At 72.7% G+C, this 43,685-nt stretch carries 32 protein-coding genes, 1 tRNA gene, 1 rRNA gene and 1 pseudogene; 21 read left to right on the top strand and 14 right to left on the bottom strand.

Annotated elements, in window-relative coordinates; translation table 11 throughout:
- A 5S ribosomal RNA gene (rrf, locus tag ACZ6EJ_RS21850) occupies window positions 1–70 on the top strand; the annotation flags it as partial.
- 270 nt (window positions 71–340) lie between these two features.
- Window positions 341–413 (top strand) — tRNA-Thr (locus ACZ6EJ_RS21845).
- Between the two features lie 67 nt (window positions 414–480).
- On the opposite strand, the gene ACZ6EJ_RS21840 is transcribed toward ACZ6EJ_RS21845, so the two are convergent.
- On the bottom strand, window positions 481–3,105 hold the full coding sequence (locus ACZ6EJ_RS21840; RefSeq protein ID WP_469269298.1) for a SpoIIE family protein phosphatase: 2,625 nt from the start codon (window positions 3,103–3,105) through the stop codon (window positions 481–483).
- Window positions 3,106–3,508: 403 nt separating this feature from the next.
- Here ACZ6EJ_RS21840 and ACZ6EJ_RS21835 point away from each other — a divergent pair, with 403 nt between their 5' ends.
- The 11 genes from ACZ6EJ_RS21835 (at window position 3,509) to ACZ6EJ_RS21785 (ending at window position 18,842) form a co-directional block, all read left to right on the top strand.
- Window positions 3,509–8,950: a HAMP domain-containing protein gene (locus ACZ6EJ_RS21835; protein ID WP_469269297.1), complete on the top strand. Its 5,442-nt coding sequence runs from the start codon at window positions 3,509–3,511 to the stop codon at window positions 8,948–8,950.
- Between the two features lie 244 nt (window positions 8,951–9,194).
- A complete protein-coding gene (locus tag ACZ6EJ_RS21830; protein WP_469269295.1) occupies window positions 9,195–9,878 on the top strand; it encodes a response regulator in 684 nt (227 codons plus the stop codon).
- A gap of 178 nt (window positions 9,879–10,056) precedes the next feature.
- A complete protein-coding gene (locus ACZ6EJ_RS21825) occupies window positions 10,057–12,888 on the top strand; it encodes a DNA translocase FtsK (RefSeq protein ID WP_469269294.1) in 2,832 nt (943 codons plus the stop codon).
- A gap of 318 nt (window positions 12,889–13,206) precedes the next feature.
- Window positions 13,207–14,007 (top strand): helix-turn-helix domain-containing protein, encoded by an 801-nt coding sequence (locus tag ACZ6EJ_RS21820; RefSeq protein WP_469269292.1) that lies wholly within the window; start codon window positions 13,207–13,209, stop codon window positions 14,005–14,007.
- A 152-nt stretch (window positions 14,008–14,159) separates the two neighbouring features.
- Entirely contained in the window at window positions 14,160–15,644 is a 1,485-nt protein-coding gene (gene rimO, locus ACZ6EJ_RS21815) for a 30S ribosomal protein S12 methylthiotransferase RimO (RefSeq protein ID WP_469269291.1), read from the top strand.
- Window positions 15,641–16,471 (top strand): CDP-diacylglycerol--glycerol-3-phosphate 3-phosphatidyltransferase, encoded by an 831-nt coding sequence (gene pgsA / locus ACZ6EJ_RS21810; protein WP_469269289.1) that lies wholly within the window; start codon window positions 15,641–15,643, stop codon window positions 16,469–16,471. The genes rimO and pgsA overlap by 4 nt, the downstream gene beginning before the upstream one ends.
- A complete protein-coding gene (locus ACZ6EJ_RS21805) occupies window positions 16,468–16,977 on the top strand; it encodes a CinA family protein (protein WP_469269287.1) in 510 nt (169 codons plus the stop codon). The genes pgsA and ACZ6EJ_RS21805 overlap by 4 nt, the downstream gene beginning before the upstream one ends.
- A 109-nt stretch (window positions 16,978–17,086) precedes the next feature.
- A complete protein-coding gene (locus tag ACZ6EJ_RS21800) occupies window positions 17,087–17,470 on the top strand; it encodes a helix-turn-helix domain-containing protein (protein ID WP_469269285.1) in 384 nt (127 codons plus the stop codon).
- A gap of 255 nt (window positions 17,471–17,725) precedes the next feature.
- The gene (locus ACZ6EJ_RS21795; RefSeq protein WP_469269283.1) at window positions 17,726–18,196 is read left to right on the top strand and encodes a Dps family protein; all 471 of its coding nucleotides are present in this window, start codon (window positions 17,726–17,728) and stop codon (window positions 18,194–18,196) included.
- A gap of 64 nt (window positions 18,197–18,260) precedes the next feature.
- Entirely contained in the window at window positions 18,261–18,437 is a 177-nt protein-coding gene (locus tag ACZ6EJ_RS21790) for a CsbD family protein (protein ID WP_469269302.1), read from the top strand.
- A 162-nt stretch (window positions 18,438–18,599) separates the two neighbouring features.
- Window positions 18,600–18,842, top strand: coding sequence for a hypothetical protein (locus ACZ6EJ_RS21785; RefSeq protein WP_469269281.1), 243 nt, complete (start codon window positions 18,600–18,602; stop codon window positions 18,840–18,842).
- 35 nt (window positions 18,843–18,877) lie between these two features.
- On the opposite strand, the gene ACZ6EJ_RS21780 is transcribed toward ACZ6EJ_RS21785, so the two are convergent.
- The 3 genes from ACZ6EJ_RS21780 to ACZ6EJ_RS21770 form a co-directional block, all read right to left on the bottom strand.
- On the bottom strand, window positions 18,878–19,774 hold the full coding sequence (locus tag ACZ6EJ_RS21780; RefSeq protein WP_469269279.1) for an Fpg/Nei family DNA glycosylase: 897 nt from the start codon (window positions 19,772–19,774) through the stop codon (window positions 18,878–18,880).
- A 93-nt stretch (window positions 19,775–19,867) separates the two neighbouring features.
- Window positions 19,868–24,550, bottom strand: a complete 4,683-nt coding sequence (locus tag ACZ6EJ_RS21775; RefSeq protein ID WP_469269278.1) for an Lhr family ATP-dependent helicase — start codon at window positions 24,548–24,550, stop codon at window positions 19,868–19,870.
- A gap of 198 nt (window positions 24,551–24,748) precedes the next feature.
- Complete coding sequence (locus tag ACZ6EJ_RS21770; protein WP_469269276.1) at window positions 24,749–25,663, bottom strand: hypothetical protein; 915 nt, start codon at window positions 25,661–25,663, stop codon at window positions 24,749–24,751.
- 80 nt (window positions 25,664–25,743) lie between these two features.
- Here ACZ6EJ_RS21770 and ACZ6EJ_RS21765 point away from each other — a divergent pair, with 80 nt between their 5' ends.
- The 4 genes from ACZ6EJ_RS21765 (at window position 25,744) to recX (ending at window position 29,600) form a co-directional block, all read left to right on the top strand.
- Window positions 25,744–25,938: a DUF3046 domain-containing protein gene (locus tag ACZ6EJ_RS21765; protein ID WP_469269275.1), complete on the top strand. Its 195-nt coding sequence runs from the start codon at window positions 25,744–25,746 to the stop codon at window positions 25,936–25,938.
- Between the two features lie 229 nt (window positions 25,939–26,167).
- Entirely contained in the window at window positions 26,168–27,358 is a 1,191-nt protein-coding gene (locus tag ACZ6EJ_RS21760; RefSeq protein ID WP_469269301.1) for an AI-2E family transporter, read from the top strand.
- A 361-nt stretch (window positions 27,359–27,719) separates the two neighbouring features.
- Window positions 27,720–28,853, top strand: a complete 1,134-nt coding sequence (recA, locus tag ACZ6EJ_RS21755) for a recombinase RecA (RefSeq protein WP_469269274.1) — start codon at window positions 27,720–27,722, stop codon at window positions 28,851–28,853.
- Window positions 28,854–28,856: 3 nt separating this feature from the next.
- Window positions 28,857–29,600, top strand: a complete 744-nt coding sequence (recX, locus tag ACZ6EJ_RS21750) for a recombination regulator RecX (RefSeq protein ID WP_469269273.1) — start codon at window positions 28,857–28,859, stop codon at window positions 29,598–29,600.
- A 253-nt stretch (window positions 29,601–29,853) separates the two neighbouring features.
- Here the strand turns inward: recX and ACZ6EJ_RS21745 are convergent, their stop codons facing one another.
- From ACZ6EJ_RS21745 to ACZ6EJ_RS21705, 9 genes and pseudogenes are all read right to left on the bottom strand, one after another.
- Window positions 29,854–30,585 carry a DUF6197 family protein gene (locus ACZ6EJ_RS21745; protein WP_469269271.1) on the bottom strand — a complete coding sequence of 244 codons (732 nt, stop codon included), beginning with the start codon at window positions 30,583–30,585 and terminating at the stop codon, window positions 29,854–29,856.
- A 260-nt stretch (window positions 30,586–30,845) separates the two neighbouring features.
- On the bottom strand, window positions 30,846–31,226 hold the full coding sequence (locus tag ACZ6EJ_RS21740; protein ID WP_469269300.1) for a rhodanese-like domain-containing protein: 381 nt from the start codon (window positions 31,224–31,226) through the stop codon (window positions 30,846–30,848).
- A gap of 116 nt (window positions 31,227–31,342) precedes the next feature.
- A complete protein-coding gene (locus tag ACZ6EJ_RS21735) occupies window positions 31,343–31,963 on the bottom strand; it encodes a cupin domain-containing protein (RefSeq protein WP_469269270.1) in 621 nt (206 codons plus the stop codon).
- 74 nt (window positions 31,964–32,037) lie between these two features.
- Window positions 32,038–32,124, bottom strand: coding sequence for a putative leader peptide (locus ACZ6EJ_RS21730; protein ID WP_311605579.1), 87 nt, complete (start codon window positions 32,122–32,124; stop codon window positions 32,038–32,040).
- Window positions 32,125–32,730: 606 nt separating this feature from the next.
- A pseudogene (locus tag ACZ6EJ_RS21725) lies at window positions 32,731–34,308 on the bottom strand (FAD-dependent monooxygenase); the annotation flags it as partial.
- Window positions 34,309–34,464: 156 nt separating this feature from the next.
- Window positions 34,465–35,406: an amino acid ABC transporter permease gene (locus tag ACZ6EJ_RS21720; protein ID WP_469269268.1), complete on the bottom strand. Its 942-nt coding sequence runs from the start codon at window positions 35,404–35,406 to the stop codon at window positions 34,465–34,467.
- Window positions 35,403–36,050: an amino acid ABC transporter permease gene (locus ACZ6EJ_RS21715; RefSeq protein WP_469269267.1), complete on the bottom strand. Its 648-nt coding sequence runs from the start codon at window positions 36,048–36,050 to the stop codon at window positions 35,403–35,405. The genes ACZ6EJ_RS21720 and ACZ6EJ_RS21715 overlap by 4 nt, the downstream gene beginning before the upstream one ends.
- A gap of 235 nt (window positions 36,051–36,285) precedes the next feature.
- Window positions 36,286–37,209: a glutamate ABC transporter substrate-binding protein gene (locus ACZ6EJ_RS21710; protein WP_469269266.1), complete on the bottom strand. Its 924-nt coding sequence runs from the start codon at window positions 37,207–37,209 to the stop codon at window positions 36,286–36,288.
- A gap of 34 nt (window positions 37,210–37,243) precedes the next feature.
- Window positions 37,244–38,029, bottom strand: coding sequence for an amino acid ABC transporter ATP-binding protein (locus tag ACZ6EJ_RS21705; RefSeq protein ID WP_469269264.1), 786 nt, complete (start codon window positions 38,027–38,029; stop codon window positions 37,244–37,246).
- A gap of 366 nt (window positions 38,030–38,395) precedes the next feature.
- Here ACZ6EJ_RS21705 and ACZ6EJ_RS21700 point away from each other — a divergent pair, with 366 nt between their 5' ends.
- Both ACZ6EJ_RS21700 and ACZ6EJ_RS21695 read left to right on the top strand, forming a co-directional pair.
- The gene (locus ACZ6EJ_RS21700; RefSeq protein WP_469269262.1) at window positions 38,396–39,088 is read left to right on the top strand and encodes a response regulator transcription factor; all 693 of its coding nucleotides are present in this window, start codon (window positions 38,396–38,398) and stop codon (window positions 39,086–39,088) included.
- An 18-nt stretch (window positions 39,089–39,106) separates the two neighbouring features.
- Window positions 39,107–40,501 carry a sensor histidine kinase gene (locus ACZ6EJ_RS21695; protein ID WP_469269260.1) on the top strand — a complete coding sequence of 465 codons (1,395 nt, stop codon included), beginning with the start codon at window positions 39,107–39,109 and terminating at the stop codon, window positions 40,499–40,501.
- Window positions 40,502–40,520: 19 nt separating this feature from the next.
- On the opposite strand, the gene ACZ6EJ_RS21690 is transcribed toward ACZ6EJ_RS21695, so the two are convergent.
- Entirely contained in the window at window positions 40,521–41,519 is a 999-nt protein-coding gene (locus tag ACZ6EJ_RS21690) for a TAXI family TRAP transporter solute-binding subunit (RefSeq protein WP_469269258.1), read from the bottom strand.
- 111 nt (window positions 41,520–41,630) lie between these two features.
- On the opposite strand from ACZ6EJ_RS21690, the gene miaB reads away from it, so the two are divergent.
- Window positions 41,631–43,145: a tRNA (N6-isopentenyl adenosine(37)-C2)-methylthiotransferase MiaB gene (gene miaB, locus ACZ6EJ_RS21685; RefSeq protein ID WP_469269257.1), complete on the top strand. Its 1,515-nt coding sequence runs from the start codon at window positions 41,631–41,633 to the stop codon at window positions 43,143–43,145.
- 81 nt (window positions 43,146–43,226) lie between these two features.
- A partial coding sequence (locus tag ACZ6EJ_RS21680) for a class III extradiol ring-cleavage dioxygenase family protein (RefSeq protein WP_469269255.1) occupies window positions 43,227–43,685 on the top strand: 459 nt, incomplete at its 3' end.

Genomic DNA, 43,685 nt, shown 5'->3' with positions numbered 1-43,685 from the left:
GGAAGCTAAGCCTTTCAGCGCCGATGGTACTGCAGGGGGGACCCTGTGGGAGAGTAGGACGCCGCCGAACAATTTTTCCGGGAAAGCCCCGTGCCTTGTGGCACGGGGCTTTTCTGCGTTCACGACGCTCCGGCGCGGGCAGAACCCACCGGAAGGTCCATGCCGATGCGCTGCGGCCCGACCGGTCCCGAGCAGAGCGTAAGAGCCCTGGCGGGTCGCGGGACCGTGCCGGCGGCCTGCCGTGCAGACGGGAATGGCTCTTCGTCCGGCAGGGCCGTCCGCGATTATGAGCATCCCCGCATCCCGTGTATGGTTTACCTCGTTGCCACAGCGCAGCAAGGCCCCAATAGCTCAGTCGGTAGAGCGTCTCCATGGTAAGGAGAAGGTCTGCGGTTCGATTCCGCATTGGGGCTCAGAGAGAAGCGAAAGGCCCCCGCCACATGGCAGGGGCCTTTCGCGTTGAGGCGGAGAACGCCGCCGTCAGAGCGGGCTCGGCTCCGGCACACGCATGGCGAGGATCGCCATGTCGTCCGAGGCGGGCTCGGCGGCGAACCGCTCCACGGCCCGCAGGATGCGCGCGGCGACCGCCCCGGCCGTCAGGCCCGTACAGGTGGCCAGGACGTCCGCGAGGCCGTCGTCGCCCAGCATCCGGGCCCCCTCGCGCCGCTCGGTGACGCCGTCCGTGACGCAGAGCAGCACGTCGCCCGGATCGAGGGTGACCTCCTGCTCGTACAGTTCCAGGTCGTCGAGGACGCCCAGCAGGGGCTGCGGCTCGGCGGCCGCCTGGACCGTGCCGTCCTGACGCAGGCGCAGCGGCAGCGGGTGGCCGGCGCAGACGACCTTCAGCAGGGCGCTGCCGTCCTCCTGGGGCCATAGCTCGCCGTACAGCAGGGTGAGGAAGCGGCTGCGGGCGCCCTCGTCGAGGATCGCCGCGTTGAGGCGCTCCAGGACCGCGGGACCGCCCAGGCCCTCGCGGGCCAGCAGCCGCAGGGCGTGCCGGGCCAGACCCGTGACGGCGGCGGCCTCGGGGCCCGTGCCGCACACGTCGCCGATGGCGAAGCCGTACGCGCCGTCGTGGATCGGGAAGACGTCGTAGAAGTCGCCGCCGACCTCGTTGCCCTCGCCCGCCGCGCGGTAGATGACCTCGATCTCGACGTTCGGCACGTCCGGCAGGCCCGGAGGCAGCAGGCTGCGCTGGAGGGACTGGCTGATCGCCATGCGCTCCGAGTACAGGCGGGCGTTGTCCAGGGCCAGAGCGGCCCGCCGGGACAGGTCCTCGGCCAGTTCCAGGATCTCCTGGCGGAAGTGGTCGTCCGACGGCTTCCCGAGCGTCAACATGCCGATCACCCGGTTGCGGGCGACCAGCGGCAGGACCACCGTCTCGCCGCCGACGGCCTGGGCCGTGGCGAGCGTCGTGCGGGTGGCCGTGCTCATGCTCAGCGGCGCGTCCCGGTCCAGGCTGCGGGTCGAGGTGCGCAGCGCCGCGCGGTGGCCCGCCTCCGCGGGGGCGGCCCACACGCGGGCGCCCGGCGTCGGCACCGGGTCCGGCGGGGAGATCGTCGACAGCAGGGCCTTGAGCCCGTCGATGAGGTCCTCGTCCTCGTGGAGCACGTACGAGAGGTACGGCTCGGAGGACTGGTCCGCGATCGTGTAGACGGCGCACCACGTGGCCAGGGTCGGCACGGTCATCTGGGCCATCAGCGCCAGGGTCTGGTCCCGGTCCAGCGTGCCGGCCAGCAGGTCGGACGCCTCGACGAGGAACGACAGGGAACCCCGGCGCAACCGCTCCAGTTCGCCCAGGCGGGCCGACTCCACCGCCAGGGCGATCCGGTCCGCGGCGAACTGCAGGCGCAGGGCCTCCTCGTTGGTGTAGCGGCCGGCCGCCTCCGCCGCGACCCCCAGGGAGCCGGTGAGACGGCCCTCGACCTTCAGCGGGACCGTGACGACCGAGCGCATCCCGGTGTCGGTCAGCAAGGGGACCGCGCCGCGGACGGCGGTCAAATCCTCGTGGACCGCCGGCATCCGGGCGGAGCCGTAACGGCCCGTCCCGGCCTCCACCGGCACGCGGGCGAAGCGCTGGCGGGCCGAGGGCAGGCCCGTCGTGGCGCGGACCTCCAACTCCGTCTCGTCGTCCGTGGCGAGCAGGAGGAACGCCGCGTCGGCGTCCAGCATGTCGCGCGCCCGCTCGACCGTCCGCTGGAGGAGGCCGTCCAGGTCGTCGGGCGCGGGGGAGCCGATGAAGACCTCGAACGGGTCCGCGGCGCGGTTCTCCGACGCGTCGGACACCGGCGCGCGGACAGGCGACTGGAGCACGGCCCGCTCGTCGTCGCGGACGAGGAGGCAGACCGTGGAGGGCTCGCCGTCGGTGTCGCGGACGCGCAGGTGCGAGGCGTAGACGGGGATGACCCGGCCGTCGGCGCCGCGGATGCCGTAACTGCCCTCCCAGCGGGAGAGCTGGAGGGCGTCGGCGATGCCGGTGTTGGTGCCGGGCGTGTGCGGCCAGGCGACGAAGTCGGTGAGCTGCTTGCCGGTGACCTGCTCCGCGGCGTGCCCGAAGAGGAACGAGGCGTCGTCGTTCCACCCGGCGATCGCGCCGGCGCTGTCGATCTGGACGACGGCGACCCGGACCCGCTGGTCGGCGACGGGCAGCAGCGCCGTGGGCAGGACCGGTCCCGCGGAGCGGATGCCCACCGGGCGCTCGGGCAGGTCGAGCTGGAACCAGACGTGTTTGCGCGTCGGGGAGTACTCGACGCCCCAGCGGGTGGCGAGCGCGGCGCAGAGCAGCAGGCCGCGGCCGTTCTCACTGTCGAGGTTGCCCACGTCGAGGCCGTTGGTCCGCAGCGGGACCTCGCGTTCGGGGTAGTGGTCGGCGACCTCGATGCGGACGCCGGCGTCGGAGCGCAGGCACAGCACGTCGGCCGCCGTCCCCGCGTGCACCACGGCGTTGGTCACGAGCTCGCTGGTGAGCACGACCGCGTCGTCGACGACATCGTTGTAGCCCCACCCCTGGAGGGTGTCCCGTACGAACGCGCGGGCGGTCGCGACGGAGCGTCCGACCGGTTCGAAGGTGGCGGCCGCTCGCGCGGTGATCACAGCACTCCCCATATGGTGTCTCGTCGCTTCCCCGAGTCCTGTGCCCGTTTCTCGCCGCTTCGATTCGCTAGCCAGGCTAGACGTTCGTCCAGTGTGCCTGGTGCGCGAGGGCCGAGATCGGGACAGGCCGGGCCGGTGGTTGTGCGCGGGCGCACAAGTATGGGCTTCTCGTGGCGGGGACGGGGAGCGAGCGGGGGAGGTTGCTCGCGGGCCCGCCCCGGCCTGGTACGTTGCAATGATTTGACGCTCGCCCGACCACCCCTCGACAGGGTGCCGCGGCGGCGGTGAGCCAAAGTGGAACTGGGCAAGCTTCCGGATAGGCCCGAGCGAAACGGTCAACCCCTGCGGGAGGGACACGGTGGAGTCTGACGTGGCGGCGCGGGGCTCGAAGGCGCGTACTGAAGGCGGACAGCCCGTGAAAAAGCAGCGCAATGGCACCGTCGAAGTGGACGCGGCAGCTCTGAACAGACTGCTCGTGGGCCTCGTGGCGATGCGCGACGGCAACTTCCGTCGCCGGCTCACCGTCTCCGGCGACGGGGTGATGGCGGAGATCGCCGCGGTCTTCAACGAGGTCGCCGACCGCAACCTCCACCTGACCGGTGAGCTGGCCCGCGTGCGGCGCGTGGTCGGGCGTGAGGGCAAGCTGACCGAGCGGCTGGAGACGGGGGCCTGCGAAGGCTCCTGGGCGGCCGCGATCGACGCCTCCAACCAGCTCGTCGACGATCTGGCGCGCCCGGTGTCCGAGGTGGGCCGCGTCCTGTCGGCGGTCGCCGAGGGCGACCTGGAGCAGCGGATGGAGCTGCGGTCGCACACGGCGGACGAGACGGCCCGGCCGCTGCGCGGGGAGTTCCTGAAGGTCGCCCGTACGGTCAACAACCTGGTCGACCAGTTGTCGGCCTTCACCGAGCAGGTGACCCGTGTGGCCGTCGAGGTGGGCACCGAGGGCAAGCTCGGCGGGCAGGCCCAGGTGCGGGGGATGTCCGGCTCGTGGAAGGACCTCACGGACTCCGTCAACACCATGGCGTACCGGCTGACCGCCCAGGTGAGGGACATCGCGCTGGTGACGACGGCGGTCGCCAAGGGTGACCTGTCGCGGAAGGTCACCGTGCACGTGGCCGGTGAGATGCTCCAGTTGAAGAACACCGTCAACACGATGGTGGACCAGCTCTCGTCGTTCTCCTCCGAGGTGACGCGCGTCGCCCGTGAGGTGGGCACGGAGGGCGAGCTGGGCGGGCAGGCGACGGTGCCGGGCGTGGCCGGGGTGTGGAAGGACCTCACCGACTCCGTCAACACGATGGCCGGCAACCTGACCTCCCAGGTGCGCGGCATCGCGGAGGTGACGACGGCGGTCGCCAACGGCGACCTGTCGCAGAAGGTCACGGTGAGCGCGCGCGGCGAGGTCGCGCAGCTCGCCGAGACGATCAACCAGATGACCGAGACGCTGCGCACCTTCGCCGACGAGGTGACGCGGGTGGCGAGCGAGGTGGGCGGCGAGGGGCTGCTCGGCGGGCAGGCCCAGGTGCCCGGCGCCGCGGGGACGTGGAAGGACCTCACCGATTCGGTGAACACGGTCTTCCGGAACCTGACGACGCAGGTGCGCGACATCGCGCAGGTGACCACGGCCGTGGCGAGCGGCGACATGTCGCAGAAGGTGACGGTCGACGTCGCCGGGGAGATGCTCGAGCTGAAGAACACCGTCAACACGATGGTCGACCAGCTCCAGTCCTTCGGCTCCGAGGTGACCCGCGTGGCGCGGGAGGTCGGCGTCGAGGGCCGGCTGGGCGGCCAGGCGGAGGTGCCGGGCGCGGCGGGGACCTGGAAGGACCTCACGGACTCGGTGAACACCGCGTTCCGCAACCTGACCGGCCAGGTCCGCGACATCGCGCAGGTCACCACGGCGGTCGCCAACGGCGACCTGTCGCAGAAGGTCACGGTGGACGTGGCCGGGGAGATGCTGGAGCTGAAGAACACCGTCAACACGATGGTGGCGCAACTGTCCAACTTCGCCGACCAGGTCACGCGGATGGCGCGGGACGTGGGCACCGAGGGCCGCCTCGGCGGTCAGGCGCGTGTGGACGGCGTCTCGGGCACCTGGAAGGAGCTGACGGACTCCGTCAACTTCATGGCGGGCAACCTCACCTCCCAGGTGCGGCAGATCGCGCAGGTGACGACGGCGGTGGCCCGCGGCGACCTGTCGCAGAAGATCGACGTGGACGCCCGCGGCGAGATCCTGGAGCTCAAGAACACGATCAACACGATGGTCGACCAGCTCTCGGCCTTCGCCGACCAGGTGACGCGGGTCGCCCGCGAGGTGGGCACGGACGGCCGTCTCGGCGGCCAGGCGCAGGTGCCCGGCGTGGCCGGAGTGTGGCGCGATCTCACCGACTCGGTGAACGGGATGGCGGGGAACCTCACCGCGCAGGTCCGCAACATCGCGCAGGTCGCCACGGCGGTCGCGCGCGGCGACCTGTCGCAGAAGATCGACGTGGACGCCCGCGGCGAGATCCTGGAGCTGAAGAACACCCTCAACACGATGGTGGACCAGCTCTCCAACTTCGCCGAGCAGGTGACGCGGGTCGCCCGCGAGGTGGGGACGGAGGGGATGCTCGGCGGGCAGGCCGAGGTGCAGGGCGTCTCCGGCACGTGGAAGGACCTCACCCAGTCCGTCAACGGCATGGCGAACAACCTGACCCTCCAGGTCCGCAACATCGCCGAGGTCACCACCGCGGTCGCCAAGGGCGACCTCTCCAAGAAGATCACCGTCGACGCCAAGGGCGAGATCCTCGAACTGGTCACGACCGTCAACACGATGGTCGACCAGTTGCTGAACTTCGCCGACGAGGTCACGCGGGTGGCCCGCGAGGTGGGCACCGAGGGCATCCTCGGCGGTCAGGCGCGGGTGCGCGGGGCGACCGGCATCTGGAAGGACCTCAGCGACAACGTCAACCTGATGGCCAACAACCTGACCAGCCAGGTCCGCAACATCTCACGGGTCTCCTCCGCGGTCGCCAACGGGGACCTGACGAAGAAGGTCACCGTCGAGGCGCGCGGCGAGGTCGCCGAGCTGGCCGACACCGTCAACACGATGGTGACGACGCTGTCCTCGTTCGCCGACGAGGTGACGCGGGTGGCCCGCGAGGTGGGCACCGAGGGCGAGTTGGGCGGCCAGGCCCGTGTGCCGGGGGTCTCCGGTACGTGGAAGGACCTGACCGAGTCGGTGAACTCCATGGCCTCCAACCTGACGGGCCAGGTGCGCCAGATCGCCACGGTCACCACGGCCATCGCCAAGGGCGACCTGACGAAGAAGATCGACATCGACGCCCGCGGCGAGATCCAGGAGCTGAAGAACACCATCAACACGATGGTCGACCAGTTGTCCTCGTTCGCCGAGGAGGTGACCCGAGTCGCCCGTGAGGTGGGCACCGAGGGCCAGTTGGGCGGCCAGGCGCGGGTGCGGGACGTCGACGGCACATGGCGCGACCTCACCGAGTCGGTCAACGAGATGGCCGGCAACCTGACCCGGCAGGTCCGCGCCATCGCGGCCGTGGCCACCGCGGTGACCCGCGGCGACCTGAACCTGAAGATCGACGTGGACGCCGCCGGCGAGATCCAGGTTCTCCAGGACAACATCAACACGATGATCGCGAACCTGCGCGACACCACGCTCGCCAACAAGGAGCAGGACTGGCTGAAGGGGAACCTGGCCCGGATCTCCGGTCTGATGCAGGGCCGCCGCGATCTGGACGACGTGGCGTCGCTGATCATGAGCGAGCTGACGCCGGTGGTCTCCGCGCAGCACGGCGCGTTCTTCCTGGCGATGGCCCCCGACTCCGACGAGGTGGGCCCGGACGGCGCCGAGGACAGCTCGTACGAGCTGCGGATGCGGGGGAGTTACGGCTACTCCGCCGGTTCGATGCCGACCTCGTTCCGGCCCGGCGAGACGCTCATCGGGACGGCGGCCGAGGAGAAGCGGACGATCCAGGTGGACAACGTGCCGCCGGGCTACCTGAAGATCTCCTCCGGTCTGGGGGAGGCGCCGCCCGCCCATGTGATCGTGCTGCCGGTGCTCTTCGAGGGCAAGGTCCTCGGCGTGATCGAACTGGCCTCGTTCCAGCCGTTCACGCACATCCAGCGGGACTTCCTCAACCAGCTCGCCGAGATGATCGCGACCAGCGTCAACACCATCAGCGTCAACACCAAGACCGAGAAGCTGCTTGAGCAGTCGCAGGAGTTGACCGAGCAACTGCGCGACCGGTCGCAGGAGTTGGAGAACAGGCAGAAGGCCCTCCAGGCGTCCAACGCCGAACTGGAGGAGAAGGCCGAGCTGCTGGCCCAGCAGAACCGCGACATCGAGGTGAAGAACACCGAGATCGAGGAGGCGCGGCAGGTGCTGGAGGAGCGCGCCGAACAGCTCGCGGTCTCGATGCGCTACAAGTCGGAGTTCCTGGCGAACATGTCGCACGAGTTGCGCACCCCGCTCAACTCGCTGCTGATCCTGGCGAAGCTGCTCGCGGACAACGCCGAGGGCAACCTGTCGCCGAAGCAGGTGGAGTTCGCCGAGACGATCCACGGGGCCGGTTCCGACCTGCTCCAGTTGATCAACGACATCCTCGACCTGTCGAAGGTCGAGGCGGGCAAGATGGACGTCAGCCCGACCAGGATCGCGCTGGTCCAGCTCGTCGACTACGTGGAGGCGACCTTCCGGCCGCTCACCGCGGAGAAGGGGCTCGACTTCTCCGTACGGGTGTCGCCGGAGCTTCCCGCGACGCTCCACACCGACGAGCAGCGGTTGCTCCAGGTGCTGCGCAACCTGCTGTCCAACGCGGTGAAGTTCACCGACAGCGGCGCGGTGGAGCTGGTGATCCGGCCGGCCGGCCCCGATGTGCCGAACGGCATCCGGGACCAACTGCTGGAGTCGGGGTCGCTGCGGGAGGCGGACGACGACCTGATCGCGTTCTCGGTCACCGACACCGGGATCGGGATCGCGTCCAGCAAGATGCTGGTGATCTTCGAGGCGTTCAAGCAGGCGGACGGCACGACGAGCCGCAAGTACGGGGGGACCGGCCTCGGGCTCTCCATCAGCCGGGAGATCGCGCGGCTGCTGGGCGGCGAGATCCACGCGGCGAGCGAGCCGGGGCGCGGCTCCACCTTCACCCTGTACCTGCCGCTGCACCGCGCCGAGCTGCCCCCGCAGAGCTTCCCGCAGGTCGGTTCCGGTTCCGCCGAACCGCTGGGCGGAACCGACGAGTACGGGCACGCGCAGCCGTCCGAGGACGGGGCGGCTCCGCTGGGGGACCCGGCCAACACCGCCGGGATCTTCCGGCGCCGTCGCAAGGCGCTGGAGGACGCGACCCGGCGGCCCGCGCTGCCGGCCGGCCGGCCCCCGGCCGAGAGCTCCCCGCCGCAGGAGGGCTGGGTGCAGGGCGCGGCGGAGCAGAGCCGGCCCGCGGAGGAGGCGGAACCCCGCCGGACGTTCCGTTTCCGCGGCGAGAAGGTCCTCATCGTCGACGACGACATCCGCAACGTGTTCGCGCTCACCAGCGTGCTGGAGCAGCGCGGGCTGGCGGTGCTGTACGCGGAGAACGGCCGCGAGGGCATCGAGGTGCTGGAGCAGCACGACGACGCGGCGATCGTGCTGATGGACATCATGATGCCGGAGATGGACGGTTACGCGACGACCACCGCGATCCGGCGGATGCCGCAGTTCGCCGGGCTGCCGATCGTCGCGCTCACGGCGAAGGCGATGAAGGGCGACCGGGAGAAGGCGATCGAGTGCGGGGCTTCCGACTATGTGACGAAGCCGGTCGATCCTGATCACCTGCTTTCCGTGATGGAGCGGTGGATGTACGGAGAGTGATTGACCAAGGGGCGGGTTGTCGCATGATGTTGACCGACTGCGCTCGAACGGGTGTGAAGGCCCTGTATCCGGGGAACCTTCTGGTCTCTCGCCGCGTTTTGGCTGTGTGCACGGTGACATCGCGGTGACAGGGTGTGGTGACGGGCGGGGTGCGGCTACCATGACCGGCACAAGGACGGACGGCGCAAGGGAGTCGTCCCCTGGGGCGGCACCCGGTGCATTTCCGGGGCGAGGAGGACGGGCCATGGTGCAGAAGGCCAAGATCCTCCTGGTCGATGACCGGCCGGAGAATCTGCTGGCGCTGGAGGCCATCCTCTCTGCGCTCGATCAGACACTGGTGCGGGCATCGTCAGGGGAGGAGGCGCTCAAAGCGCTGCTGACGGACGACTTCGCGGTCATTCTGCTGGACGTCCAGATGCCGGGCATGGACGGTTTCGAAACCGCCGCGCACATCAAGCGCCGCGAGCGGACCCGCGACATCCCCATCATCTTCCTCACCGCGATCAACCACGGTCCGCACCACACCTTCCGGGGTTACGCGGCGGGCGCGGTGGACTACATCTCCAAGCCGTTCGACCCGTGGGTGCTGCGGGCCAAGGTGTCCGTCTTCGTCGAGCTGTACATGAAGAACTGCAAGCTCCGCGAGCAGGCCGCGCTGCTGCGGCTCCAACTGGACGGCGACGGCCGGTCGGGCGGCGGGCACGAGCGGGAGCCGGCCGGTCTGCTGGCCGAACTGTCCGCGCGGCTCGCGGCGGTCGAGGAGCAGGCGGAGGCCCTCTCCAAGCAGCTCGACGACGAGTCCGCGGACGCCGCAGCCGTCGCCACGGCGGCCCACCTCGAACGCAAGCTGACCGGCCTGCGCCGCGCGCTCGACGCGCTGGAGCCAGGTACGGGCGGCAGCGCGGGCATGATGCCCGCTCAGAACTGACGCCGTATCCGCGACCGACTCGCACGCGTGGCGAGGGCGGTGCGGCACGGACGCCCCGTCCCCCGTACGGTCCGCGGCGATGAGGCCGCGTCAGTTCCCGGCCCCCGCCAGACGACACGGTCGGGTGAACCCGTAGGCGGACGTGTTCGCGGACGACGACAGCGGTAACCTCGGCACCATGGCCTCACGTACGTCCGGCAAGGGTTCCCAGCGCACGGCGGGCACCGCGAAGAGCGTCGGCCGTGCTCCGGGCCCGGCGAAGAAACCCGCGCCCGCCAAGAAGGCGGCGCCCGCCGGGAAAGGCGCGCCGAGGAAGTCGGCGGCGCCCGCGAAGAAGGCCCCCGTGCGCAAGGCGGCGGCCAGGAGGCCCGCCCCCAAGCCCGCGCCGTCGCCCACCGGAGGCGTCTACCGCCTGGTGCGGGCAGTCTGGCTCGGAACGGCCCACGGCGTCGGGGCGGTGTTCCGCTCGATAGGACGCGGTGCGAAGGGACTTGACCCGGCCCACCGCAAGGACGGCCTCGCGCTGCTCCTCCTCGGCCTGTCCCTGGTCGTCGCCGCGGGCACCTGGTCCCACCTCCAGGGGCCGGTCGGGGACCTGGTCGAGATGCTGGTCACCGGGGCCTTCGGCCGCCTCGACCTGCTCGCGCCGATACTGCTGGGCTCGATGGCCGTACGGCTGATCCTCTATCCCGAGCGGCCCGAGGCGAACGGCCGCATCGTCATCGGGCTGTCAGCGCTGGTCGTGGGCGTCCTCGGCCAGGTCCACATCGCCTGCGGCTCCCCGGACCGGGACACGGGCGCCGAGGCGATGCAGGACGCGGGCGGGCTGATCGGCTGGGCCGCCTCCAAGCCGCTGATCTTCATGATGGGCGAGGTGCTCGCCGTCCCCCTGCTGGTGCTGCTGACCGTCTTCGGGCTCCTCGTCGTCACCGCCACCCCGGTCAACGCCATCCCGCAGCGGCTGCGGCAGCTCGGCGTCCGGCTGGGGATCGTGGAGGCCGCGCCCGAGCCAGGCGCGGCGTACGACGACGAGCGCTACGACGAGCAGTGGCGCGAGGCGCTGCCCGACCGGACGCGCCGGGGCCCCGCGCGCCTCCGGGACGCCGAGCCGCCCTACGACCAGGACGAGGCCGAGGAGGAAGCGCTCACCCGGCGCAGGCGGCCCCGCCGCCCCTCGGCCCAGCCCGCGATGAACCGCCCCATGGACGCCGTGGACATCGCCGCCGCCGCGGCCGCGGCGCTCGACGGGGCCGTCCTCAACGGGATGCCGCCCTCCCCGGTCGTCGCCGACCTCACCCAGGGCGTCACCCCGGACCGCGAGCGCACCCCGACCCCGGTGCCCGGAGCCAGGGGAGGCGCCGGCGCCGTGCCGGCCGGGGCGCTCCCCGGCCGCGTACCGGACGGCGCCGAGCGCGCGGAGGACCGTTCCGCACCGGGCGGCGTCCCGTCCGGCACCGTGCCCGACCTGACCAAGCGCACTCCGGAGCGTTCCGGAGCGCTTCCCGCCCGAGCCGAGCAGCTCCAGTTGTCCGGCGACATCACGTACGCGCTGCCCTCCCTCGACCTGCTGGAGCGCGGCGGGCCGGGCAAGACGCGCAGCGCGGCCAACGACGCGGTCGTCAGGTCGCTGACCAACGTGTTCACCGAGTTCAAGGTCGACGCCGTCGTCACCGGCTTCACCCGCGGCCCGACGGTCACCCGCTACGAGATCGAGCTGGGCCCCGCGGTGAAGGTCGAGAAGATCACGGCCCTCGCCAAGAACATCGCGTACGCCGTGGCGAGCCCGGACGTGCGGATCATCTCGCCGATTCCGGGGAAGTCGGCCGTAGGCATCGAGATCCCCAACTCGGACCGCGAGATGGTCAACCTCGGCGACGTGCTGCGCCTCGCGGACGCGGCCGAGGACGACCACCCGATGCTCGTGGCGCTCGGCAAGAACGTCGAGGGCGGCTACGAGATGGCCAACCTCGCCAAGATGCCGCACGTCCTGGTCGCCGGCGCCACCGGCTCCGGCAAGTCCTCCTGCATCAACTGCCTGATCACCTCGATCATGGTGCGGGCCACCCCGGACGAGGTGCGGATGGTCCTCGTCGACCCCAAGCGCGTCGAACTGACCGCGTACGAGGGCATCCCGCACCTCATCACGCCCATCATCACCAACCCCAAGAAGGCCGCCGAAGCGCTCCAGTGGGTCGTCCGAGAGATGGACCTGCGCTACGACGACCTCGCGGCGTACGGCTACCGGCACATCGACGACTTCAACCACGCCGTGCGCAGCGGCAAGTGCAAGGCGCCCGAGGGCAGCGAGCGCGAACTGTCCCCGTACCCCTACCTGCTGGTGATCGTCGACGAGCTGGCCGACCTGATGATGGTCGCCCCCCGCGACGTCGAGGACTCGATCGTCCGCATCACCCAGCTCGCCCGCGCGGCCGGCATCCACCTGGTGCTCGCCACCCAGCGCCCCTCCGTCGACGTCGTGACCGGCCTGATCAAGGCCAACGTGCCCTCCCGGCTCGCCTTCGCCACCTCCTCCCTCGCCGACAGCCGGGTCATCCTCGACCAGCCCGGCGCCGAGAAGCTCATCGGCAAGGGCGACGGGCTGTTCCTGCCGATGGGGGCCAACAAGCCCACCCGTATGCAGGGCGCCTTCGTCACCGAGGACGAGGTCGCCGCCGTCGTCCAGCACTGCAAGGACCAGATGGCGCCCGTCTTCCGCGACGACGTCGTGGTGGGCACGAAGCAGAAGAAGGAGATCGACGAGGACATCGGGGACGACCTGGACCTGCTGTGCCAGGCCGCCGAGCTGGTGGTCTCCACCCAGTTCGGCTCGACCTCGATGCTCCAGCGCAAGCTCCGGGTCGGCTTCGCGAAGGCGGGCCGGCTGATGGACCTCATGGAGTCCCGCAATATCGTCGGGCCCAGCGAGGGGTCCAAGGCGCGCGACGTGCTCGTCAAACCGGACGAACTCGACGGCGTGTTGGCGATCATCCGCGGCGAGTCCGCTCCGTGAACGCGGACCGCCCGGTAAAGGTTTCGTGGGCAACCGTTTCGCGCGGTCGCACGTCAAGTTGAAGGGAGCGGCGGAACCGCGCCTCCCCGCCCGGTCCCGTCCGCCTCCCCGCCCGCACCCCACCCCGTTCGGCCCACTACACGTCGCCCGGTCCTCCATCGGGGCCGCGCTCCGCCCCGGCTCCCCGCCCGGAGCCGGCGACGGGGCCGTCCGGGGGACCCGATGGCGTACAAAGTCGTCCCTCCCGGTTGCCCCACCCTTTCGCACCCCCCCTAGACTGAACATCCAGCAGGTGGCTCACGCTCGAAAGGCGCCCACGTGTCCATCGGCAACTCCCCCGAAGACGACCGGCCTTCGATCGGTCACGCCCTTCAGCAGGCTCGTATCGCCGCAGGTCTGACGGTCGAGGAAGTCAGCGGCTCCACTCGGGTGCGCGTCCCCATCGTGCACGCGATCGAGCAGGACGACTTCTCCCGCTGCGGCGGCGACGTCTACGCCCGCGGCCACATCCGCGCGTTCGCGCGCGCCGTCGGCCTCGATCCGGAGCCGCTGGTCGAGGAGTACGACGCCGACCACGGCGGCCGTCCCGCCCCGACCCCCGCGGCCCCCCTGTTCGAGGCGGAGCGCATCCGCTCCGAACCCCGGCGGCCCAACTGGACCGCGGCCATGGCGGCGGCGATCGTCGTCGTGGTCGGGTTCGTCGGCTTCACGCTCCTCAGCGGCGAGGACGAACCCTCGGACACCGTCCAGGTCGCGGAGGGCTCGCAGTCCCACGAGTCCGTGGCCAAGCCCGCCGCGACCAAGTCCGCCCTCCCCACGCCCGCGCCCTCCGAGAGCGCGATCGCCGCCGCGCCTCTGGACAAGGTGACGGTCAAGCTCAGCGCGGCGCAGGGCAAGAGCTGGATCTCCGCCAAGGACCACAACGGGCGGCTGCTCTTCGACGGGCTGCTCCTCCAGGGCGAGTCCAAGACCTTCCAGGACGAGGAACGCATCGACCTCGTCCTCGGCGACGCCGGGGCGATCGAGCTCTTCGTCAACGGCAAGCAGGTCCAGGACCGCTTCGACTCCGGTCAGGTCGAGCGCCTCTCGTACACCAAGGGCGACCCGGAGGCCGGCTGATCCGGCGGCCTCCGACCCCGAAGGGCGCCCGGCCCCGGCCGGGCGCCCTTCGGCGTTGCCCGCCCGGACCGCCGTCACTCCCGGTGACCGGGTGACCGGGCGGCCAACCCTGCACGGTGAGGGCGCCGCCGGGACGAAGTAGTCTTGAGTCCATGCCCGAACGCCGTACCGTCGCCCTTGTCACTCTTGGCTGCGCCCGTAACGAGGTGGACTCGGAGGAGCTGGCAGGCCGCTTGGCAGCGGACGGCTGGGACCTCGTCGAGGATGCCTCCGACGCGGACGTCGCAGTCGTCAACACCTGTGGGTTCGTCGAAGCCGCCAAGAAGGACTCCGTCGACGCCCTGCTCGAAGCCAACGATCTCAAGGACCACGGCCGCACCCAGGCCGTCGTCGCCGTCGGCTGCATGGCCGAGCGCTACGGCAAGGACCTCGCCGAGGCCCTGCCGGAGGCGGACGGCGTCCTCGGGTTCGACGACTACGCCGACATCTCCGACCGGCTCCAGACCATCCTCAACGGCGGCATCCACGCCTCGCACACCCCGCGCGACCGGCGCAAGCTGCTCCCGATCAGCCCGGCCGAACGGCAGGACGCCGCCGTGGCCCTGCCCGGCCACGCCCAGGAGAGCGAGCCGGCGCCGGCCCCCGCGGACCTCCCGGAAGGCGTCGCCCCGGTCTCCGGACCGCGCGCGCCCCTGCGCCGCCGGCTCGGCACCAGCCCCGTCGCCTCGGTGAAGCTCGCCTCCGGCTGCGACCGCCGCTGCTCCTTCTGCGCCATCCCCTCCTTCCGCGGCTCGTTCATCTCGCGCCGCCCCTCGGACGTGCTCCAGGAGACCCGCTGGCTGGCCGAGCAGGGCGTCAAGGAGGTCATGCTCGTCTCCGAGAACAACACCTCGTACGGCAAGGACCTCGGCGACATCCGCCTCCTGGAGACCCTGCTGCCCGAGCTGGCCGAGGTCGACGGCATCGAGCGCGTCCGCGTCAGCTACCTCCAGCCCGCCGAGATGCGTCCGGGCCTCATCGACGTCCTGACCTCGACGCCCAAGGTCGCCCCGTACTTCGACCTCTCCTTCCAGCACTCCGCCCCCGGCGTGCTGCGCGCGATGCGCCGCTTCGGCGACACCGACCGCTTCCTTGATCTGCTGGAGACGATCCGGAGCAAGGCCCCGCAGGCGGGCGCCCGCTCCAACTTCATCGTCGGCTTCCCCGGTGAGACCGAGGCCGACCTCGCGGAGCTGGAACGCTTCCTCACCGGCGCGCGCCTCGACGCGATCGGCGTCTTCGGATACTCGGACGAGGAGGGCACCGAAGCGGTCGGCTACGCGGACAAGCTCGACGCCGACGTCATCGCGGAGCGGCTCGCCCACATCTCCCAGCTCGCGGAGGAGCTGACCTCGCAGCGGGCCGAGGAGCGCGTCGGCGAGACCCTCCACGTGCTGGTGGAGTCCGTCGAGTCGGACGAGGACGGCGAGGTCGCGATCGGGCGCGCGGCGCACCAGGCCCCCGAAACCGATGGCCAGGTGGTCTTCACCACACGCGAGGGTCTGGTTCCGGGCCGTATGGTCGAGGCGAAGGCAGTGGGCACCGAGGGCGTCGACCTGGTGGCCGAACACCACGAGCTTGCGGAGGCAGCCAGATGACCGGAGTCCCGGCATCCGCGGCAGGCGGCTCCGGCGCGAAGCCGGTCCGCGGCGGCAAGCTGGGCACTGCGGCCGTCAGCCAGGCCGGCCTGTGGAACATCGCCAACATCCTGACCATGGCGCGGCTGCTGCTCGTGCCCGGCTTCGTGCTGCTGCTGTTCCACAACGGCGGGTACGACCCCGCCTGGCGCTCCGTCGCCTGGGCGGCCTTCGCCGTCGCGATGATCACCGATCTGTTCGACGGCCATCTGGCGCGGGCGTACAACCTCGTCACGGACTTCGGGAAGATCGCGGACCCGATCGCGGACAAGGCGATCATGGGCGCGGCGCTCGTCTCCCTGTCGATCCTGGGCGATCTGCCCTGGTGGATCACCGGTGTGATCCTCGCCCGCGAGCTGGGCATCACGCTCATGCGGTTCTGGGTGATCCGGCACGCGGTGATCCCGGCCAGCCGGGGCGGCAAGCTGAAGACGCTGGCGCAGGGGACGGCGGCCGGGATGTACGTCCTGGCGCTCACCGGACCGCTGGCGACCCTGCGCTTCTGGGTGATGATGGTCGCCGTCGTGCTGACCGTGGTCACCGGGCTCGACTACGTCCGCCAGGCGGTCGTCCTGCGCCGCAAGGGCATCGCCGCCGAGCGCGCCCTTGCCGCGAAGCGGGCGCGGGAGGCTGCGGACGCCCTTCGCGAAGCCGCCGGAGCGGGCGTCGGCGCCGCCGAGGGGCGCACGGTCCCCGCGGGGTCGACCCTGAGCGTGCGCGGCGCGGGCGAGACGGGCCGGGGGCCGGGGGCGGCCGAGGCGCGGGACGCCGCGGAGGCCGAGCGGTGACGCAGGCCGCCCGCGTGCTGCGGTTGCTCGCCGAGCGCGGGCAGACGGTGGCCGTCGCGGAGTCGCTGACGGGCGGCATGGTGGCCGCCGAGCTGACCTCCGTACCCGGCGCCTCGCAGTCCTTCACCGGGTCGGTGACGGCGTACGCCACCTCGCTGAAACACCGGGTGCTGGGGGTCGACGAGGCCCTGCTCGCCGAGCGCGGAGCCGTCGACCCCGAGGTCGCGCGGCAGATGGCCGCCGGAGTGCGCCGGGTCCTGGACGCGGACTGGGGGATCGCCACCACCGGCGTCGCCGGCCCGCGACCGCAGGACGGGCAGCCGGTGGGTACGGTCCACGTTGCCGTGACGGGACCGTACGGCGTCGAGAAAGTGACCTCTCTGCGGTTGAATGGGGAGAGGGCGGATATCCGTGAGGAGAGCGTGCGGAGCGTCCTCGAACTGCTTGCCGGCGAACTCCACGGGAATGCGCGGGCACAGGATACGGAACAGGCCGGGGGGATCTGATGTTTGCAGCCCTGAGTGAACACGACATCGCTCCCCGCACGGCCGCCGCGCAAGGCGGTACGGTAGGGCGTGAAGGATGCGGCTACGCGGTCCGAGGAGGGAGCCACCGATGATTCTGCTCCGTCGCCTGCTGGGTGACGTGCTGCGTCGGCAGCGCCAGCGCCAAGGCCGTACTCTGCGCGAAGTCTCCTCGTCCGCCCGGGTCTCGCTCGGTTATCTCTCCGAGGTGGAGCGGGGGCAGAAGGAGGCATCCTCCGAGCTGCTCTCCGCGATTTGCGACGCGCTTGACGTACGGATGTCCGAGCTCATGCGTGAAGTGAGCGACGAACTGTCGCTCGCCGAGCTGGCCGAGTCGGCAGCTTCCAGCGATCCGGTCCCCGTGCCGGTTCGTCCCATGCTCAACTCCGTCTCCGTCTCGTCGGTCGCAGGTGTGCCGTCGGGTCGGGTGACCATCAAGGCGCCCGCCGAAGCGGTGGACGTCGTCGCCGCCTGACCCCTGCGGCTTCACTTGCTCGACCGGAGTCCCGGTCGGCCCTCACCGGGCCGGCCGGGACTTCCGCGTGTGCGCGGCCGGCCCGCCGGTCCCCGAGGCGGCGTGGGCGGGCCGCCGGGAACACGGGGGTGTGAGCCGTCGGGTGCTGGGCACACGAAAGACAAGGCCCACATGACCGTTTTGCTTCGTATGTGCCATCGTGGGTGATGCACCGAAACGGTCGGCTCAGTGGGCCGACGGATGGGAGAAGCGCATATGTCTGTGGTCAAGAGCACGTTGTCCGAGGGTGATCTGAAGGTCGTCGGCGGGGCGCTGCAAGGCGCTCTGGTGGATCTCGTGGACCTCTCCCTGGTGGCCAAGCAGGTGCACTGGAACGTGGTCGGTCCGCGCTTCCGCTCCGTCCACCTCCAGCTCGACGACGTCGTCACCACGGCTCGCCAGCACTCCGACACGGTCGCCGAGCGGGCCTCGGCGATCGGGGTCAACCCGGACGGACGCTCCGGCACGGTCGCCAAGGAGACCGCCATCGCGTCCGTGCCCGAGGGCTGGATCAAGGACGTCGACGCGGTGAGGATCCTGGTGGACGCGCTGGGCGTGGTCATCGGCCGGATGCGCGAGCGCATCGAGGCGACCGACGAGCCCGACCCGATCACCCAGGACCTGCTCATCGCCCTGACGGGGGATCTCGAGAAGCACGCCTGGATGTTCCAGGCCGAGAGCGCCTGAGACCCGGCGGATCCGAAGAGTCTTCGCGCGAGGAAGGGAGCGAACCGTGAGCGACGACAGCGCCATGGACAAGATCAAGGGCAAGGGCAAGGAAGCGGTCGGCAAGCTGACCGGGGACCGCCGCAAGGAGTCCGAGGGCAAGACCGACCAGGTCAAGGGGCGGGCCAAGGAAGCGGTCGACGACGCGGGCGAGCGCGGCAAGGGCATCAAGGACTCCCTCCGCCGCGACGACGAACGCTAGACTTCGCGAACCCCGGAGCCAGCGGCTCCTGAGAGTTCCGTGCCCCCGCCGAACAGGCGGGGGCACTGCTGTGCGGGCGGCCCCCCGGCCCGGCGTTCTGGATGCAGGGCCGCGCTGACCGGGGGAAACTGCCGGAAAGGACGTCGGCCGCGGGAGGCAGCCATGGGACTGCGGTGGGCGGCGGCGCTGGTCCTCGGCGGGCTGTGGTGGTGGGCGGTGCTGCGGCTCGCGCTGCAACCGGAACAAGCCGGGATGGTGGAGGGGGCGGTGGCGGCGGGCGGCTGGGGGCTGAGCCTGCTGCCGGTCCACGCGGCGCCGCCGGCCCCCGCGGGCCGGGCCGGGCGGAGGCCGCCTGCCTGGGGGCGGCGATGCCGCCGACCCGGTGGGCGAGCCGCCCGCTGGTGAGGGCGTACGGCCCCGAGGGAGGATCCGGCACGGCTCTACGGGGTCGGGCCCGTTTGGCAGCCGGGGCACCAGTAGGTGGGCCGGTCGTCGCGGTCGGCCACGCGGATCGGTGTGCCGCACCGCAGGCAGGGGCGTCGGGCCCGGCCGTAGACGTACAGCCGCTCCTTCACGCGGACGGGCTGCCGCGCCCCCGGCCGGACCGGCGCGGGAGCGGTCGCGGAGGGCGGGGCCCCGCCGGTGCTCGCGGCACCGCTCGTGGAGGGCGGCGGGGTGCGGAGTTCGGCGGTGATCGTGGTGGTGCGGGAGGGGCGGTCGCGGTTGGCGTACAGCAGTCGATGGGCCAGGGCGACCAGGCGGGGGACGGCCCCGTCGGGGAGGGCGCCCACGGGGAGCCAGGGGGTGACGCGGGCCAGGAAGCACAGCTCGCACGCGTAGACGTTGCCGATGCCCGCCAGATTCCGCTGGTCCAGGAGGGCCTCGGCCAGAGGGCGCTCCGGTGCGGCGAGCAGCCGCTCCGATGCGCGTGCCGGATCCCAGTCGGGGCCCAGCAGATCGGGCCCCAGATGCCCCACGGCCCGGCTCTCCTCGCTGGTGCGCAGCAGTTCGAGCACGGGGAGCCGGTAGCCGACGGCGGTGTGCTCGGCGTTGCCGAGGATCGCGCGGATCTGGTGGGCCGGGCCACCGCGCCAGCGCTCTCCCGGTGCGTACACCCGCCACGCGCCGTCCATCCGGAGGTGGCTGTGCAGGGTCAGGCCGCCCTCGACGCGGGTCAGCAGGTGCTTCCCGCGCGCCGTGACGTCGAGCACTTCCCGGCCGGTGAGGTCGGCGGTGGCGAACCGGGGAACGCGCAGGTCGGACCGGGTCAGTACCCGTCCTGCCAGCGCCGTGTGCAGACGTGCGGCGGTCTGCAGGACGGTGTCTCCTTCGGGCATGTCTCCATCATGGGTGCGGCGGAGTCCGGATGTCCCGGCGCCCCTCGGATTCCACGCGCTCCGGGCGGCGCGCGTTCGCGGGGGCGGACGGGGTCACGCGCGCAGGCGCAGACCTCGGGGGGTGGCGAGGAACCCGGCCGCCTCCAGGGCCCGCCCCAGCGGAGAGGTGAGGGAGGAGACCCCGTTCGTCCGTTCCACCGTCACCGTGCCCAGCGCTCCGGCGCGCGCCGAGGCGGCCAGCGCCTCGGCGGCCGCCCGCAGCGCGGGGGACTCGGGGTCGGACGGCCAGGCCAGGAGGGTCTTGCCGCCGCGCTCCATGTAGAGCGTCAGCTCGCCGTCGACGAGGACCACCAGCGCCCCCGCCTTGCGGCCCGGCTTGTGCCCCGCGCCGTCCGGGGGTTCCGGCCAGGGCAGGGCCGCCCCGTAGGCGTTGGCCGGGTCGGCCGCGGCCAGCACCAGGGCGTGCGCGGCGGTGCCCGGATCCCTGCGGTCACGGGCCGTGGACGCCGCCCGCAGCCGGTCCACCGCGCCGTCCATGGCGAACTGCGCGGCCCCCAGCCCCTCGACGACGTAACCGCGCCGCGCCTGCCCGTTGTCCTCGAAGGCGGACAGCACCCGGTACGTCGCGGAGAAGCCGCCCGCGACCCCCTCGGCCTGCACCGCGCCGCGGGTCACGACGCCGTGCCGGTCGAGGAGGGTCCGGGCCAGGGCGTGGGCGCGGTGGGTCGGTTCCGGCTCGAGGGGCGGGAGCAGGGACCAGCGGCCCGAGACGGTCGGGGGGCCGCTGCGGGAGGCGGGCCGGGCGGCGGCGGTGAGCGAGCCGTAGCGCCCGCGCGGCACGCTGCGCCGGGCGCGGTGGGCGGTGGAGCCCGCCGTCCGCCCGGAGCCCAGGAGGGAGCGCAGCGGGGCCAGGGTGTCGTTGGTGAGCCGCCCGGACCAGGCGAGGTCCCACAGGGCATCGGCCAACTGCTGGTCGGTGCAGTCCGGATGGGTCGTGGCCCTGACCTGGTCGGCGATCTGGCGGAAGAAGAGGCCGTACCCGCCCGAGAGCGTCGCCAGCGCGGACGTGTGGAGTGAGGACAGCTCCAGCGGGTGCGGGGCGGGCAGCAGCAGCGGCGCGCTGTCGGCGAGGTAGAGGCAGACCCAGCCGTCCTTGCCCGGCAGCGCCCCGGCTCCGGCCCAGACGACCTCGCCCGTGGTCGTCAGCTCGTCGAACATCGCCGGGGTGTACCCCGTGACCCGGCTCGGCAGGATCAGCTTCTCCAGGGCGGACGCCGGCACGGGCGCCCCCTGGAGCTGTTCGACGGCACGGGCCAGCCCGTCGATGCCGCGCAGGCTGTTGCCGCCGACGTGCTGCCACTGCGGGAGGAAGGAGGCCAGGGCCTCGGGCGGCACCGGCTCCAGCTCCTGCCGGAGCGCGGCCAGCGAGCGCCGGCGGAGCCGGCGCAGCACCGTGGCGTCGCACCACTCCTGGCCGATGCCCGCGGGGTGGAACTCACCCTGGACGGTCCTGCCCGACGCCGCGAGCCGCTGGAGCGCGCCGTCGGTGACGGCGGTGCCGAGCCCGAAGCGCTCGGCGGCCCTGGCGGCGGTGAACGGGCCGTGCGTCCGCGCGAAACGGGCGAGGAGGTCGCCGAGCGGGTCCTTCACCGGCTCGGTGAACGCCTCGGGCACCCCGACGGGCAGCGCGGTGCCCAGGGCGTCGCGCAGTCGGCCCGCGTCCTCGATCGCCGCCCAGTGGTCGGCCCCGGCGATCCGGACCTGGATCGCGCGGCGGGCCGAGGCCAACCGGGGCGCCCAGGCCGGCTCCGCGCCCCGCTCGGCCAGCTCGGCGTCGGTGAGCGGGCCGAGCACCCGCAGCAGATCGGCGACTCCCTCGACGTCCTTGATCCGCCGGTCGTCGGTGAGCCACTGCAGCTCCCGCTCCAGCTCGGCCAGGACGTCGGCGTCGAGCAGCTCGCGCAGCTCGGCCTGGCCCAGCAGCTCGGCGAGGAGGTGGGAGTCCAGGGAGAGGGCGGCCGCGCGCCGTTCGGCGAGCGGGGAGTCGCCCTCGTACAGGAACTGGGCGACGTACCCGAACAGGAGGGAGCGGGCGAACGGCGAGGGCTCCTGGGTGGTCACCTCGACCAGCCGGACCCGGCGCGCCTCCAGGTCGCCCATCAGCTCGATGAGTCCGGGGACGTCGAACACGTCCTGGAGGCACTCGCGGACGGCCTCCAGCACGATCGGGAAGGAGCCGAACTCGGAGGTGACCTGGAGCAACTGGGAGGCGCGCTGGCGCTGCTGCCAGAGCGGGGTGCGCTTGCCGGGCGAGCGCCGGGGCAGCAGCAGGGCGCGGGCGGCGCACTCCCGGAACCGGGCGGCGAACAACGCCGATCCGCCCACCTGGTCGGTGACGATCTGCTGGACCTCGCCCTGGTCGAAGACGACGTCGGCGGCCGCGACGGGCGGCTGGTCGCTGTCGTACGCCGGACCGGCCGGCCCCGAACCGCCGCCCTCACCGTCCGGCGGCGGCGCGTCGAGGTCGAACAGGTCCAGGCCCATCATGTCGGCGTCCGGCAGCCGCAGGACGATGCCGTCGTCGGCGTGCATGACCTGGGCGTCCATCCCGTACCGCTCGCCGAGGCGGGCGGAGAGGGCGAGCGCCCAGGGGGCGTGCACCTGCGCGCCGAACGGGGAGTGCACGACCACCCGCCAGTCGCCCAGCTCGTCCCGGAACCGCTCGACCAGGATGGTCCGGTCGTCCGGGACGTGCCCGCAGGCCCGGCGCTGCTCGTCCAGATAGGCCACGAGGTTGTCCGCCGCCCAGGCGTCGAGCCCGGCGGCGAGCAGCCGCAGCCGGGCGTCCTCCTCCGACAGGCCGCCGATCTCGCGGAGGAAGGCCCCCAAAGCCCTGCCCAGCTCCAGCGGGCGGCCCAGTTGGTCGCCCTTCCAGAACGGCAGCCTCCCCGGCACGCCCGGAGCCGGGGAGACGAGGACCCGGTCGCGGGTGATGTCCTCGATCCGCCAGGAGGTGGTGCCCAGGGTGAAGACGTCTCCGACGCGGGACTCGTAGACCATCTCCTCGTCCAGCTCGCCCACCCGGCCGCCGCCCTTCTTCGGGTCGGCCCCGGCCAGGAAGACCCCGAAGAGGCCGCGGTCCGGGATGGTGCCGCCCGAGGTGACGGCGAGCCGCTGCGCGCCGGGGCGGCCCGTGACCGTGCCGGCGACGCGGTCCCAGACCACGCGGGGGCGCAGCTCCGCGAAGGCGTCGGAGGGGTAGCGCCCGGCGAGCATGTCGAGCACGGCGGTGAACGCCGACTCGGGGAGCGAGGCGAACGGGGCCGCCCGCCGGACCAGGGCCAGCAAGTCGTCGGCCTGCCAACTGTCCAGGGCCACCATGGCGACCAGTTGCTGAGCCAGGACGTCCAGCGGATTGGACGGGACGCGCAGCGCCTCGATGGCCCCCGAGCGCATCCGCTCGGTGACCACGGCGGCCTGGACCAGATCGCCGCGGTACTTCGGGAAGACCACCCCGGTGGAGACCGCGCCGACCTGGTGCCCGGCCCGGCCCACCCGCTGGAGGCCGGAGGCGACGGACGGCGGGGACTCCACCTGGACCACCAGGTCGACCGCGCCCATGTCGATGCCGAGCTCCAGGCTGGAGGTGGCGACGACGGCGGGCAGGCGGCCCGCCTTGAGATCCTCCTCGACCTGGGCCCGCTGCTCCTTGGAGACCGAGCCGTGGTGCGCGCGGGCCAGCAGGGCGGGGGCGCCCCTGCCCGCACCGGACTGGGCCATGACCTCCGCGGGGGCGTGGGCCTCCGGCAGGGCCGGGGCGGGGGCGTCCGGGTCGAAGGCGGCGCCGGTCGCCCGCTCGTACGCGATCTCGTTCAACCGGTTGCACAGCCGCTCCGCCAGCCGCCGGGAGTTGGCGAAGACGATGGTGGAGCGGTGCGACTGGACGAGGTCGGCGATGCGCTCCTCGACGTGCGGCCAGATCGAGGGCTTCTCCGCCTGCCCCGCGTCGCCGTCGGTGGCGGGGGAGCCGCCCAGCTCGCCGAGGTCCTCGACCGGGACGACCACCGAGAGGTCGAACCGCTTGGCGGACGGGGGCTGGACGATCTCCACCTTGCGCTGCGGCGACAGGAACCGGGCCACCTCGTCGACCGGCCGGACCGTCGCGGACAGGCCGATGCGCCGGGCGGGCCGGGGAAGCAGCTCGTCCAGGCGCTCCAGGGACAGGGCGAGATGGGCGCCGCGCTTGGTGCCGGCGACCGCGTGCACCTCGTCGAGGATCACCGTCTCGACGCCGGCGAGCGCGTCCCGCGCGGAGGACGTCAGCATCAGGAACAGGGACTCGGGGGTGGTGATCAGGATGTCCGGCGGCCTGGTCGCCATGGAGCGCCGCTCGGCGGGCGGGGTGTCGCCGGACCGGATGCCCACCCTCACCTCCGGCTCGGGCAGGCCCAGGCGCACCGACTCCTGGCGGATGCCCGTGAGCGGTGAGCGGAGGTTGCGCTCGACGTCGACCGCGAGCGCCTTGAGGGGGGAGACGTACAGCACGCGGCAGCGCTTCTTCGCCTCGGCGGGCGGCGGCTGAGCGGCCAGGCGGTCCAGCGAGGCGAGGAACGCGGCGAGGGTCTTCCCTGAGCCGGTCGGCGCGACGACCAGCACGTCGCTGCCCTCGCCGATGGCCCGCCAGGCGCCCTCCTGCGCGGCGGTGGGCGCGTTGAAGGCGCCGGTGAACCAACCGCGGGTCGCGGGCGAGAAGGCGTCGAGAGCGGAGCCGGTCATGCCCCCATCGTGCACCCCGCCACTGACAACCGGTCGGCGCCACCGCGCGACGCCACCCGCGCGCGCCGGAGCACGGGGCGGTGCACGGGACGGTGCACGCAGGTCGACCGTCCCCGCGCGCGCCGGAGCACGGCCAAGCCGGGCCGCGTTGTCCCGGCCGCGGTGGCCGGCGCGCGCCGCCCCGGCCGCGGTGCCGGGTCAGTCGAGCGCGCGACCGTACGAGCGGAGCGTCTCCAGGGCTCTGAGCGTCACCAGCGGCCGCCCTTCCAGCGCGGTCCCCGGCGCCCACTGCCGCCAGGTCACGGGCCAGCCGCCGTCCTCCCGCTGTTCGGCGGCCAGGTGGTCCAGCGAGCGCTCCAGCTCCTCGTCCGTGAACCAGCGCCGGGCCAGCGATCCGGGCGTACGGGCGTAGTCGTGCGGGAAGTGGTGCTCCCGCGGGGCGTAGCCCGCCGCCACCGGGTACTCCGCCCGGCGCGACGGGTCGAGCACGGCGAGCCGCTGTTCGCGCACCAGCCGGCCCAGCCGGTCCGCCGCGGCCTCGGCGCGGGAGCGGTCCGGGGCGCCGTCCAGAAAGGCGACGGCGGCCGCGATCTCGTACGGATGGGACTGCTCCAGGGCGTCCACGGCGCTCCAGCAGAAGTCCGTCGCCCGGAACAGCCAGGCGTGCCAGACCCGGTTGCGGTGCAGCAGCCCGACCACCGGCCCGGTCGCCAGCAGCTCCGCCGGCGGGTCGTCGACGACCGGGATGAACGGGGCCGCGGGGTAGCCGCGCTGCGTGGGGAGCAGCGCGGGCAGTGCCCCTTCCTTGGTCGACACCTCGGTCAGGAAGCGGCAGATCCGCTCGACGCGCGGACCTTCGCAGCGGCCGATCGAGTCGAGGACGCTCAGCGCGTGGGCGGTGTGCAGCGGCTGGCTGACCGGACCGCGGAGGTCCGGTTCCAGCGCGTGACCGTAGCCGCCGTCCTCGTTCCGATAGGCGGTGAGCGCCGTCTCGACGGCGTCGGCGTCCCCGCCCAGGAAGCCGTGGGCGAACCTCCGCTGCTCCAGGACGCGGGCCGTGAGCCAGATGAACTGCGCGGCGCGGGCGAGGGAGTCTTCTCCGGTTCCAGCCATGAGCCGACCGTAGAACGGAAAGAGGCCCCGGAACATGCCCGGCGGACGGGCTGCACTCTCAGGAGCGCGATACTGGTGGTATGCGGTTGACGATTTTCTGGGAGCGGATGGCGGACCACTTCGGCGCGGCGTACGCCGACTCCTTCGCCCGCGACCACGTGATGGCCGAACTGGGCGGCCGTACGGTGATCCAGGCCCTGGACGCCGGCTGGAACGCGAAGGACGTCTGGCGCGGCGTGTGCGCCGCCATGGACGTTCCGGCGGACAAGCGCTGATCCCGGTCGGTCGGCCGCCCCGCCCGCGCGAGCGCTGAGCGGGCGGCCCCGGCCTCCCGGACGGGGCCGCGCGGGAGGCGGACGGGCTGGGGGGATGGTTGTCGGCGGTGTGGGCGAGACTTGTCCCGTGTCATCGACAGACGAGACCGCCCCGCCCCGGCCCCCCGCCTCCCCGCCCGTCCCGCCGACCGTGCCGCCCGCTCCGCCGCCCGGCTCCGGCGCGGTCCGGATGCCCGGATGGCTGCCGCGCGCGATGGTGCTGGCCCTGGCGCTCTACGCCTGCTTCCAGCTCGGCAGCTGGGCGTTCGACCAGCTCATCGGGTTGCTCACCAACGTGCTGATCGCCTTCTTCCTCGCGCTCGCCATCGAGCCCGCGGTGGGCCGGATGGCGGCCCGGGGGATGCGCCGCGGAGTGGCCACGTTCCTGGTCTTCCTCGGCCTGACGGTCTTCGGCCTCGGGTTCGTCGTCCTGCTGGGCTCGATGCTGGCGGGCCAGATCGTCAGCATGGTCGACGACCTCCCCCAGTACGTCGACTCGCTCATCGAGTGGGTCAACCTGACGTTCCACACCGACCTCTCCAGGGTCGAGGTCAGGGACAGCCTGCTGCACTCGGACTGGCTGCAGAAGTACGTCCAGAACAGTGCGACCGGCGTCCTCGACGTCTCCACCACGGTCCTCGGCGGCCTCTTCCGGCTGTTGACGATCTTCCTGTTCTCCTTCTACTTCGCCGCGGACGGCCCGCGGCTCCGGCGCGCCCTGTGCTCCGTCCTGCCGCCCGCCCGGCAGACCGAAGTGCTGCGCGCCTGGGAGATCGCCGTCGACAAGACCGGCGGTTACATCTACTCCCGCGGTCTGATGGCGCTGGTCTCCGGCGTCGCCCACTACGTCCTGCTGGCGATCCTCCAGGTGCCCTACGCCCCGGCGCTGGCGGTCTGGGTGGGACTCGTCTCGCAGTTCATCCCCACCATCGGCACGTATCTGGCGGGAGCCCTGCCCATGCTGGTCGCCTTCACGGTCGACCCCTGGTACGCGGTGTGGGTGCTCGGCTTCGTCGTGGTCTACCAGCAGTTCGAGAACTACATCCTCCAGCCCAAGCTGACCGAGAAGACGGTCGACATCCACCCCGCCGTCGCCTTCGGCTCGGTCGTCGCCGGCACGGCCCTGCTGGGCGCGGTCGGGGCGCTGGTCGCCATCCCCGCCGTCGCCACGCTCCAGGCGTTCCTGGGGGCCTATGTGAAGCGGTACGACGTCACGGACGACCCGCGGGTGCACGGGGGGAGCAGCCGGCAGGCCGGAAGGCCGCTGCTGTCCCGGATGCGCCGCTCCCTGCGCGGTTCCGACCGGGCGGCGGACGGCGGGGGAGTCGGGGACGGGAAGGGCGCGTCCACCGGCGCGCAGCCCCCGCGGTCGGACGGCTGACCCGGCTCCGGCCGCTGCTCGGGCCGGGACTTCCGGGCGCCGCGGCCAGTTCTCGACCGGCCGAGACAGGGGGAGCCCGCCTGGCGTGCGGGCGCGGACACGATGGCGTGCGGCCTCGCACGGGGTGGGCGGCCATCCCGCCGGGGAGGCCTCCTCGCAGGTTCTTCGCAGGTCGCCCGGTTGCGTGTGGCGCGCTTGACATTAAAATCGAACATCTATTCTGATGGGATTCCTGCCGGGTTCTCCCGGACTCGACCGCGGAGTTGTCCACAGGTCGGGAGGACGTCGAGGCCCATTGTCAGTGGCAGGGGATAGCGTCGTTGACGTGAAGCGATCGACTCAAGCAAATCGGGTGGAACCCATGGCAGGTAACGACCGCGAGAAGGCGTTGGACGCCGCACTCGCACAGATTGAACGGCAGTTCGGCAAGGGCGCGGTGATGCGCCTCGGGGAGCGCCCCAACGAGCCCATCGAGGTCATCCCCACGGGGTCGACCGCACTGGACGTCGCCCTCGGCGTCGGCGGGCTGCCGCGCGGCCGCGTGGTGGAGGTGTACGGACCGGAGTCCTCCGGCAAGACGACGCTGACGCTGCACGCCGTGGCGAACGCGCAGAAGCTCGGCGGCTCGGTGGCGTTCATCGACGCCGAGCACGCGCTGGACCCCGAGTACGCGAAGAAGCTCGGCGTCGACATCGACAACCTCATCCTCTCCCAGCCCGACAACGGCGAGCAGGCGCTGGAGATCGTCGACATGCTGGTGCGCTCCGGCGCGCTGGACCTGATCGTCATCGACTCCGTCGCGGCCCTGGTGCCGCGTGCGGAGATCGAGGGCGAGATGGGCGACTCGCACGTGGGCCTCCAGGCCCGGCTGATGAGCCAGGCCCTCCGCAAGATCACCAGCGCGCTCAACCAGTCCAAGACCACCGCGATCTTCATCAACCAGCTCCGCGAGAAGATCGGCGTGATGTTCGGCTCCCCGGAGACCACGACCGGTGGCCGGGCGCTGAAGTTCTACGCCTCGGTGCGCCTGGACATCCGCCGCATCGAGACGCTCAAGGACGGCACCGACGCCGTCGGCAACCGCACCCGCGTCAAGGTCGTCAAGAACAAGGTCGCCCCGCCGTTCAAGCAGGCCGAGTTCGACATCCTCTACGGACAGGGCATCAGCCGCGAGGGCGGCCTGATCGACATGGGCGTGGAGAACGGCTTCGTCCGCAAGGCCGGCGCCTGGTACACGTACGAGGGCGACCAGCTCGGCCAGGGCAAGGAGAACGCCCGCAACTTCCTCAAGGACAACCCCGACCTCGCCAACGAGATCGAGAAGAAGATCCTGGAGAAGCTGGGTGTCGGCGTCCGCCCGGACGCCGCGTCGGCCGAGCCGGCCGCGGATGCCGCCGCGGCCGCGGGCCCGGTGGCCGACGGAGCGGCGAAGCCGGCGACCGCCGTGGCCGCCGCCAAGGCCAAGCCGGCCAAGACCGCGGCGGCCAAGAGCTAGGCCGTGACACGTCGTACGGAGTGGTCGGGCAGCCCCGCCGAGCCCGACCCCGACCCCGGATTCGACGACGGAGCCCCCGACGCGTCCGCCTTCGGACCGGGGTCCGGTGCCGCAGTGCGGGCCGGGCGCCGGGCGCGCGGCGGAGCGGGGTCGGGCGGCGGGTTCGGCGAGGGGGCGGGCCGCCGTGCCCGCTCCGGCGCCAGAGGCAGCGGCTCCCCTTCCTCGTCGAGGGCCGAGCAGGGGGAGCCGCGTGATCCGGTCGAGCAGGCGCGCAACATCTGCCTGCGCCTGCTCACCGGCACACCGAGGACGCGCAAGCAGCTCGCGGACGCCCTGCGCAAGCGGGAGATCCCGGAGGAGGCCGCGGAGGAGGTCCTCGCGCGCTTCGAGGACGTCGGCCTGATCGACGACGCGGCGTTCGCCGGAGCGTGGGTGGAGTCCCGGCACCACGGCCGAGGGCTCGCCCGCCGAGCCTTGGTCCGCGAGCTGCGCACCAAGGGCGTGGACGCCGCCGTGATCGACGAGGCGGTCGGAGCGCTCGACGCCGACCGGGAGGAGGAGACGGCGCGGGAGCTGGTGGCCCGCAAGCTCCGCTCCACGCGCGGCCTGGACCGCGACAAGCGACTGCGCCGCCTGGCGGGGATGCTCGCGCGCAAGGGGTACGGGGAGGGCATGGCGCTGCGGGTGGTGCGGCAGGCGCTCCAGGAGGAGGGCGAGGAGACGGACGGCCTGGACGAACCGTTCTGAGCAGGCCCGGCTTTCCTTGCGAGGCCGCCGGGCCCGCGTGCCGTGCACGCCACCGTCTCGCCGGGCGCGGGGCGGTCGTCGGCGTACTGCCGCGTCCGTGACCGGGAGAGCGCGAACGTCGCCGCGTCGGCCGAGTGGATCGGTCCAGGGCTCCGGTCGGGTCCGCCGGCAGGACGCGACCGGCGGTGGACGCCGCCCGCCGCCGTGGGGCGCCGGAAGGCGACCGCCCGCCTGACGAGGGGCGGTGAGGCGGTCAGTGTCCGGCCAGGGAGGCGCGCCGGATGGTGGCGTCGAGGAGGGCCACGGCGTCCGCGGCCGTGCGACCGGGGTGGCGGTTCCAGGGCCCGATCAGCCCCGTCCACCCCTGCGAGCGCAGCTCGGTGATCAGCCAGGCGCCCGCGCGGTTCACGGTGTCGAGGGAGCCGTAGCCGAGGCGGTGCGCGGAGAGCAGGGCGCCGCATACGCAGCGCGCGCCTCGGGCGTTCCGCAGCCGGTACGGCGTGTTCTGCCAGCCCCACGCGGTCAGGATCTGCCGGGCGTACGCGAGATGGGTCGAGGGGCGCAGGTCGCCCTGGCCGACCCGCCGCCAGGCGTGCACCCGGTCCGGCAGCATCGCACCCAGCCGTCCGGGCAGCGGGCGCTCGTACGGCGGGGCCGCGGGAAGCGCCCGCAGGGAGTCGTCGATGAGTCGGTCGACGGGCACGGAGAGCAGGGCCCGCCAGTCGGCGGACCGCGTGAGCCGCGCCGCTTCCGTCGCCGGTGCGGATTCCGACACCTCCGCGGCGTCGAGCGAAGGCATCCCCTGGGCCGGCCCGGCCGACACCGCTGCTGCGGCTGACGCGGCCGGCATCGGTCGCGGCCGGACGGGCGAGGGTTCCGGGGCGGTGTACTCCCAGCCGGTGACGATCCGCTGCCATGCCTGGGTGTCGTGCAGGTGGGCGGCCTGATCGTCGAGCTGGTCAGGTGTGAGAACGGAAGTCGCCATAACGTGTCATCTCCGTACATTTCGCCTCTATGTGAGGTGAATGTCGGTCGCACGTGGCGATCGCTCTACTGGAACGTGGCGTTCGGGTGTTCCCACCCCGGACCGAGGCCGGGGCGGAGGGGCGGTCCCCGTCCGGTCGGTGGCCGCTCCTCCGGGCGCGGGGCGGCCCCTGTGAGACGGGTCCGGCCCGCCTCGCCCCTCCTGCTGTGGGACGGGTTCGGTGGGACGGGGCGGGCCGGACGGGTCTCGGGGTGCGGCTGTCAGGCCCCGGACGGCGCGGTGACCGGGAGGCCGGCGGCCCGCCAGGCCTGGAAGCCGCCGATCAGGTCGGTGGCCCGGTGCAGCCCCAGCCGGTGCAGCGAGTCGGCCGCGAGGCTCGACGCGTATCCCTCGTTGCACATCACCACGACGTGCAGGCCATGGCCGACCGCCTCGGCGGCGCGGTGGCTGCCCCGAGGGTCGAGCCGCCACTCCAGCTCGTTGCGCTCGACGACCAGCGCGCCCGGCACCCGTCCGTCCCGGTCCCGGAGCGCCGCGTACCGGATGTCCACCAGCAGGGCCCCCGACTCCACGGCCGCGGCGGCCTCGTGCGGGCCGAGCCGTTCGTATCCGGCCCTGACCCGTTCCAGCAGGTCGTCGATGCCGACCGGCTCGCCCCGCTCCGGCCGTTCCCCCGCACCCCCGCCCGCAGCTTGGTCCGCCTCCCCGAACGGGACCGGGTTCTCGAACGGGTCCGCGCCGGGCCGGCGGTCCGCGCTCACTGCCAGTCCTCCGGGCGCTCGGTCTGCTCCAGGCGGAGGACCGCGCCGGTGCGGCTGAACCGGCGGATGCGCGGCAGCGGCGGGTAGTAGGCGTGGACGGAGACGGCGTGCACGCTGTCCGACTCGTTGATGACCTCGTGGACGTGGTTCCGGCCGAAGGCCCTGCCCTGACCGGCCGCCAGCTCCCTCGACCGGTCCACCCCCTCCGTCAGCTCCAGGGACTTCCAGCCGTCGGTGGGCAGCCGCACGGCCAGCGCGTGCTCCTTGAGCGTGCCGACCGCGGTGGTGAACGCGCCCGTCGAGTCGGCGTGGTCGTGCCACCCCGTCCCGGAGCCCGGCGGCCAGCCGATCAACCAGGCTTCGCTGCCGCCCGGCCCGTCGAGCCGGGTCCAGGTGCGCTCCTCGGGGTCGAGTGGGAGCGCGGCGATGAGCGCTTCGTCGCGGGCGGTGCGGCGGACGAAGTCCAGCAGCTCCACGAGGGTGGGACCGCCGGTGGCGTCGACCGCGGCGGTTCGGGCTGCGACGGCCGCACCACCAGCATCGGCGGGCGAGTCGGGGGCGGCGGGGGAGGGGGGAGGGGAAGCGGCCGTGGGCACGGCGGAGGGAAGGGTAGACACGAGGACCGTCCTGAGCGTTCGCGAAGGCCCGGCCGTGCGCGAGGGCAGCACGAACCGGCGGAGGAGAGAGCGATTCAGCAGGACGGACGACACACGCAGCCCGCGTAACGGACGAGGTCCATATGGACCCTCCGCCACAGGCGCACATCGGTGTCGGTCATGATCCGGAGTACACCATGCGCGCCCGCGGAGGGTCAATTGGACCGGGCGGTCCCGTCGACGTGCACCCGCGCCCGTGGTCCCGGCGCCCGCGCCGCGTCCCGCTCGGTCGCACTCCCGCTCGCGCCCCCGCTCGGAAGCGCGCCCCCTTCCGGCAGTGCGCCCCCGCCGGAGGCCACGCCCCCACCAGGACTCGCGCCCCCCTCAGGAGCCGCGCCCGCACCAGGACGACCGGGTCCCTCACCAGGACTCGCGCACCCGCCAGGAGCCGCGCCCCCCTCAGGAGCCGCGCCCGCACGAGAAACCGCACCCGCACCCGAAACCGCACCCGCACCCGAAACCGCGCCCCCACGAGCCGCGCCCGCGCCCGGAATCAGGCCCCCACCAGGGCGACCGGGCCCCCCACCAGGACGACCGGTCCCCTCAGGAAGAGCACCTCCATCGGGACCCCTGCCCGCGCCGCGGCCCCCGTGCCCCTCCCGCCGTCCGGGCCCGTCGTCGTCTCCGCGTCCGCCCGGCTCGGTCTGCCCCGCCGCACGCGCCCGCCCCGCCGCGGCGCCCCGTTCCCCGCGCTCCGGACCGCCGTCCCCGCCGTCCTCCCCCTCGTGGGCCGCACCGCCCAGCGCGGTCCGCGCCGCGGCGAGCAGTCCCGCGGGATGCACGCCGCCGAAGGCCGCCACCAGGTGCCCGTCCGGCCGCACCAGCAGCACGGTGTGGGCCGCTGCCCCCGGATAGCTCTCCGTGACCAGCAGCTCCGCGGTCACGGGCAGCGCCGCCACGGCCTCCGTGAGGCGCGGCATGACGCCCGCCGTCTGCCAGTGGCGCCGGTCCCACACCCCCGTGCCGGGCGCGACCAGGACCACCAGGGGCTGCCCGCGGCCGAACCGTTCGCGCAGCCGTACCGTCGTTCCGTCCGGCGCGGTCACCATGACGTCGACGACCGGCGCACCGGGGGGCGTACTGACGCAGACGTGCGCCTCCGTGTGCGGCGGTGTGAGGGGGGAGTGCGAGTACGAAGGGGGTGCGCCCAGCGCGCCGCACCCCAGATGGCCGTCGGCGAGGAGGGAGTCGTGACCGCGCGCGGCCCCGGGGACCAGGGTCCGCAGCCCCCCGCCGCCGCGCAGCACCGGCAGCGACTGGTCGGCGGCGCGCAGCCGGGCGGCGACCGCGGCCCGGCGCTCGGCCTGGTAGCTGTCGAGCAGGGGGTCCGCGTGGCCGTGGTGCCAGGCGTGGGCCAGCTTCCAGGCCAGGTTCTCGGCGTCCCGCAGCCCCTCGTCCACCCCCTGGGCGCCCACGGCCCCCAGCAGGTGCGCGGCGTCGCCCGCCAGGAAGGCGCGCTGCCGCCGCCAGCGCCGGGCGAGCCGGTGGTGGAGCGTGTGGACGCCGGTGTCCAGCAGTTCGTACGCCGGGGTCTCGCCGCACCAGCCGGCCAGGGTGTCCCGGATACGGGTGATCAGGTCTTCGGGGGTGACCAGTTCGCCGCGCGGCGGCAGCAGCCAGTCCACCCGCCAGACGCCGTCCGGGAGCGGCCGCGCGGTGATCTGGGCGCCGCCGGTCCGCCACGGGGGCTGCCGGTGCAGGACGGCCTCGCCGGGCCAGGGCAGTTCGGCCCGGAGGGCGGCGACGGCGTGCCGCTCCACCGCCGTACGGCCCGGGAACCGGATGTCCAGCAGCTTGCGCACCGTCGACCGGGCGCCGTCGCAGCCGACCAGGTAACTCCCGCGCCACCAGGTCGAACCGGGCCCCCTGGTGTGCACCGTGACACCGTCGGGGTCCTGCTCCAGGGTGTCGACCCGGCTGTCCGGCACCAGCCGGACCAGCGGCGTCGCGGCGACGGCGGCCCGCAGGGCGGCGCTCAGCGCGTGCTGCGGAAGGTGGAGCGGGGAGAGGGGGCGCGGCGCACCGTCCTCGGCGCGCTCGGCCAGCGGCACCTCGCGGACGACGTTCTTCCGGCGCATCGAGCGCCAGCCGGCCCACCGGAGCCCGGCCCGGTCCACGTGGTCCCGGCGGCCGAGGCGGCGCACCAGGTCGGCGGTGTCCTCGCGCAGCACGACCGTGCGCGCCGGCCTCGTCTCCTCCGTGCCCGGCCCCTCGTCGAGGACCACGCTGGGGACGCCCTGGGCGGCGAGGGCCAGCGACAACGCCAGGCCGACGGGCCCGGCGCCGACGACGATCACCGGGTCCACGGCGCGTACCCTCCGGCCCGTACGGTCATGCGGAACATGGTGGTGGAAGCCGGGTGCGTGATCACAGAACGTATGCAACCCACTGGTGGTGTTTGCGTCAAGTGACCGAGGCAGCGGCGCGTGCGCCGCTGCCTCGGATGCTCCCGTCCGGGAGGGTCAGTCCTTCGTCACACCGGTCCCACCGGCGTCGTCGGCCGTCCGGCCTGCGCCCCCTGCGCCCCCCGTGCTCCGGTCGGGCCCGGCGTCCACCGCGGGGACGTCCGTGGTCGGGGCGCCGGGCGCGACCTTGATGCCGGTCTTGGCGCGGCGGCCGCGCTTCTCGGCCCAGGTCGCCAGCGCCGAGAGCAGCAGGCACATGGCGATGTAGAGGGTGCCGACGACGGCGATCGTCGAGACGTACGGGTACTGGGAGTTGACCAGCGTGTTGGAGGCGATCAGACGCGCGGTCTGGAGCAGCTCCGGGTACAGGATGATGAAGCCGAGCGAGGTGTCCTTGAGGGTCACCACGAGCTGGCTGATGATCGTCGGCAGCATGGAGCGGACGGCCTGCGGCATCAGGACGCTGACCATCACCTGGGTCTTGCTCATCCCCAGCGCGTAGGCGGCCTCGCTCTGCCCCCTGGGCACCGCGTTGATGCCGGCGCGCAGCACCTCGGCCTGCACGCACCCGTTGTAGACGGACAGGCCCAGCGCCAGCGCCCACATCGAGTAGTCGGTGAGGAAGCCGACCCAGATCGCGTAGATGGTGATCAGGAGGGGGAGCGAGCGGAACAGCTCGATGAAGGTGGTCGCCGCCCAGCGGACCGGCTTGTGGTCGGAGAGGCGGCCCACCGCGAGCAGGACGCCGAGGACCAGCGAGCCGATCGCGGCCAGTCCGAACGCCTTGAGCGTGGCGACCAGGGCGTCGGCGATGTTCTGCCGGATGCCCGCGTAGTTGAAGATGTCCCACATCTCCGGGGCCAGGTGCCCCTTCTCGCTCAGCCGCAGCAGGCTCACGCCGAGCAGCGCCGCGATGAGGAGGGTGCCGAGGACGGCGTAGATCCGGTTGCGGACGAGGGCCTTGGGGCCCGGTGCGTCGTAGAGAACGCTGGCGCTCATCGGGCGACCTCCATACGACGCTCCAGCAGCCGGAAGAGGCCGCTGATGGTAAACGTGACGACCAAGTAGCCCAGGGCCACCCAGATGAAGACGGGGACGATGGCGTAACCGCGGTCGCTCATCAGCTTCTGCCAGCCGAACAGTTCGGCGACGCTGAAGGCGCCGGCGATCGCGGAGTTCTTGGTGAGGGCGATGAAGATGCTGCTCAGCGGCGGGATGACGGTCCGCGTGGCCTGCGGGAGCACCACGATGCGCAGGGTCTGGGAGAACGTCATGCCGATGGAGCGCGCGGCCTCGGCCTGCCCCAGCGGCACCGTGTTGATGCCGGAGCGGACCGCCTCGCAGACGAACGAGGAGGTGTAGAACCCGAGGGCCAGCGAGCCGAGCAGGAACGAGCTCATCCCCGGGAAGAGGATCTCCGGCACCACGAAGAAGAAGATCAGGAAGAGGAGCGTCAGCGGGGTGTTGCGCATCAGCGTCACCCACGCGGTGCCGAAGTACCGCAGAGGCGGTACGGGCGACACGCGGAAGCCGGCGATGAGCACACCGAGGACCAGGGCGATAACCGAGCTGACGGCGGTGATCGACACGGTTCCTATGAAGCCGTCGCGGAACTCTGGGAAATTGTCGAGCAGTACGTTCATGAGGTCTCCGCGTCGGCGGTCAGCGGCATCAGGGCAGGGGAAGGAGCGCCCCGCGCGCCCGCCGGGACCGAAGGGGCTTCGGCGCCGGGGGCGTGCGGGACGCGGCAGTCGCACGCGAGGCGTACGTGACGGGAAGTCGACCACCGTGCGGCGGACGGCGTCAGGGGCGGTGTCCTCATCTCCGTTCGGAGACCGCCTTCCTGACGGGGCGTCGACCGTGGGCGGCGGGCGGGCGTCAGTAGCGCTCGAGCGCCGGCGGCTCGGTGTACTCGGAGCCGGACAGGCCCAGCGTGGCCTCGTAGATCTTCTTGTACGTGCCGTCCTTGATGTGGTTCTCCAGCGACTTGTTGATCGCCTCGCGCAGCACCTTGTCGTCCTTGTCGAGGCCGACGCCGTACGGCTCCTCGGTGAACGGCTTGCCGACGACCTTGAGCTTGCCGGAGTTGGCGGCGGCGTAGCCCTTGAGGATCGCGTCGTCCGTGGTGACGGCGTCGACCTGCTTGGTCAGCAACTGCTGCACGCAGTCGGAGTACTTGGCCAGCTCGACGACGCTCGCGCCGTACTCCGGCTTCTTGATCTCCTGGAGCGGCGTGGAACCGACGATCGAGCAGACCTTCTTGCCCTTCACCGCGCCCTTGTCGGTGATGGCCGTCTCGTCCTTGCGCACCAGGAGGTCCGCGCCGGCCTGGTAGTACGGCCCGGCGAAGCCGACCTGCTTCTTGCGCTTGTCGTTGATCGTGTACGTGCCGACGAAGTAGTCGACCTGGCCCCTGGAGATGGCCGTCTCGCGGACGCCGGAGTCGACCGTCTTCCACTCGATCTGCTTGTCGGTGAAGCCGAGGTCCGCCGCGATCATCTTGGCGATCTCGATGTCGAAGCCGGAGCGCTCCTTGGTCGACTGGTCCTCGAAGCCGAGGTAGGGCTGGTCGGCCTTGGCGCCGATGACCAGCTTGCCGCGCTGCTTCGCCTTCTTGAAGACCGGCGAGTCCAGGGCGACGTCCTTGGCCACGGTGTACGTGGGCAGCGCGGGCGCCTCGGAGGAACCGGGCTGGGTGCCGCCCGGCTTGTCACCGGCGGAACCCTCCTTGCCGCCGCACGCGGTCGCGGTCAGGGCGAGTACGGCGATGGCCGCGAGGGCGGCCGGCTTGCGGAGCTTCATGTGAACAATCCCTTACGGTCGTAGGTCGTCGGCGTCAGTGGTGCAGGATCTTCGACAGGAAGTCCTTGGCCCGGTCGCTGCGCGGATTGCTGAAGAACTGGTCGGGCGCGGCCTCTTCGACGATCTTCCCATCGGCCATGAACACCACGCGGTTGGCGGCGGACCGGGCGAATCCCATCTCGTGCGTGACGACGATCATCGTCATCCCGTCCCGAGCCAACTGCTGCATGACTTCGAGGACCTCGTTGATCATCTCCGGGTCGAGAGCCGAGGTGGGCTCGTCGAACAGCATGACCTTCGGGTCCATCGCCAACGCCCGTGCGATCGCCACACGCTGCTGCTGGCCGCCGGAGAGCTGCGCCGGGTACTTGTCGGCCTGCACGCCGACGCCCACGCGGTCCAGCAGGGTCCGCGCCTTCTCCTCCGCGGCCTTCCTGTCCGCCTTGCGGACCTTGACCTGGCCCAGCACGACGTTCTCCAGCACCGTCTTGTGGGCGAAGAGATTGAACGACTGGAAGACCATGCCCACGTCGGCGCGCAGCCGGGCCAGCTCCTTGCCCTCCTGGGGCAGGGGCTTGCCGTCGATCGAGATCGCGCCCGAATCGATCGTCTCCAAGCGGTTGATCGTGCGGCACAGCGTGGACTTACCGGACCCGGAGGGCCCGATCACGACCACGACCTCGCCACGGGCGATGGTCAGGTCGATGTCCTGGAGCACATGCAGCGCGCCGAAGTGCTTGTTGACGTTGCTCAGTACGACCAGGTCGTTCGCCGCGGTCGCGGCACCCTCGGCGGCCTTGGTCACTGAAACTCCGCTCATCGGCTTCTTGCTCCGTCCTCCTCGGTTGCCCAGGACACTAGTGACGCAGTGCGACCAGAGTCATTACATCTGAGCGGAAATTGAGCATAACGATCCGGCGGCAACCGGACACACCGCGTGAACGGGACGCCCCGCGGCGTACCGGGTGCGTAACGGAAACCGTGCTGTGACCGGCGGGGTCTTGACGGGTGTGCCGCTCATCGGCGTGGATGCCTTGAGCGGGCGCACGTGAAACGCCGGAGAACGGGAAGTCTCGCCGGGACTTCCGTCCGTGAAGCGCGGGTTAATGTTCGGGCCTCGCCCGGTGACGCCACGCGACGACGGCGCGAACGGGCCCGGCAGGCCGGGAGGACGGAGAGGAGGGCCATGAGACTGCTGCTCGTCGAGGACGACGACCACGTCGCGGCGGCCCTGTCCGCCGTGCTCGCCCGGCACGGATTCCGCGTCGTGCACGCCCGCAACGGCGAGGAGGCCCTGCGCGCGCTGCTGCCCGCCGAGAAGGAGCCCTTCGGGGTGGTCCTCCTCGACCTCGGCCTTCCCGACCAGGACGGCTACGAGGTCTTCGGCAAGATCCGCAAGCGCACCGCGACCCCCGTGATCATGGTGACCGCCCGCGCCGACGTGCGCTCGCGCATCCACGGCCTCAACCTCGGCGCCGACGACTACGTGGTCAAGCCCTACGACACCGGCGAGCTGCTCGCCCGCATCCACGCCGTCGCCCGGCGCGCCGCCGGCGGCGAGGACACCGGGGCCACCCCGCTCGCCGCGCTCCGCCTCGGACCGGTCGCGATCGAGCTGCCGACCCGCCGGGTCAGCGTCGACGGCGCCGAAGTCCAGCTCACCCGCAAGGAGTTCGACCTGCTCGCCCTCCTCGCCCAGCGCCCCGGCGTCGTCTTCCGCCGCGAGCAGATCATCAGCGAGGTGTGGCGCACCAGTTGGGAGGGGACCGGGCGCACCCTGGAGGTCCACGTCGCCTCCCTGCGCTCCAAGCTGCGGCTGCCCGCCCTGATCGAGACCGTGCGGGGCGTCGGCTACCGGCTCGTCGCGCCGTCCGCGTAACGGGCCGGTACGACCCAGGTGCGCGCCCGGCTGCTCCCGCTGCTCATCATCCTGATGGCCGCCGTCCTGCTCACCCTCGGCCTCCCGCTCGCGGTGAGCGTGGCCGCCGCCGAACAGCAGCGCCTGGTGATCGACCGCATCGACGACACCGCGCGCTTCGCCGCCCTGGCCCAGTCCATCACCGACACCTCCGCGGAGAGCGAGGAGCGCCGCCGCACCCTCCAGACGGACCTGGAGGTGTACGCCTCGGTGTACGGCATCAGGGCCGGCGTCTTCCACCGGCACGACCGGGTCCTGGCGAAGGCCCCCGGCCACTGGAGCCTGCCCGCGGAGGGGGAGGGGCGCACGGCGTTCTCGGAGGCGCTGCTGGGCCGCCGTTCGCACGACCCCCCGCAGGTCTGGCCCTGGCAGAACGGCCGCGTCGTCGTCGCCTCGCCCGTCGTGCGCGACGGGGACGTGGTCGCCGTGGTGGTGATCGACTCGCCCACCGAGCAGATGCGGGCCCGGACCCTGCGGACCTGGCTGTCCATCGGCCTCGGCGAGGCCCTGGCCCTGCTGGTGGCGGTCGGCGCGGCCGTCCGGCTCACCGGCTGGGTGCTGCTGCCCGTACGGACCCTGGACGCCGCCACCCACGACATCGCCGGCGGCCGGATGCGCTCCCGCGTGGCGGCCTCCGCCGGGCCGCCGGAACTCCGACGCCTGGCACGGTCGTTCAACGAGATGGCCGACAACGTCGAGGACGTGCTGGAGCAGCAGCGCGCCTTCGTGGCCGACGCCTCGCACCAACTGCGCAACCCGCTCGCCGCCCTGCTGCTCCGCATCGAGCTGCTCGCCCTCGAACTGCCCGAGGGGAACGAGGAGATCGCCGCCGTGCGCGCCGAGGGCAAGCGGCTCGCCCGCGTCCTCGACGACCTCCTCGGCCTCGCGCTGGCCGAGCACGCCGAGGCGGACCTCCAGGTGACCGACATCGTGCCCCTCACCGCCGAACGGGTCGCGTCCTGGCGCCCGATGGCCGAGGACAAGGGCGTCGCCCTCACCCTGGACGGAGCGCCGGCGGCCACCGCGTGGGCCGACCCCGTCGCCCTCTCCAGCGCCCTGGACGCGGTCATCGACAACGCCCTGAAGTTCACCCCGGCCGGGGAGGACGTACGGGTCACGGTCGCCGCGGGAGCCACCGCCACGACCGTCGTGGTCGCCGACCGGGGCCCCGGCCTCTCCGAACAGGAGCTGGAGCGCGTCGGGGACCGCTTCTGGCGCAGCGCCCGCCACCAGAACGTCAGCGGCTCGGGCCTCGGCCTCTCCATCGCCCGCGTGCTGCTCGCGGCGGGCGGCGGCTCGATCGCGTACGAGCACCACGCACCGCACGGCCTGCGGGTGACCGTCTCCGTCCCCCGCGACCTGCCGCAGGGCTGAGCGGCTCCCGGCGCACGGCTCAGGGCTTGACCGAGCGGTAGTAGTTCTTGGCCCCCTCGTGCACGTCCAGCGGATCGGTGTAGATCGCCGTCCGCAGGTCCACCAACTGCGCCGCGTGGACTTCCCGGCCGATCCGGTCCCGGCTGTTGATCACCGTCCGGGTGAACGCCTCGGTCAGGGCCGGCTTCGTCCGGTCGGTCGTCACGAGGAGGTTGGCGACGGCGACGGTGGGCACCGACTGCGACCGCTGGGCCTTCGGGTAGGCGTCGGCGGGCATCATGGCCGACCGGTAGAAGCGCGTGGGCCCGGTCGCCGCCTGCAGCCGCGCGACCAGGGCGGCCTCCAGCGGGACGAGCCGGACGTCGAAGCTCTTCGACAGCTCCTGCACCGCCGCGGTCGGCAGCCCGCCCGACCAGAAGAAGGCGTCGAGCCGCCCCTCGGTCAGCCGTACGGGCATGGTGTCGATGCCCTCCGGGACCGGAGTGACGTCCTCGGAGGGGTCCAGCCCCGCCGCCGCCAGCAGCCGGTCGGCGACCAGCCGGACCCCGGACCCCTCCTGGCCCACGCCCACCCGCCGGCCGCGCAGATCGGCGACCGTGCGGACGTCGGAGTCACCGGGCACGACGAGCTGGACGTAGTCGTCGTACAACCGCACGCAGCCGCGCAGCCGCTGGGCGCCGGGGCGGCCGTCGCGCAGGTAGGTGGCCACGGCGTCGGCGGTGGCGATGGTGAAGTCGGCCTCGCCGGTCGCCACGCGCGCCAGGTTCTGCTGCGACCCCTCGCTGGTCCGCAGCCGTATCGACATCTCCGGCATGTCCTTGGCCAGCGCGCGTTCGAGCCGTTCCCCGTACCGCTGGTAGACGCCGCTGGGCACCCCCGTGGAGAAGGTGAGCGACCCGGCCGGCCGCTCCTGGCCCCGAGGCGGCAGCCACCACACGAGCAGCCCGAGCACGACCGCGAGCACGGCGGCCGCCACCAGGGTGCGCCGGAGGCCGCGTCGGGACGGAGCGAGGGACATGCGCGCGATCCTGCCAGCTCAGCCGCCCGCTGGCCAGGTCCCGCCGCCCGTTCCCGCCCCGGCGGGACGGGGACGGGAGGGCGCTGCCCGGCCACCGCCTACCCTTGTCCCATGAGCAGCGGCAACCGGAGCGAAGAAGCAGTGGACGTCAAGAAGAGCTACGAGGTGCGCACCTACGGGTGCCAGATGAACGTCCACGACTCCGAACGGCTGTCGGGCCTCCTGGAGGACGCCGGTTACGTCCGGGCCCCCGAAGGCTCCGACGGCGACGCCGACGTCGTCGTCTTCAACACCTGCGCGGTGCGCGAGAACGCCGACAACAAGCTCTACGGCAACCTCGGCCGGCTCGCCCCCATGAAGACCAGGCGCCCCGGAATGCAGATCGCCGTCGGCGGCTGCCTCGCCCAGAAGGACCGCGACACGATCGTCAAGCGGGCCCCCTGGGTCGACGTCGTCTTCGGCACCCACAACATCGGCAAGCTGCCCGTCCTGCTGGAGCGCGCCCGCGTCCAGGAGGAGGCCCAGATCGAGATCGCGGAGTCCCTGGAGGCCTTCCCCTCCACGCTCCCCACCCGCCGCGAGTCGGCCTACGCCGCGTGGGTCTCCATCTCCGTCGGCTGCAACAACACCTGCACCTTCTGCATCGTGCCGGCGCTGCGCGGCAAGGAGAAGGACCGCCGCACCGGCGACATCCTGGCCGAGATCGAGGCCCTGGTCGCCGAGGGCGTCAGCGAGATCACCCTGCTCGGCCAGAACGTGAACGCCTACGGCTCCGACATCGGCGACCGCGAGGCCTTCTCCAAGCTGCTGCGCGCCTGCGGGAGGATCGAGGGCCTGGAGCGCGTCCGCTTCACCTCGCCGCACCCCCGCGACTTCACCGACGACGTCATCGCCGCGATGGCCGAGACGCCGAACGTGATGCCGCAGCTCCACATGCCGATGCAGTCCGGCTCCGACCGCGTCCTCAAGGCGATGCGCCGCTCGTACCGGCAGGAGCGCTTCCTCGGCATCATCGAGAAGGTGCGCGCCGCGATGCCGGACGCCGCCATCTCCACCGACATCATCGTGGGCTTCCCCGGCGAGAGCGAGGAGGACTTCGAGCAGACGATGCACGCGGTCCGCGAGGCGCGCTTCGCCAACGCCTTCACCTTCCAGTACTCCAAGCGCCCCGGCACCCCGGCCGCCGAGATGGACGGCCAGATCCCCAAGGAGGTCGTCCAGGAGCGGTACATGCGCCTGTCCGCCCTCCAGGAGCAGATCTCCTGGGACGAGAACAAGAAGCAGGTCGGGCGCACCCTGGAGGTCATGGTCGCGGAGGGCGAGGGCCGCAAGGACGGCGCCACCCGCCGCCTCTCCGGCCGCGCCCCCGACAACCGCCTCGTCCACTTCACCCAGCCCGACCGCCCCGTGCGCCCCGGCGACGTGGTGACCGTCGAGGTCACCTACGCCGCCCCGCACCACCTGCTGGCCGAGGGCGCCCCCCTCGCCGTGCGGCCCACCCGCGCGGGCGACGCCTGGGAGCGGCGCTCCCAGGCCGCCAAGCCCGCCGGGGTCATGCTCGGCCTCCCCGGCATCGGCGCCCCGGCCCCCCTCCCGGCCGCGGAGCCCGCCTGCGGCACGGGCTGACGCCCGCGCGGCCCCGCGGGAGGGCGGCGAACGGCCCGGACGGCCTGCCGGCCGCCCTCCCCGGCACGTACGCTGACCGTCATGCTCGTCGCCGCCGCCGTGTGCCCCTGTCCGCCGCTCCTGGTCCCCGAGGTCGCCGCCGGGGCCGCACCCGAGCTCGACGCCGCGCGCGCCGTGTGCCTCGACGCCCTCGGGCTGCTCGCCGCGGCCCGCCCCGACCTGCTCGTCGTCGTCGGACCGGACGACGACCCGGAGGCCGCCGGGGCCCGCCCGGCGGCCGGGCACGGCTCCTTCCGGGGCGTCGGCGTGGACCTCGACGTGACCCTGGGCGACCCGGCCGCGGACGGGCCGCCGCTGCCGCGGTCCCTCGCCGTGGGCGCGTGGCTGCTGGAGCGGGTCCGCTGGGCGGCCGCCCCCGTCGACGGCCTCGCCGTGGGGGTGCGCGGCGCCGCCGGCCCCTGCGCGGAGACCGGGCGCGCCGTGGCCGGGCGGGCCCCGCCAGGTCACCCCCCGGTGGTGGGGGGAAGCAACGCCCTTCTC

The organism is Streptomyces sp. NPDC041970, assembly GCF_055588985.1.
Note: the sequence above shows the minus strand (reverse complement) of the source record. Positions and strands in the feature narration are given on the sequence as shown.

Coding starts and splice junctions, on each gene's coding strand:
- ACZ6EJ_RS21830 (WP_469269295.1), top strand. CDS start 9,195: ATGGTGCAGAAGGCCAAGATCCTCCTGGTCGATGACCGGCCGGAGAAT.
- pgsA (WP_469269289.1), top strand. CDS start 15,641: ATGACCGGAGTCCCGGCATCCGCGGCAGGCGGCTCCGGCGCGAAGCCG.
- ACZ6EJ_RS21690 (WP_469269258.1), bottom strand. CDS start 41,519: ATGTCCCTCGCTCCGTCCCGACGCGGCCTCCGGCGCACCCTGGTGGCG.
- ACZ6EJ_RS21800 (WP_469269285.1), top strand. CDS start 17,087: ATGATTCTGCTCCGTCGCCTGCTGGGTGACGTGCTGCGTCGGCAGCGC.
- ACZ6EJ_RS21700 (WP_469269262.1), top strand. CDS start 38,396: ATGAGACTGCTGCTCGTCGAGGACGACGACCACGTCGCGGCGGCCCTG.
- ACZ6EJ_RS21770 (WP_469269276.1), bottom strand. CDS start 25,663: ATGGCTGGAACCGGAGAAGACTCCCTCGCCCGCGCCGCGCAGTTCATC.
- recA (WP_469269274.1), top strand. CDS start 27,720: ATGGCAGGTAACGACCGCGAGAAGGCGTTGGACGCCGCACTCGCACAG.
- ACZ6EJ_RS21795 (WP_469269283.1), top strand. CDS start 17,726: ATGTCTGTGGTCAAGAGCACGTTGTCCGAGGGTGATCTGAAGGTCGTC.
- rimO (WP_469269291.1), top strand. CDS start 14,160: ATGCCCGAACGCCGTACCGTCGCCCTTGTCACTCTTGGCTGCGCCCGT.
- ACZ6EJ_RS21730 (WP_311605579.1), bottom strand. CDS start 32,124: ATGACCGACACCGATGTGCGCCTGTGGCGGAGGGTCCATATGGACCTC.
- ACZ6EJ_RS21825 (WP_469269294.1), top strand. CDS start 10,057: ATGGCCTCACGTACGTCCGGCAAGGGTTCCCAGCGCACGGCGGGCACC.
- ACZ6EJ_RS21705 (WP_469269264.1), bottom strand. CDS start 38,029: ATGAGCGGAGTTTCAGTGACCAAGGCCGCCGAGGGTGCCGCGACCGCG.
- ACZ6EJ_RS21720 (WP_469269268.1), bottom strand. CDS start 35,406: ATGAGCGCCAGCGTTCTCTACGACGCACCGGGCCCCAAGGCCCTCGTC.
- miaB (WP_469269257.1), top strand. CDS start 41,631: ATGAGCAGCGGCAACCGGAGCGAAGAAGCAGTGGACGTCAAGAAGAGC.
- ACZ6EJ_RS21745 (WP_469269271.1), bottom strand. CDS start 30,585: ATGGCGACTTCCGTTCTCACACCTGACCAGCTCGACGATCAGGCCGCC.
- ACZ6EJ_RS21715 (WP_469269267.1), bottom strand. CDS start 36,050: ATGAACGTACTGCTCGACAATTTCCCAGAGTTCCGCGACGGCTTCATA.
- ACZ6EJ_RS21780 (WP_469269279.1), bottom strand. CDS start 19,774: ATGCCCGAAGGAGACACCGTCCTGCAGACCGCCGCACGTCTGCACACG.
- ACZ6EJ_RS21710 (WP_469269266.1), bottom strand. CDS start 37,209: ATGAAGCTCCGCAAGCCGGCCGCCCTCGCGGCCATCGCCGTACTCGCC.
- ACZ6EJ_RS21765 (WP_469269275.1), top strand. CDS start 25,744: ATGCGGTTGACGATTTTCTGGGAGCGGATGGCGGACCACTTCGGCGCG.
- ACZ6EJ_RS21775 (WP_469269278.1), bottom strand. CDS start 24,550: ATGACCGGCTCCGCTCTCGACGCCTTCTCGCCCGCGACCCGCGGTTGG.
- ACZ6EJ_RS21790 (WP_469269302.1), top strand. CDS start 18,261: ATGGACAAGATCAAGGGCAAGGGCAAGGAAGCGGTCGGCAAGCTGACC.
- ACZ6EJ_RS21760 (WP_469269301.1), top strand. CDS start 26,168: ATGCCCGGATGGCTGCCGCGCGCGATGGTGCTGGCCCTGGCGCTCTAC.
- ACZ6EJ_RS21785 (WP_469269281.1), top strand. CDS start 18,600: ATGGGACTGCGGTGGGCGGCGGCGCTGGTCCTCGGCGGGCTGTGGTGG.
- ACZ6EJ_RS21840 (WP_469269298.1), bottom strand. CDS start 3,105: ATGGGGAGTGCTGTGATCACCGCGCGAGCGGCCGCCACCTTCGAACCG.